Source organism: Micromonospora sp. NPDC047730 (genome assembly GCF_043204765.1).
In the GTDB taxonomy this organism is placed as follows: Bacteria; Actinomycetota; Actinomycetes; order Mycobacteriales; family Micromonosporaceae; genus Micromonospora.
On sequence record NZ_JBIDCU010000030.1, the window covers coordinates 1 to 46,408 of the forward strand.

The following is a 46,408-nucleotide window of genomic DNA, read 5'->3' on the forward strand; positions in this document are numbered from 1 at the left end:
CCGCGCCGCCCGGCTGGGGTCCTGCAGACCGAGGCGGTCGGCCGCCTCACCGGTCAGCAGCGCGCCCTTCTCGTCAAGGTAGGCGACCGACGGGGCGACGACCGCCTGCCCAGCCAGTGGCACCATGTCCAGGGCCCAGGCGGAGGCGGTCGCTGCGGCGGTGAAGCTGGTGCCCAGGTCGATACCCAACCCGTACATACTCAGTGTCCCCTCGCCGAGCCCACCGCCGCTACGATGCTTGATGTCATAGTTGACATACGTAGGCGACCTCGAAGCAGATCAGTTCACATCGCGCCGTCACGATACGCCGCCGATTTCGGCGTAACAATTCGTCGGTGTTGACATCGGGAGGCGAGCTGTGGACGTTGCGGTGGCCGACGACGGCGCGCTGTTCCGGGAGGGGCTGCAACTGCTGCTGTCCGCCGCGGGGCACCAGGTGGTCGGCTGCGTGGAGGACGGCGACCGACTGCTGGAGCTACTGGCCCGTACCCCCGTCGACGTGGCCATTCTGGACATTCGGATGCCGCCAGGCGCGGACGGCGGACTGCAAACCGCCCAGCGTATACGGGCGAGACACCCCGATGTCGGGTTGCTGCTGCTGTCCCAACACGCCGAGGCGCACTACCTGTTCCGGCTGCTGGAGATCGGCACCGAACGGATCGGGTACCGGCTCAAGGACCAGGTAGCCGGGGTGGGCGTGCTCGCCGATACGCTGGTGCGCATCGCCGCTGGTGAGATCGTGATCGAGCCGGCGCTGGCCGCCAACCTGGTGGACCGGCCGAGTCCCCCGGTACGGAGTGTGCTGGCGGATCTCACCGAGCAGGAACGCGCCGTGCTGCGACTCATGGCGGAAGGACGGTCGAACTCCGGGATTGCGACGGGATTGTTCCTGTCGGTCAAAACGGTCGAGAAGCGTATCGCGAGCATTTTTACCAAGCTGGACCTGTCGGCCGAGCCGACCGCGCACCACCGGCGGGTCCTGGCGGTGCTCGCGTACCTGCGCTCGAACCAGATGGCGGGCTAGGGGCCGTGTTCCGGACCGCAGGCGGCGAGCTGGCGCACCCACCCCGCCCAGCCGGGCCCTTCGCCGCCCTGGTCCGGCTGGCGACCTCGGTTGCGCTGCCCGCGCCGGCCGGGCCGCAAGACCCGTTGGGTGGGTACCGGCCGATCCTCCGCACGCTGCTGCGCGAGCTCGCCCAAGCCCACGCGGTGCGCTACGCGGCGCTGTGGCTGCCGGCAGAGACGGCACACGGCACCAGCACTCCACCGTGGACACCCGCGGTCACATGGCGGCCCGGGCGCTGGGTGCGGGGCGCACTGCCGTACCCGGTAGCCGACCCGGACCTGTTGCTGGGCGCGGCCGGTGTGGTCGCGACCGCGGATGTGACCGACGGCGGGGTCCGGTACGGGGTGCTGGTGCTGGCACACCCGGAGGATCCTCGGTATCAGCTGGCCACGGCGGTGCCGCTGGGCGAGACAGCGGTCTGCGTCGGCCTGCTGCTGCGCCAGGCGGGCCACCGCGCGGCGAGCACCGCCGTGCGGGCCCGGGCCGACCGGGTGGTACAGCGGGTCAGCGCGACCCAGCTGGAGCTGCTCACCGTACAGGCGGTGGAGCGCGACCGGCTCGCCAGCGCGGTCACCGCGACGCCCGGCCGGCAGCTGCGGGCGATCCTGGACCGCACCGCGGACCTGGAGCGGGCGCTGCGCGCCGGCTCACCACAGGCCACGGCGATCGCCGGCGACATCCGGGCCGGGCTGGGCGAGATGATCGAGCAGTTCCGGTCCGTTGTCCGCGGGGTGTACCCGCAGGTGCTGCGCAGTACCGGCGTGCGCGCGGCGCTGGAGGAGGTCACCGCGGCGCTGCCGGTACCGGTGGTCTTCTGTGGCGAACTGGGCCGGCGCCCGGGCTGGGAGGTCGAGTCCGGGCTGTACCAGGCCGGTGCGTCCGCGGCGGCTGCGCTGGGCGCCAGCGGCGGCGAGCAGCCGGTGTACCTGGAACTGGGTCGGTCCCACGGCCTGCTGACGATCCGCGCGCAGCGGACCGGCGCCGAGCCGGCCCGGGTCGCTGCGGCGCTGCGGGACGACTCCCGGCGGCTGGCCGCGCTGGGCGGCCGGCTGCGGGTGGATCGGGCCGGTCGGGGCGCGCCGACCGTGGTGGACATCCTGCTGCCTGAGCGGCTTGGCGGCGACTGGCCGGAGCCCGCGCGTACCGCCCCGCCGGAGCCGGCCGGGCCGCAGCCGGGCGGGGCCGACGCCGCCGCACCCGAGCTGTTGGTCGGTGTTTCCGCGCGCCGCCTGCTGACTCTGCTCGTGACCGGCCGGGAGGCGCCCGCGGACAGCCCGCCGTTACGGGTCGCGGTCGACCGGCAGGACGGTCAGGCCCGGGTGGTGGTGGTTGGGGCCTCGGCACCTGATCTGGTGTCGGTGCTGTACGGACCGGCCGGTGCCGCCCGATGGGAGTCGCCGGTCGGGGTGGTCCCGCCGACCGGTTACCAGTACCAGCCGTACCCGCGGATCACACTGGACCCGGCTCGCGGAGCACGGCCGTGGCGGCCGGTCCGGCTGCCCGGCTGGTCCGGCGCCGCGTGGCCGGCCGCAGCGGCCGGGGTGGACCGGATCCTGGTCGAGGGACCCGTGGACGCGCTGCGCGGGCTGCGGCTGCTGCACCACCGCGACCGGGTCGACGCCGACCTCGCGGCCCGGCTGCGCCGCTGGTCGGGTACTGCCGACGGGCCCCCCGACGCGGTCGTGCTGGTGCTGTCCAGGCCGGCCAGCGCGGCGGAGTCGGAGTTCCTGACCGCCCTGCGGTCGCCGGACGGGGACGGGTTCTCCCCGGTGGCGATCTGCGCGCTGGAGGAGGGCACCGCCGCGACGGCCGGATCACCGCGGCTGAGGTCGATGTGCGACGCGATCGTGGACTGGCGTGCGGCCCCGGGCGGCGGTACCGCGCTCGAGGCGGCGCTGCGCGCCCGGGTTCGCGCCTGGGCGGCGGTGATGGCCGCCCGGTGGGCGCTGCGCGCACTGGTGGCCTGCCTGGCCGCGGGGCAGCTGGACGACCGGTTCGCCCGGGCGGTGGAGGCGGCCGTAGCGGGCGCGCACGAGGTGGCCGAGCTGGACCTGTTGCAGGCGTTGCAGGGCCGACGGATCCGGCTGCCGCGCGGGTACGACGAGGCGCTGCGCCTGCTCGGCGCGTACGGTCCGGACTCGGGGTCCCGGCTTGGCCTGGCCGGCGACGCCGGCTCGGGGCAGGTGACCCAGGCCGCGAGCCGGGCGTTGGTGTTCTGGCGGAACCAGTCCATGGCGCCGGACTCGGGACCGGCCGGGCGCAGTGCGTGCGCGCTGCTGGTACGGACGTGCGAGCGGCTGCTCACCGACGGCGCCGAGTGACCGGCGCGAGGCACGGGGTGGGCGGCTCGGCGGGACGACTCAGATCGCCACGAATCCGCTGACCCGGGTGCCGGTGGTCGGGCTCGACCGCACCGTCAGCGTGCCGTCGACCGAGGCCAGACGGGCGGCGAGCTGGCGCAGCGGCATCCGGCCTTCGGTGTCGAAGCCCGGCCCGGTGTCGTCCACCTCGAAGCTGAGGCCCCGGCGGGAGGTACGTAGCGTCAACGTGACCGCGGCGCCCGGAGCGTGCTTGTGCGCGTTGCTGACCGCCTCCAGGCAGGCCAGGTAGACGGCGGCCTCCACCTCGGGCAGGTACCGGTAACCGACCAGTTCCGGGTCGATGTCCAGGGTGACCGTGTCGAGCGCCTCCAGCCGGGCCGTCAACGCGGCCACCAGTCCGTGGTCGGCCAACGGTGCCAGCAGGCCGGTCGCGGTGGTGTGCAGCACCTCCTCGGTGCTGGCCAGCAGCTCCCGCAGCCGGTCGAGGTGCTGGCCCGCCTCGGCGGCGTTGCCGGCGCCGAGCTGGTGCTCCACCATGGCCAGCGACATCTGCAACGCGACCATGTGGTGCTGGGCGCCGTCGTGCAGGTCGCGCTCCAGCTGGTACCGCTGGTGTTCCATCTCGCCCGCGGCCCGCAGCCGGGTGTCGGCCAGCAGCAGGGTGCTCTGACCGATCAGCCGTTCGGCGCCGGCGGTGATCAGCTGGGCCTGGATGTCGCTGACCAGCAGGCGGGTCACCGCGTGCAGCTCGGGCCACCGGCGCAGCCGCTCGGCCGCCGCCGGCGGCTCGACCACGAGGTCGGCCAGGACCTGCTCGCCGTCGCACAGCCGGACCGGCACCGCCCCGGGCACGGGTACCGCCGCCTCGGCGCCGGTAGCGGTCCACCAGTACTCCTGCACGGTGTCTTCGGTCGCCGTGTCCGCGTCGTGGCCCGCCGGCAGGGGCAGCCATACCGCGATGGTGACCGTGGTGGCCTCCAGGCACCCACCCAGCGCCCGGGCCAGGGCTTCGGCCTGCACTCCCGGCAGCGGCCGACCCGGCAGGCCGTGCACCGCGTCGACCACCCGTGCCACATTGTCCGGCGGCCCCGGCACCGGGGGCGGCCCGTCGGCTCGCTGCGTCGAACGGCGCATGCCCGTCACTGTAGGCGGCTTTGGCCGGGCCGGCTGACCCGGCTCGTGGCCCGCGGCGGCCCGCCGCCACGGTAGCCGCCGGGGGCTCACGCGGCGCAGAGCAGGTGGTTGACCGTTGCCTTGCGGGCTGCCCGCAGCGCGTAGTGCACCCGGCTCTTGACGGTGCCGACCGGTACCCCGAGCGTTGCGCTGATCTCGGCCGCGGTCCGCCCGTTCAGGTAGGTCTCCACCAGCGCGGCCTGGTGCTCCGGCCACAGCCCGCGCAGCACCTGCTCGACCAGGAGGGAGTCCACCACGACGGCCGTCGGGTCCGCCGTGGCCACCTCGGCGGCGTTCTCGATGTCCACCTCGGTCGGCCGGGCCTTCTTCATGCGGTACCCGTCCATCACCAGGTTGTGCACCACCCGGCGCAGCCAGCCCAGCACCGACCCGCGGTCGGCGGTGAGCTGGTCCAGGTGCGTCCACGCCCGCAGGAACGCCTCCTGCACCACGTCCTCGGCGCGCCCGGTGTCGCCGTCGGTCAGCCGCTGCGCGTACCTCAGCAGCGGCTGCTGGTAGGCATCCATCAGTTCGCGCAGGCGGGAATCGCTTTCCAACGCGCTGCTGTGTCGCTTGCTCTGCACCCGTTCGGCCATGCCCAAGACAGTGCCGCCGCGGGCCGGTCGCCCGACATGGTGCGGCCCCTGCTCCTGCGGGTGCCACCCCTCGGGTTGGAGAGGGTTATCCCTACGCCATGCGCCGGTACCGGCGGCCCGCGCCGCGCCGCCGCTCGTTCGCGTGCTGACCGGTGAACCCGACGGTGCCGCGATGCCGTGCCCCATGTGGACGACCTCGCTCACGGGCAGGCGGCGACGGTCGTCCGGCGCCGCCGCGACGGCCGGTACCGCGGCCGGGCGGCGGCCCGAGGACGGCGCCGTGGCGCCCCGACCGAAGAGGTGGGCATGGAGGAGACGGACTTCCCGGCGGTGGGCATCGGGATCACGACGCACAACCGGGGCGCCGTGCTGCGTACCGCGTTGGAGGCGATCCGCAAGTATGCGCCCAGCGGTGCCGCGATAGTCGTGGTCGACGACGCCAGCGACGAGCCGGTGGAGGAGGCGACGTTTCGTTTCGACAGCAACGCCGGTATCGCCCGGGCCAAGAACAAGTGCCTGGAACTACTGCTCGAGCGGGGCTGTACGCACCTGTTCCTGTTCGACGACGACTGCTGGCCGGTCGTGGACGGCTGGGAGCGGCCCTACATCGACAGTCCCGAGCCGCATCTGATGTACATCTTCACCGACACCCCGCGTGGCCGGCTGACCGACTCGACGGAGATCTACCGGGACGCGCAGCTTCAGGCGTACACCCATCCCCGCGGCTGCATGCTCTACTTCGAGCGGCGGGTGCTGGACCGGGTGGGCGGGTACGACACCCGGTACGGCCGGTGGGGGTACGAGCACGTGGACCTGTCCAACCGGATCTACAACGCCGGCCTGACCTCGTTCCGGTTCGCCGACGTGGTCGGCAGCGGAGACCTCATCTTCAGTTGCGACGAAAGCACCAAGGTCGGCTCCAGCGTGTCCGACATCGAGCGCTTCCACCTGGTGCGTAACCTCAAGACCCGGTCGGAGGCCAGCTACACCTCGACCGAGTACCGCGAGTTCCGCACCGTCCCCGTCGGTGCGGCGGCGGCGCAGAACGTGGTGCTGACCACGTACCTCACCGCGCAGCCCGACCCGCAGCGCGGCATCACCTGGACACCGAACTACGACGATCTGGCCGAGTTGCGCCGCTCTGTCGAGCGGCACGGACGGCGGTTGGTGGTGCTGCACGACTGCCTCGACGAGCCGGACACCGACCTGGTCACGCACGTCCGGGTGACGCCGGGCGGGGCCGTCAGCTCGCCGTACTTCCACCGCTGGCTGTGCTGGTGGCGGTACCTGCGCGAGCACCCCGAGATCGACCAGGTGTGGTGCGTCGACGGCACCGACGTGGAGATGCTGCGCGATCCGTTCCCGGAGATGGACGACCGACTGTACGTGGGCGACGAGCCGGCGCCGCTGTGCATCCCGTGGATGGTGTATCAGCACGGCGGCAGCGCCAAGCTGTTGCAGTTCCTGTCCGACAACCGAGGTGTCCCGCTGCTCAACTGCGGGCTCACCGGCGGCCGGCGGGAAACGGTGCTGGAATTCTGCCGGGACATGTTCGACTTCTGCGTCACCAACGCCCGGGAGGCCGGCCCGCTCGACATGGGGCCGTTCAACTACGTGGCCCGCACCTGGTACGCGGGAATGATCGTGCACGGCCGCCAGGTCAGCACGGAGTTCCGTAAGGACGACCGGGCCAGCACCGAGTCGTGGTGGCGGCACAAGTAGTCGTATCCGGCCCGTGGCAGGAGTGAACCCTACTGGCGTACGAGGCGTGCCACAGATGAACCCCCGGACGCGGGTGAAGGAGGGCGGTGACCGTGGACGTGGACACGGACCTGGATGTGGCACCGGAGACGACACGGGACGCCGACCGTGACGAGAGCATGCACGCGTTGCTGCTGCGGTTGGCCGGCTCGCTGCCGGACCGGGTACTGACCGACGCGCGGGACGCGCTGGCCGCCGGTCGGCGGCTGGACGTCGTACAGGCGATCGCCTTCGAGGCAGTCTCCCAGCCGCTGCAACTGGACGCCGACGAGATCGCGGCGCTGCGCGAGGAACTGGCATTCAGTGGCGGGGACATCGACCTCGGCCTGGCGCTGGAGGAGCTGCGCGGAGAACGTCCGCCGGTACCGTGGCAGTTCCTGTCCGACCTGCCGACCACACAGGAAGACCTGGCGTTGATGGTGCTCCCGCAGGACCGCAGCGCCGACCCGGTCGACACCCTCGACCCGGTGGACCGGGCGCTGGTGGCTGCGGCGTCGGCAAACCCGGGGGTACTCGCGGTGTGGCGGGCGTGGCGGATGCCGTCCAGCGCCCGGCCCTGGCAAGACCCGGTACGGGTGGCCGTGGTCAGCGTCGACGACACCATGGACACCCTCCCCGCACTCAGCGTCCAACTGCGGCAGGTCATGGCCGAGGCCGGGGACGACGAGGCCCAGGTCGAGGTCTGCTGGGCCGGGCTGCACGCGCCGTACTACCAGACCCTGGCCCGCTCGTCCGGCGCCCTGCTGTGGGCGGCACGGCCCGCCGCGCCGGTGGCCACCGCCCGGCTCTTCGACGGCGTCGATCCGGTACGCGGCCCGTGGTTCGCCACCAACCGGCCGGTGGTCTCCGATGCCACGGAACGCGACGACCTGCTCGAAGCACTGCGCGGGGGGGTGGTCATCGCGTGGAGCAGCGCCGAGATGCCCGACATCCTGGCCCCGGACCGGGGCGACGTGGTGCCGATGCACCTGCGTACCGACGGGACCTGGCTGTGGAGCGAGGCGGTCGCGTACTACCTGGAACACTACGGCCTGGCGCCGGATCCGCAGCTGGCCACGCACCTGACCGGGGACGAGCCCGTCGAGCCCCTGGACGAGATCTCCGTGCACCGCGCCCTGGTGCACCTGTGCCGGCCCGACGCCGAGGCGGTCGTCTGGTCGCCGTCCGGTGCCGACGACGACCCGGTGGCACCGGCCGACGCCCCCTCGTCCGACATCCCGTCGCCCGACGGCCTGGCGCCGGCCCACCCGGAGCTGCCGGACGTGACACCCGAGGCAAGGCCGGACGCCGGTACGCACCGGCCGGTGTCGCCGTGACCGAAATGCTCGCCCTGCGGCAGCGGGCACCCCTGCCGTCGTCCCGGAAGGTGTCGCCGCCGGCCCAGGGCGAACCGGTCGGGAAGCACGTGGCGCGGTACCTGCGACAGGCGTCGCAGGCGGTGGGCGCCGCCGTGGCGCGCATCCTGCCGGACGCCGGTGCGCGGGTGCCGGTGCTCGATCCGGGGCCGTGGGAGGCACCGGGATCGGTCACCCCCGGCCCGGCGGGTTGGTTCGCGCTCGCGGTCGAGGCCGGCCGGTCCGGCTTCCGGCTGGACGGCCGGCCGGTGGCCGCCGCCGACCTGGCCCGGGCGATCTGGCACTGCCCCCGCTGGCGGGGCCGGCCGGTGCTGCTGGTCACCCAGCGGTCCGCGTCGGCCGACGGGGTCGGACCGGTGCTGCACCAGCTCGCGGTCGACCTGGGAGCACCGGTCTACGCCTCGGACTCCGGGATCCGCTTCACCTTCGGGCGCGCCTCCGCGAACGGGCTGTTCTGGTGCTGGCGTCCCGGTGGCGGGGACGATCCGGAGCCGGCGGGCAACGTGCTGCCCCCGCTGGGACCGGTACGCGTCCGTCCCACCCCGACCGGCCGGGTGCCGGGCCGCAACCACCAGCCGTCGTCCCCGGTGCCGTCCCTTGCGACCCCCGATCCGGGGACCGCCCCGTCGCCCGTCGACCCGGCGGAGGCCACGTCACCCGCTGCGGCACCGGAATCCGGGCCCGAGCTGCCTTCGCCGGTGGAAGCGGCGTTCGAGGTGCACAGCCTGGCGCTTCCGGTGATCGAGCTGCCCCGGCCCGACCTCAGCGTCCAGCGCATGGTGCTGACGGAGTTCGACGTGCCCCGGCTGGAGCTGGACACCTGCCGGCCGCTGACCGCCGACCCGGACGCCGCCAGCCCGACCGTGTCCGTGCCGGCTGCGGCCACCCTGACGGCATCCGTGCCGGCTGCGGCCACCCTGACGGGATCCGTGCCGGCTGCGGCCACGCCGGAAGCCACGGATGCTCCGACGACCGGCCCGGAGAGCACCGATGCCCCGGCGAACGGCGCGGGCGGCGGTCCGCCGCCGGCGTCACCCGCCAACCGGGGCGCGGCGTGGTTCGGGGTACGGGCCCGCACCGACGAGGCGGACCGGGAGCGGCTGCGTACCGTGCTGGGCTGGAAGTTCCAGGCCCACTCCCGGACGGTGGCCCGGGCGCTGTCGCTGCACCCGGGGCTGCGCAGTGCGGTCGGCGCGCACGACGTGATGGCCGGGCTGGTCACGGTGCTGGCTCTGCTCGACGGGGTGGGCGCGCGGGTCAACGACGCGCTGCGCGGTGGAGGCACGCCCGACGAGGATGTCCAGTTGCTGGCCCGGTGCGCCCGCGCCGGTCTGGAGCAACTGCCGGCCGTCGGGGGACCCGTCTTCGCCGCGGTACCCGCCGGACTGGACGTCGGCCGGTACCGGGCCGGGGACCTGGTGGTGGAGCCGGCGTTCACCACGGTGTCGTGCCACGGTGGCACCGAGGGCGACGCGGGCCGGTACGCGATCTGGTCGGCCACCGCGCGGCGGCTGGACCAACTGGGAATCGCAGACGGGCCTGGTGTCCGAGCCGGACGGGCCATGTTCGCCGCCGGTTCCCGCTTCGCGGTGCTCGGCGTCGACGAGGGGCCGGACGGCGCGCCGTACGTGCTGCTGCGGGAGGTCGTCTCCGAGCACCGCGACGGCGCACTCGACGAGCGGGCGGCCGGCAAGCTGCGCGACGCGCTCGCCGCCCAGCCGCAACGCGCGGCGCCCGCGCCGCTGCCGTGGCCGCTCGGCTTCGCGGCCGGCGACCGCCCGTTCGCGCTCGAACCCGGACCGGGCGGCGCGTGATGTACGAGGAGACGATCTCCGGCTTCCTCCGGTCCGACCCCGGCGGCCCGGCCCGGCCCGGCCCGCCCCGCGCCGGCACCATTCCCGGCGGCAACAGTCAGCAAGGAGCGAACTCGTGACCACCAGCGTGCTGTCGGTGTCGGCCAGGGACACCGGATGCCTCACCGACATCTCCCGGGCACTGGGGTCGGCGGCGCCCGGCGACACCGTCGCGGTACGCCCTGGTGTGTACCGCGAGGCGCCGCTGTTCCGCCGGAACGTCGTCCTGGTCGCCGAGGACGGACCGGGCACCGTCACCATCGAGGTGCCCCCAGGCGGGGCCATCCTGGCCGCCGGGGGCGAGATCCTGATCCAGGACATCGCCATCCGTGGCAGCGACGAGCGGATGCCGCTGCTCCAGGTGGCGGCCGGCCGGGTCCGTCTGGAGGCGTGCACCGTCGACGCCACGGCGGCGGCCGCGATCCACGTGCGCGGGGGCACCGTGGAGATGCGCGGCGGCGCGATCAGCAACTCCGGCGGGGCCGGCGTGGTCCATGAGGCCGGCACGGGCGAGTACACCCGCGTACGGATGAGCGGCATCGCCAAGTGCGCGATCATGACGGCCGGGTCGAGCGCCCCGGTGTTCCGGGACTGCACGTTCACCGGGATCGGGGAGGCGGCCCTCCTGGCCGTGGGCGCCAGCGCCCCGCGCCTGGAGGACTGCCGCATCGACGAGGTCGGCCAGTACGCCGTCGTCGCGCAGCAGACCGCCCGGCCGTACCTGACCGGGACCACGGTGTCCGGCGGCGAGGTCGGGCTGCTCGTCAGCGACCGGGCGACCCCGGTGCTGGAGCGCTGCGAGATCCAAGACGCCCGGGTGCACGCCGTGGTGACCATGGGGCAGGCGGCGCCCGCGCTCTCCGACACGCGCGTCACCCGGGCCCGGGGCCACGGCCTCGACTGCCGGGACACCTCCGCGCCGACGCTGACCAACTGCGAGGTGCGTGACTGCGGCGCGGCCGGGGTGGTGGTCAACGGCACGGCGACGCCGCACCTCACCGGCGGTGCCGTGGCGGACTGCGCCGACGCGGGCGTGTTCCTGACCGGCCGGTCGAAGGCGCGGCTGGACGGGGTCGGGGTACGCGACGTCCCCATCGGCGTGGCGATCGAGCAGGAAGCCGACCCGCAACTACATGGCCTGACCATCGAGGGCGTCCGGTACGGCCTGCACGCGACCGGCGGAGCCGGCCGGTTCTCCAACGGCCAGGTCACCGGGGCGCGGACCGCCGGGGCGAAGCTCGCCGACAGCGCGACCACCGTGCTGTCCAACTCCCGGATCACCGGCTGCCGGGTCGGCGTGGAGGTGGCCGGGAACGCCCGGCCCACCCTGTCCTCGATGGCCGTGGAGGAGTCGGGCGGGGCGGGTGTGCGGACCGGCGGCCCCAGCGCGGCCACCCTGTCCCGCAGCCGGATCAGCGGCAGTCGCGGCCCGGGGATCCGGGCCGGTGCCGGCAGCACCGTCACCGCCACGGACTGCGAGATCGTCGGCAACCAGGGGCCGGGTGTCGTGGTGGAGACCGACGCGCCGGTGCGGCTCCACGGCGGGGTGGTGCGCGGCAACGGCGGCGTCGCCGTGGACGCGCCGAGCCCGACCGCCGCGGTCGAGCTGTCAGGAGTGGACACCGGCCACAACGGACGCCCGATCTCCCTCCCGCCGCCCGGGGCCGGGCGGCCGGACGCACCGGTGGCCGACGCCCCGAAGTCCGTTCCCGCCCCGACCGGAGGCACCGGGTCGGACGTCGCCCCGCCCGGGAAACCGTCCGGTGCCCGCCCGTCGGGCCCCGCGCCGTCCGACGTCGGGTCACCCGCTCCGGCGGTGCCCGCCGGCGGCGGCCCCGGCTCCGGTGACGGGCCGCCGAGTGGCGGCGCGACGGGTGGCGACGGGGAGGCGGACGGGCCGGTGGCCGCGCTGCTGCGCGAATTGGACGGACTGGTCGGCCTGGCCGGCGTCAAGCACGAGGTGGCCACCCTGGTCGGGCTCAACCAGATCGCCAAGCGTCGCCGGGAGGCCGGACTGCACGTACCGCCCATGTCCCGGCACCTGGTCTTCGCCGGGCCGCCCGGCACCGGCAAGACCACCGTGGCCCGCATCTTCGCCCGGATCCTGGCCACCCTCGGGGTGCTCTCCAGCGGTCAACTGGTCGAGGTGTCCCGCAGCGACCTGGTCGCCGAGCACGTCGGCGGCACCGCGGTGAAGACCACCGCCCGGTTCGAGGAAGCCCTGGGCGGGGTGCTGTTCATCGACGAGGCGTACACGCTCTCGACCGGTGGGGGCGGCGGCGGCCACGACTTCGGCCGGGAGGCCATCGACACCCTGGTCAAGCTGATGGAGGACCACCGCGACGAGGTGGTCGTGGTGGTCGCCGGGTACACCCCGAACATGCGTACCTTCCTGGCCGCCAACCCCGGTCTGGAGTCCCGTTTCGCCCGTACCATCCAGTTCGACAGCTACTCCGACGACGAACTGGCCGAGATCGTCGAGCGGCTCTGCCGCGCCCACCACTACGCGCTGGAGTACGAGACCCGGCAGGCCCTGGTACGCCACTTCAGCGACATGCCCCGCAACGAGACCTTCGGCAACGCCCGGGTGGCCCGGCAGGTCTTCGAGGACATGCTGGGGCGCCAGGCGTACCGGCTGTCGAGCAGCCCGCAGGCCGCGGACCTCGAACTGGCCCGGCTGCTGCCGGAGGACCTGGGCGAACAGGCGGCCGGGTCGTCGGAGCCGGCCGGCGTGGCGCAGGCCGTCCAGGACCTGCTCGGGAAGCTGAACGCGATGGTCGGCCTGGACGCGGTCAAGCGCGAGGTGACCGACGTCATCGACCTGATCGCCTCCACCGAGGCCCGGACCCGGGCCGGCCTGCCCACTCCGACGATCTCCCGGCACCTGGTCTTCGCCGGGGCGCCCGGCACCGGCAAGACCAGCGTGGCCCGGCTGTACGGCCAACTGCTCAACGCGATGGGCGTGCTACGCACCGGGCAGCTCGTCGAGGTCTCCCGGGCCGACCTGGTCGGCGAGTACGTCGGGCACACTGCCGTCAAGACCACCGACGTGTTCAACCGGGCGCGCGGCGGTGTGCTGTTCATCGACGAGGCGTACGCGCTGACCGGCCAGGGCAACGACTTCGGTCGGGAAGCCATCGACACGCTGGTGAAGCTGATGGAGGACCACCGGGACGACATCGTGGTGATCGCTGCCGGGTACACCGGGGACATGCGCCGGTTCCTGGCCAACAACGCGGGGCTGGCCTCCCGGTTCAGCCGGCAGATCCCGTTCGAGTCGTACACCTCCTCGGAGCTGGTGTCCATTCTGCAGACGCTGGCCCGCGACGGCGGCTTCGATTTCAGCAACGACTGCCTCCCGGTGCTGTCGGAGCATTTCGACAGCCTGACCCGGGACGAGACCTTCGGCAACGGCCGGTACGCCCGCCAGCTGCTCGAACGCACCATCACCAAGCAGGCCAACCGGCTGCGCCGCGCGGCCGCACCGACGGTCGACGACATGCGCCAGCTGTACGCGGCCGACGTGCGGGCAGCCCTGGCCGCCTGACCCAGTAGCGACGAGAGAAGGTGCCCGGAGATGCCGGCAGTGAGTATGAGCGGTACGTGGCGGATCACGGTGGTGGGCAAGGAGTCCCTCTACGCGCAGCGGCTGGTGTTCTCCGGCGACGTCCAGAAGACGCTCGAACTGGAGGTCGGGACGTCGGGGTCCGCGAGTGGGCGGCGCTGGAGGCTGCGGTTCGAACACAACCGTGGGGACGGCGTCTGGCGGCCGAACGTCTCGGTGGAGGCGGGTGCCATCGTCCGGTGCGGCAACGAATTCCAGCGGTTGATCGCGACAAAGGACGTGTACTGGACCGGTGACCGTGGACACGACGACCTGAAGCTGCTGCTCACCCGGCCGGCATCGGCGGGTGACCCGGAGGAGCAAGCGGCCGGGGTGCCCTTCGCCGTCGACGTCAACCTGCACGGGCTGCCGGACATGCCGGTGCTCCCGTCGATGGAGGGCGCGGAGGTGACGCCGGAGCGGCTGCGGTCGTACAGCCGGCCGGGGTCGGCGGGAACTCCCCTGCGGAGACGGTCCTTCTGATCGCCGTGGGCCCCGGCCCGCCCCGCCCGGCCGACGGCGTCTCCGCAATCTCGCGGTGTGAACAGTATCGATCCCGGTGCCGGTCAACCCTTTCCGGCCCGCAGCCGTGTAAGGGATGTGAGCACCAGACCTTTCCGGCGGCCGGCCCGCCGCAACGGACCCGAGCTACCGCACGGCGAGATCACCCTGCAGGAGCCGCCGGTCGTCCCGGAGGTCCAGCCCGCCGGGTTCCGCTCGCTCGGGATGATCCTGCCGAGCCTGCTGATGACCGGCGGGTTCATGTTCATGATGATGAGCAACTCGCTCAGAGGCCCGATGGGCCTGGTCATGCTGGTCATGATGGGCGGCGGCATGCTGGGCATGGCCGTGTTCCAGATGACGATGACCGGCGGCAACCGCAAGCAGCAGATCAACGGCGACCGGCGCGACTACTTCCGCTACCTGTCCCAGACCAGGGCGCAGGTCCGCCAGTACGCGGCGGAACAGCGGGACGCGCTGGCCTGGCGGCACCCCGACCCGGAGTCGCTGTGGTCGCTGGCGATGACCAGCCGGCTGTGGGAGCGCCGACCGACGCATCCGGACTTCGGCGAGATCCGGGTCGGCACCGGTGCCCAGCGGCTCGCGGTGCGGATGACCCCGCTGGACACCAAGCCGGTGGAGGATCTGGAACCGGTGTGCGCCAAGGCGTTGCGCCGGTTCATCAAGGCCTACACGACCGTGCCCGACCAGCCCGTCGCGCTGTGCCTGCCCGGCTTCGCGCACGTGCGGATCAGTGGCGACCGGGACGTGGCGCGGGGCATGGTGCGCGCCATGCTCGCCCAGTTGGCCACCTTCCACGCCCCGGACGAGCTGCGGCTGGCCCTCTGCGTCGGCACCGAGCAGGCCGAGCAGTGGGAGTGGGCCAAGTGGCTGCCGCACGCCAAGCACGCCACCGACGTCGACGTGGCCGGGCCGGTACGGCTGTTCGGCGCCACCCTGGAGGAGGTGGAGCGGCTGCTGGGCGCGGAGTTCGCGGGCCGTTCCCGGTACGACGACGACGCCCAGCCCTCCCGCGAGGAACCGTTCGTCGTGGTGGTCTGCGACGGTGGCGTCATCCCGCCGGGCGCCCGGCTGACCGTCTCCGGGTACCGCAACGCCGTCCTCGTCGACTTCGACGGTCGTGGCCTCGCCGACGGGGACAACGTGCTCAACCTGGAGGTGTCCGCCACCGACGTGGACATGATCGAGAAGGACCACGTGGGGCGGGAGGTGCGTACCCGGCTCGCCGCACCCGACCACCTGGACCTGCCCCGGCTGCGGACGCTGGCCCGGATCATGGCCCGGCACGCCACCAAGGTCACCGGCGAGCAGCCGGCCAGCGGGCTCAGCGCCGTCCTCGACCTGCCGGACCTGCTGGACATCCCTGACCTGGACACCTTCGACCCGCGTGCCCGGTGGGAGGCACGCTCGCCCGCCGACCGGCTGCGGGTGCCCATCGGGGTGGCCGCCGACGGCTCCCCGATCGAGCTGGACATCAAGGAGTCCGCCGAGGGCGGGATGGGGCCGCACGGCATGCTCATCGGCGCCACCGGGTCGGGCAAGAGCGAACTGCTGCGCACCCTGGTCCTGGCCCTGGCGGCCACGCACTCCTCGGAGACCCTCAACTTCGTGCTGGTGGACTTCAAGGGCGGCGCCACCTTCGTCGGGCTGGACCGGCTGCCGCACGTCTCCGCGCTCATCACCAACCTGGCCGACGAGGCCGCGCTGGTCGACCGGATGCAGACCACCCTCCAGGGGGAACTGGTACGCCGGCAGGAACTGCTGCGCAGCGCCGGCAACTTCACCTCGGCACGCGACTACGAGAAGGCCCGTGCCCAGGGCGCCGAACTCGACCCGCTGCCCACCCTCTTCGTGGTGGTGGACGAGTTCAGCGAGCTGATCGCGGCCAACCCCGAGTTCATCCAGCTGTTCGTGATGATCGGTCGGCTCGGCCGCTCGCTCGCGGTGCACCTGCTGCTGGCCTCGCAGCGCCTGGAGGACGGGCGCATCCACCAGCTTGAGGGCCATCTGTCGTACCGCATCGGGCTGCGTACCTTCTCCGCGATGGAGTCGCGGGCCGTCATCGGCGTACCCGACGCGTACGAGCTGCCGGGCGATCCGGGCAACGGATACCTGCGCTCCAGTGTCACCAGCATCACCCGGTTCCGGGCCGCGTACGTGTCCGGCCCGCACCGGGTACGCAGCACCGGGCTGCACCGCGAGGTGATCGCCAGCCAGGTGGTCCCGTTCACCGCCGGGGCCGCCGCGCCCGCCGTCCCGGCGCCGCGCCCGCCCTCGGACCCGGCGCCGGACGAGTCGACCGACACCGGCACCACCGTGCTGCACGCGCTGGTGGACCGACTGGTCGACCAGGGGCCGCCGGCACACCAGGTGTGGATGTCGCCACTGGAGGACGCGCCGACCCTGGACGACGTGCTGCCGCCGCTGCTGCCCGACCCGGAGCACGGGCTGCGTCCGATCGACGCCGGCCAGCAGGGGTACCTGCAGGTGCCGGTCGGTCTCATCGACAAGCCGTTCGAGCAGATGCGCGACCTGCTCGTGGTGGACCTGGCCGGGGTCGGCGGGCACGTGGGCGTGGCCGGCGGGCCGCAGAGCGGCAAGAGCACCCTGCTGCGGTCGCTGGTGTGCGGGCTGGCCCTGACCCACTCGCCGCGACAGGTGCAGTTCTACTGCCTCGACTTCGGCGGCGGTTCGCTGGCCGGGCTGACCGGCCTGCCGCACATCGGCGGGGTCGCCGGCCGGCACGAACCGGAGCGGGTGGGCCGCACGGTGGCCGAGGTCCGCTCGATCCTCGTCGAGCGGGAACGGCGCTGCGCTGATCTGGGCATCCACGGCCGGGACGCCTACCGGCAGGCGCAGGCCGACGGTCGCATCCCGGAGGACCGGTTCGGCGACGTGTTCCTGGTCGTGGACGGGTGGTTCGTGCTGCGCCAGGAGTTCGAGCCGGCCGAGGAGATGGCCCGGGACATCGCGGCCCGTGGCCTGAACTACGGGATCCACGTGATGATCACCATGGGCCGCTGGTCGGAGCTGCACATGTCGATGCGGGACAAGATCGGGACCCGTCTCGAACTGCGCCTGGGCGACCCGGTGGAGTCCGGGATCGACCTGCGTGCGGCGGCCCAGGTGCCCCGCCGGCCGGGGCACGGGCTGACCGACGCGAAGCTGCACTTCCTCGGCGCGCTGCCGCGCATCGACGGCGTCCAGTCGGCCGACGGGCTCGCCGCGGCCACCGCGCACCTGGTGTCCGCGGTGGCGGACAACTGGGCCGGGGAACGTGCCCCCGCGGTACGCACCCTGCCGGCCTCGCTGCCGATGGCCGAGCTGCCGGCACCGCAGGACACCCGCATCGCGCTCGGCGTGGACGAGGACCAGCTCGCGCCGGTGTGGCACGACTTCCGGGCGATGCCGCACCTGACCGTGCTGGGGGACACCGAGAGCGGCAAGACGAACCTGCTGCGTCTCATCGCCCACGCGATCGTCGCCAGCCACACCCCGGCCCAGGCGCGCATCATGGCCGTCGACTACCGGCGGCAGCTCTTCGACGACGTACCGGCCGAGTACCGGCTCGGCTACTCGGTCTCGCCGGACAGCACCCGGGACACCGCCGCCGAGGCGCTGGCCGGCCTCCGGCCGCGGGTTCCCGGCCCCGACATCACCCCGGAGCAGCTACGCGCCCGCGACTGGTGGTCCGGCCCCGAACTGTACGTCCTGGTCGACGACTACGAACTGCTCGCCGGGCCCGACAACCCGTTGGCGCACCTGACCCCGTTGCTGCCCCAGGGCGGCGACATCGGCCTGCACGTGGTCGTCGCGCGGGCCGCCGCCGGGGCGATGCGGCTGTCGATGGACCCGCTGCTGCGGCGCATCCAGGAACTGAACACTCCGGACGTGGCGCTGTCCTGCCCGCCGACGGAAGGCCCGCTGCTGGGTAACACCAGGCCGCGTCCGCTACCGCCGGGCCGGGCGCTGCTGTGCACCCGGCGCGGCAGCCGGCTGATCCAGACGGCACTGGTACCCGCGCCCGTGCCCACCGGGGCCGGCTGATGACCCGCACCGCCACCCGCCCGCGCCGTACGCCCACCCCACCGGCCCAGCCCGCCGAGCCGGCCCGTACCGCCGTGGCGGCCGAGCCCGCCGAGCCCGCTACGGCGGCCGAACCCGCTGCGGCGTACGCGGCGGCCGAGGAACTGGCCCGGCGGCTGCGGGCCCTGGCCTGCCTGCCCGGACCGTCCGCCGCGCCGACCGCATGGCCCTGCGACACGGGGCTGCTGGACTGGCTGCGCCGGATGACCTACCCCGCCCTGTACACCTGGGCGGCCGAGGAGAACCTGGCGCGCCGCTGGATCGGCGGCGACATCTTCGGCTCCCGCCGGCTGTCGCGGGCACCGGAGTTCCTCGCCGGCACCGACCTACGCCGTCTGCCCCCGCACCTGGTCGCGCCGCTGTTGCGGCGGGTGAGCATGACGCGTCCGGCGCCGAGCGCCGCCGAGCTGACGCCTGCGGCCCTGGCCGCCGACGCCGGCCGGGTCAGCACGTTCCGGCGCGACGGGGTCGCCCGGCTCTGGGGCCAACCGGAGCACACGCCGCCGCTGCCCGACACCACCACCATCCCGCACGTCGTGCACGGCATCTGGCTCGGCCGGCCGCTGCCCGAGTCGAACGGCTTCTGGGCCAACTACGGCGCGGCGGCCGACAGCTACGCCGGCCAGGTCGACTTCGTGCTGTGGACGGACATCCCGCGGGCCCGCTTCGACGCGGCCCGCGCCACCCCGCCCGCCCCGGCCGGCCGGCCCGATCCGCTGGCCCCGGTACGCGCCCTGCTGACCTGGGCCGACACCCACGGCATCCACCTGGTGAGCGTGGCCGAACTGTTCCCCGCGAACGCGCCGATGACCCTGCACAGTCCGTACGCCCTGGAGCTGAACCGGGGGCTGCCGCAGGGTTTCGCGGCGGCCAGCGACCACCTGCGGGTCGAGGTGGTGCACCGGTTCGGTGGCCTGTACGCCGACGGTGACCTGCACTTCCTTCCGGCCACCGCGCTCCCGCCGGACGAGCGGGCCGACAGCTCGGCGAGCCAGGGTGCCGAGGGCCCGCCGGGCGGTGGGTACCGGCTGTTCCGTGGCCGGTGGCACGGGCCGCCGGAGGCCGACGGGCCAGCCCGGTTGCCGGAGCTGTTCGACCGGGTCGCCGCGTCGACGCACGGGTTCACGCTGCACGCGCTCACCGACGAGATCGTCCTCAACGACGTCATCCTGGCCCCGGCGGGGCATCCCGCGCTGGCGTTGTGGCTGGAGGGCGCGCGGTACAACTACCTGCGCGACCCGCGCGACCTGTACGCCGCCGACACCCCCCAGCCGGACGGGTCGGACGTGCCGGCCGGCTCGGATCCGCCGCCCCCGTCGGATCCGACGCCTACGTCGCCCCCGCCGCCCCCGTCGGACCCGGGGGCCGGGTCCGAGCCGCCGGTCGCGGGGGCGTCCGGGTGGCGGGGGGAGCCGGCCTCCTGGACCTGGGCGGTCACCGCGATGCGTACCGGGCGGGTGCACCACTGGCTGCTGGCCCGGCTGGGCATCGGCGCGGCCGATCTGGTCAAGCCGGCGCCGGCGGTACGCGGGCACAGCGAGCTGAGCTGGCTGCCGCCGGTCGACGGCCAGCCGCCGGTCGCCTGTCCCGACCCGGACCCGCTGCCGACTCTGGTCGCCTGCGTGGACCTGCTGCGCTGGCAGCACCTGTCGCGCTCCGGGGACCTGTGCCTCACCGCGGTCGCTCCGCTGGTACGCGGGCTGCCCGATCCGGACACCGCGTGGACCGCGATGCTGCTCGCGTTCGGGTATCTGTCCGTCGACCTCGGCCCGGTCACGTCGGTCACCGATCGGCGACGCAACCAGGACCGGACCCTCGACGTGGTGGTGCTGCCGCCCGAGGCGGAGGCGCTGCTGGATCGTGCCGCGACACCGGCCACCTGGTTCGGTTCCGGTGCCCACTCCGGCGACGCTGGCGGAGCCGGACCGGAGGTCACCGCCGGCCGGGAGTACTGGTTCCTCGGCGAGCGCACGGTCCCGGCCCGGCTGCTGCCGCCGCCGCCCGACCCACCGGACGGACGCGGCGGGCGCGACCACATCACGGACCTTCCGGCGGCAGCAGCCGGATGACAGAAAAGGAGAGTCATTATGGCAACCCCCAACAGAGGGGTCGTGGGCGGCGAGTTCGGCCTGATGGCCGACGAGGCGACCATCCACGGCATGGTCATGGCGTTCGCTCAGGCCCAGACCGAGGCCAGGAACAGCCACTCGAACGTCGTGGCCGCGAGCCAGGCGCTGACCGCCTCGTGGTCGAGTGACCTGGCCGCGCCGAAGTTCCTGGAGGCCATCGGCAACTGGGTGGCCGGCTTCCAGAAGGTCCAGCAGGGCCTGAACATGCTCAACCAGAGCATGCAGCAGTACTCGCGACTGACCACGACGACCGAAGACGACAACGCCATGCAGGCCGGCAGTTGGGCCTGGCAACAGCCTCTCCCCGGTCTGTCGCGGGTGCTTTACAAAGAGTGACCGTCAGATGGACGTCTTCCGCTGCCGGCCCAGCGGAAGACATTCGGCCTGAGCGCTCACATCACCCGCCTTCCGGCGACGCGCGCCGGATGACGAACAAGGAGAGTCATGGCAGAGAATCAGTACGGGTACGACGCGCGAGGCATCACACTCCCGATCGTCGCCGATGAGGCGACCATCCACGGCATGGTCATGGCGTTCGCCCAGGCCCAGACCGAGGCCAAGAACAGCAGCGCGAATGTCCAAGCCGCAGGCATAGCGCTGCAAAACTCGTGGCAGAGCGACGTGGCCATGCCTCGGTTCCTTGAGGCCGTCCAGCAGTGGCTGGCCGGCTTCCAGAAGGTCCAGCAGGGCCTGAACATGCTCAACCTGAACATGGAGCAATACGCGCGACTGACCACCACGACCGAAGACGACAACGCCGTGCAGGCCGGCAGCTGGGCTGCAGGGGACGGCCTGCTGTACGGCAGGGCCCAGAGGGTCCAAATGCCGATGGCCCCACTCGGACGGATCGAGCGGTAACTCCGGCCAGCGCCATTGTGACCTACGAGAAGCGGGTCCCTTCTCCAGACGGTGCGTGACCTGGCGCCGGCCGCGTCCAGTTGCGGCAACTGGACGCGGCCGTGGGTCAGCGACCAACCAGAACCTGAAACCGGACCACCATGCCGGTACGGGGCGGCACGACCTGACCGACGCTTGGTGGGCGCCGTCTGCGCCCCTGCTGTCGAGGAACAAGAAGCGAGGTCGGCCGCCGAAGTGCAGTAAACGGCAGCTCATCTACGAGATCCGGTGGCGGGTTCGGGTGGGTTCGCCCTTGATGGCAGAGCGGCCACACAGGCAGCGTGGCGAAGAGCGCGAACACGGCTACCATCACCGTCGCCACGCAGATGATGACCCCGGCCGCGCGCAGCCCTTGCGCGAGTGGTCCGGCCTCCCGGCCCCTGGCGATGCCGACGACCGGCGGGCAGCGTGGCGACAGTCGCGGTTCGCCCGGGTCCCGGCCCGTATCCGGGTTCCCCGGTCCGCCGGTGGCCGACCCCGCACCCGACCCGACCGGGTCTTGGCGGACAGGGTCTACAGCTCGCGCGACCACCGCGCGAACCCACCCGCGGGAGGATTAAAAAGTCGTGAACCACAGCGACAGTGCAGGCGTGTTCGGGATATGAGCGCCGAGCGCGGGGAACTCTGCCGACTGCTGGTCGTCGGACCGACCAGTCAGGTCGACGTGAGTCTGCCCACCCACATCCCGTTGGCCGACATGATGCCGGCCCTGCTGAGCGCGCTGGGACCGGACCTCGCCGATCGTGGGCTGGAGCACAGCGGCTGGATCGTGCAGCGGCTGGGTGGACCGGCCTTCGACGAGTCGCGCACCGTAGGCGATCTCGACCTGCTCGACGGCGAGGTCGTGCACGTACGCCCGCGTACCGACCAGATCCCGCCGCTGGCCTACGACGACCTGGTCGACGGCGTCTCGGCCGGCATCCGCAAGCGGTCCGGGCTGTGGCGTCCGCAGACCACGCGGGTCACCGCCCTGCTGCTGTTGGCCGCCTGGCTGGCCGCCTGGCTGGCCGCCGCGCGGATGTGGCCGGCCGAGTCCCGGAATCCGCTGCTGCTCGCGGCGATGGCGGGGATGTGCTTCGTCGCGGGCTTCGCGGTGGTACGCAAGCTGGCCGACCGGGCCACGGCCGGCGTCCTGGGGGCCGCCTGTGTGGTCGGTACGGTGGTCGCCGCGCTGGAGGCGGTCGCCGGTGCCTCCGTACCCCGGTTGATCTTCTTGGGTGCCACCGCCGGCACCTTCGCCGCGTTGCTGGTGGCCGCGTTCGTCTTCCCGCGCACCGGCTGGCGGCAGGTCACCGTCGGCCTGCTGGTGGCCTGGCTGCTGGTCGTCGCCGCGTTCGCACTGCACACCAGGGCCACGTTGGACTGGACCACGATCGCCGCGATCACGGTCGTCGCCACCACGGCGCTGCGCCCGGCGGTACCGTCGGCGGCCTTCAAGCTCGCCGGGTTCGCCCTGCCGGAGATGCCCGTCGAACCGGCGGACCTGCAGAAGGACATCGACCCGGAACCGGCCGCCGGGGTGCTCACCCGGGCCGCCGCCGCCGACCAGTTCATGACCGCCCTGTACGCGGCCCTCGGACTGGTCTCCGGAGCCGCGATGGTGTGGCTGGCGACGGCGCCCGGCTGGGCCGCACCGCTGGCCGCCTGGCTGGCCGCCGTCGCCCAGATCCTGGTCACCCGCCCGATGACGAGCATCTGGCACCGGGTGGCGCTGGCCGGTCCGGCGTTGGTCGCCATGGCGACCTGGTGCCTGACCGCGCCCACGGACCGGAGTCCGCTCGCCGCCCAACTGGCCATCGGCTGCTGCCTGCTCCTGGCGGTGGCGTGCGGGGTGGCCGCGAGGATCCCGGTCGGCCGGCGGTTCAACCCGATCTGGGGCCGGATGGGCGACCTGGCGCACACCGCGATGGTGGCCGCCCTCGGGCCGACCGTCGTGGTCATCACCGGCCTGATCGACGTGATCCGGGCGCGGGTGGGTTGACATGTCGTCGCGTCGTGACCAGGTGGACGCCCAGCGGTACATGATGACCCGGGTGACCGGTGCGCTGGTGCGGGCCGAGCCGGAGACCGCCGAGTCTCCGACCCGCCGGGACCGCACCGGCACGCTCGCCGGTCTCGTGCTCGGGATCCTGGTGCTGGCCGGGGTCGCGATCTGGGCGCTGATGCCGGGATCGGGCTCGACCAGTTGGCAGCAGCCGCGGATGCTGGTGGTGGACGCCTCGACCGGGGCGCGCTACGTGCTGGTCGACGGCCAACTGCGCCTGGTCAACGACGTGGCGACGGCCACCCTGCTGGCCGGCGGTCGACTCACCCCGGTCACCGTCTCCTCGTCCAAGCTCGCCAAGGTGCCCCAGGGCCCGCCGGTGGGTACCCCGACCGGGCCGCAGGTGCTGCCGGCGGCCAACCGGGTCAACCAGGGCGTGTGGCGAGCCTGTAGCCGGGACACCGGCCGGATCGTCCTGGACGTCGACGTGCCGGCGGCCCCCGATCCGCTCGGCGACGGGCATGCGCTGCCGGTCACCGCAGGCGGCAAAACCTACCTGCTGTGGGGCGGGCGACGGCTGCTCCTTCCCCAGCCGTGGATGGCCGACGTGCTGGGGCTGGGGCTGCTCGCTCCCGTGCCGGTGGCGACCGCCTGGCTGGAGTCGATCCCGCTGGGCGGCACGGTCGGCCCGCCGAAGGTGGCTCGGGCCGGCGGCGCCGGGCCGAGGGTGGCCGGCCGGCCGACGTCGATCGGCCAGATGTTCGGCGTGGACATGGGCAACGGCACGGTCAACCACTACCTGATGACCACCGACGGGCTGGCCCCGCTGACCGAGACCGAGTACCGGTTGCAGCGGGCCACGCCGGGCGGGGCCAGGGAGACCGCCATCACCGCGGCCGATCTGGTCGCCGCCGGTCAGCGCAGTCCGGTGCGCCCGCTGACCACGCTGCCGGCCACCCCGCCAGTGCCACCGTCCATGCCCGAGGACGCCGTGGTCTGCGTGGAGTACGCGGGCCAGGCCGACGAGAAACCCACAATCGTCCTGGCCAGCGGAACCGGAATGCCGACCGGCGGCAGCGGCGGGAAGACCGCCGTGACGGTGCGGGTGCCGTCGGGCGGGGGAGCGCTGCTGATGCCCCCGGCCACCGCCGAGACCGACCGGTGGCGGCAGCAGGGCCTGCTGGTCAACGAGCGGGGGATCGCCTACCCGATCATGGGCGGCGACGTCGCCACCCTGGGCTACTCCCTCAACCAGGCGGTGGTCATGCCCACCGCGCTGGTCGCCATGCTGCCTCCCGGGCCGGCACTGGTCCGGCCGGAAGGGAGGTGAGGCCGCGGGGTATCCGACCGATCCGCTGCCGCGGCCCGGCCCACCGGGCGGACGCGGCAGACGCGCCCACATCACACACCTTCCGGCGACAGCGCCGGATGACAAACAAGGAGAGTCATGACAACCCCCAACAACGGGATCGTCGCCGATCAGGCGACCATCCACGGCATGGTCATGGCGTTCGTTCAGGCCCAGACCGAGGCCAGGAACAGCCACTCGAACGTCGTGGCCGCGAGCCAGGCGCTGGCCGCCTCGTGGGCGAGCGACGGGGCCGCGCCGAAGTTCCAGCAGGCCATCAACAACTGGCTGGCCGGCTTCCAGAAGGTCCAGCAGGGCCTGAACCTGCTCAACCGGAACATGGAGCAGTACTCGCAACTGACCACCACGACCGAAGACGACAACGCCATGCGGGCCGGCGGCTGGGCGGCAGCCTGACCGCCGAGCGTCCCACCGGCGAAACCCGGGCCGACAGAACCCGGACCGACGAACGTTAAGGAGGCCGAGGATGGCCAACTACAACATCAATCCCGCTGCGGTACATGCGGTCGCCGACACCATGACCAGGGAGACCCGCGAGCTCGACGCGTCGCTGGAAAACCTCCAGGCCCATGTGACGCGGTTCGCCGCAGCCAACAACGGCCAGGCGCCCGAAGCCTACAAGGACGCTCAGCAGCTGTGGAATCTGGGTCAGCAGGAAATGCGAGCTGCCCTGGCAATGGGGCAGGCGCGCCTTGTGGAAATCGTCCAGAACTACGTTGTCGGCGACAACCGGGGCGCGGCCATCTTCAGTTAGGAGACCGCTGGCGCCGGTGTCCTGGACCAGTGCATGTGATGCCGGTCCACCGGAACCGACGCGACGGATCACCTACCTGAGGGCAGCACCCAGCCGGACCTGACGCCGCACGGGGTCGGGACGGCAATCCTGCCGAGCCGATACCGGGTCAGACGCACTGGTCCACCGCACCGCCGGGTGGACCAGTGCGTCTGGCTCACCGCTGTCCACGGACTCGCCCGGACCCCGGCTTTCGTCGGGTGAGGACAGCCGAGTCCCGCTGGCCCGTCTCCATCGAGAGGAAGACACGATGAAGAACATCGTCATCAACGAGAGCTACCTGCGGAAGCTGCACGGCATCTACACCAAGCAGGTCGACGAGATCGATCTGATGTACGGCAAGGTCTACCCGTACGGCTCCCTGCCGGATTCGACGGTCGACATCACGAAGCCGCTCAAGCTGCGCCTCGGCGGGAAGGGCTTCACCGAGGCGGAGGATCTCACGGGGGCGATCGACGTCGTCCGGGGGGGAATGGCCGCGCGCTTCAAGGGCGCGCGAAGCGAGATCAACAACCTGGAGCTCGGCATCAAGTTCCTGCTGGCCGACTCCGACGCCATTGAGCAGGCGAGCACGCTGAGCGCCGAGCAGTTCGAGTACTTCATGCCCAAAACCGGGAGTTAGTCATGACGAACACCGCGACGTTCGAGGATGCCCTGGCGAGCATTCTGGGGCTGGTGCTCGGCGGTGGAGAGGGCGGGGACAAGGCTTCCATCAACGACAAGTACCGTCCGCGGACCATCAAGGGGCCCGGCTACTGGCTGATCAACCAGACGAGCACGCTCAAGAAACTCACCCCCGGCGGGTGGATGCCGGAGTACAACAAGGACGCGGTCACCTTCTACCGCTGGAAACAGGACGGGGCGACAAAGCACATCACCCGGTTGACGGTGTGGGTGGGCGTGACCAGCAAGGACAAAACCCAGGGGCAGGAGCGCAACACCACCGACCCGGGGAACTCGACCAACCCCGAGGGCAACGACGTCGTCTCGCTCGGCAACGCGTGGGAACGGATGATCAGCGACCTGCCCAAGGTGGCCGGCCCGAACTCCACGTTCGACGCGGACTCGATCGGGTCCGTCCGCGAGATCCTGGGCAACCTGACCACCCACGCGCTGGGGATCTCGAGCGAGCTGACCGATCAGGTCAAGTCGGTGAACGCCAAGAGCCCCGACTTCAAGGGCTCCGCCGAATCGGCCTGGCGGCACCGGGTGCAAGAGGCGAACAAGTACCTCGCCGACATCATGCCCCAGTTCAAGCAGTGGGACACCTCGCTGGCCCAGGTCGAGCAGGCCATGAGGGACTTCGTCGACGCGGTGCGCGACACCTTCGAGAAGTGGACCTCGATCCACCCGGCCGGCGTCTGGCAGCACCCGTACCGGCTCATCGCCACGATGTTCAACGAAAGCACGCTCGAGTACGGCGACCTGCACGATGGCCAGTCGAATGCCTGGGACCTGGGCCAGCAGTACGCCGACACCGGGGACCAAGAAGGATCGGAATACCGTGGAACCAAGCTCGGTGGATCGGACGCGGGTGTCGTCACGTGGACGCCGCCCGCGTGGGTGAAGTACCACCCGTTCGACGCCTTCAGCGTCCCCGAGTGGAACAAGCTGGACCAGCATCTGCGCCAGATGTGGGCCGACAAGGCCCTCGAGACCTTCGAGCCGGCGGTGCTCGCGGCGAAGAACCTGGTGGCGGTGTTCGCCGAGGCACGCAACCCGATGAGCATCACCGACCCGAAGCCGGTGCCACCGAATCCGATGCCCAACGACGTGGGGATGCCCAACGGCGCATTCCCCAACAACCCGTTCGGGAACATGGGTAACCCCTTCGCCAACTGGGGTGACCCCTTCGCGAACATGGGCAATCCGTTCGCGAACATGGGTAACCCGTTCGCGAACATGGGTAATCCATTCGCGAACATGGGCAATCCGTTCGCGAATGTGGGCAATCCGTTCGCGAACGTGGGAGCGAACTTTGGCAACCAGTTCCCCAACGGCGGCAGCATGGGGAACCCGTTCGCCAACGGCGGTGGCTTGGATAATCCGTTTACCAACGGGGCCGGCGCGGGCGCTCTCTTCCCCACCAGCCTGATGCCCAATTCGGGCGCCGGTGGTGGCGCGGGTAATCCGTTCGCCAATGGCGCTCTGGGTGCCGCTTTCACCGGCGGTGGCGCGGAGAATCCGTCTGGCGGTGGCGCGAGCAACCTCTTTCCCGCCAGTCTGATGTCCAAGTCAGAAAAACCGTCCGAGGCTGGTGGTGCAGGTAATCCGTTTGCCAACAATGGCGCCGTGGGTGCCGCGTTCGGCGGTGGCGCGGGTAATCCGTTTGCCAACAATGGCGCCGTGGGTGCCGCGTTCGGCGGTGGCGCGGGTAATCCGTTCGCCAACGGCAGCTTGGACAATCCGTTCACCGAAGGCGGTGCGGGCAACCCGTCTGGTGGTGGGGGCGCGAACAGTCTTCTTCCCCCCGTTCCGATCCCCGAGCCGGTCGTACCGTCTGTCGGCGGTGGCGCGCAGAACCCGTTCACCGGCGGTGGTGGGGGCAGTTCCCTGCCGACCAAGAACCTCGGGCTCAACCGCAGTCCGTCCGGGCCGCAGTCGTTGGGTGACCTGACGCCGTCCCAGTTGCGGCAACTGGACAAGGCCGGGCTGCTGGACGATGTGCCGCTCACGGCTGAGCAGGCTGACTACCTGCGGAAGAACGGTCTGTCGCCGGGGGGTGCGACGAAGCTCGGTCAGCTCAGTCCGGATCAGCTCGACGCGTTGGCGCGCGGCGGGCTGCTGGACGAGACCCCCCTCACCAGCGACCAGCGGGCGAAGCTCGGCCTGGACGGGCCGCAGTCGTTGGGTGACCTGACGCCGTCCCAGTTGCGGCAACTGGACGGGGCCGGGCTGCTGGACGATGTGCCGCTCACGGCTGAGCAGGCTGACTACCTGCGGAAGAACGGTCTGTCGCCGGGGGGTGCGACGAAGCTCGGTCAGCTCGGTCCGGATCAGCTCGACGCGCTGCAACGCGGCGGGCTGCTGGACGATGTCCCTCTGTCGCCGGAAGAGCGGGCGAAACTCGGGCTGCCGCCCAACCCGTCGGGGAGTTCCGGCGGGGGTGGGTCCGTACCGGGCCTGGACGTGGGCAGGTTGCCGTGGCCCGACACCGGGCCGACGGCGCCGGTGGACCGGAATCAGTTCCCGACCACGGTCGACGGCAAGAACGTGTCGCCGAAGCCGGGTACGACCGGGAGCATCACCACCCCTCCGGCATTCGGCGACGTCACGAGACCCGGTTCGGCCAGCTTCCCGCACGTTCCCGGGGTGCAGGTCGGCACCGGGGGTCTGTCGGCGGTGCCGGGTGTATCCGGCTCGCCCGGGGCGCTGAACCCGGACAAGCTGGGGGTGCCCGTCGGAGGCCCGGTCGGGACCAACCTGAATGCAGGTCCGGGTGCCGGTCCTGGTCTCCCGCAGCCCGGCGGGGGCGGTATGCCGGGCGGTGGGATGCCGTTCATGCCTCCGATGATGCCGGGCATGGGTGGCGCACCCCAGCAAGGGCAGGACCGTGACCGCCAGCGCAGCACCTGGCTGAAGGAGGACGAGAAGGTCTGGGGTACCGACCCCGACTGTGCGCCCGCGGTGATCGGCCGGCGCGGTCGGGACACCCGGGTCGAGGACGACGAGTTCGGCATGCCGGTCGACGAGCGCCCCGGCAGCCAGGACGAACGCCGCCGGTACCGGGGCCGTTGAACACTGTTGCGCCGATGTGAACCCGGTGCCGCATGTCAGCCGTGGGATAGCAGAGGAGGTAATCGGGATGAGCATGTTGGGCGACGAGGAACTGTTGGCCGAGATGCGTGCGGCCCTGAAGGACGTCGAGGAGGCGGCCGACCGGGTACGCCGGCGCGTGGCTCGGGCGCAGACCACCGTGGAGGACAAGAAGAAGCTGTTGTCGGTGACCGTGGGTGGTCACGGCGAGCTGACCCGGATCACCTTCAACGGGGACGCCTACCGGCGACTCGCGCCACCCGAGCTGGCCGACCTGATCGTGACGACGGCGCGTACCGCTCGCGAGAAGGCCCAGCGTAAGACGATGGCCGGTGCCGCCGAGCTGACGCGTCACCTCTCCGAGCTCGACGACGCCGCGCAGTCGGCCGGGAGCATCGAGGAGCTTGTCGAGGGCATCGCCAGCATGGTTTCCGGCAGTGCCGACCGGCGGCCCGGGCCGGCGGCGTCATGAGTGAGCGACGGTACGAGTTCAACGGGGACGCCGTGGCCCAGCGGGTGCCGTTGCTGCGCCTGTTCAAGGAGCACCTGTTCGCCGGCACGGTGGACCCGATCCTCGAGATCGCCGAGTGCCGGTGGGCGGCTGGCGTTCCCGCAGACGACGAGCTGAGCCTGCAGGCCCGCGAGGCCGCGCAGCAATTGCTCGGGGGCATCGTGCTCGCGGCGTACGTCAAGCTGATTGAGGCCTCCGGATTCCAGGGCGACAAGGTGGACCTCTATCGCCGTGTCGGGGAGAACACCGAGGCCACCGTCCACGATCTGGTTCCGGACATGAGCGGTGGCGCGCGGGGTTGATCCGCGGGGACGGGTTGGTCGTGGGTTGGGGCGGCGGCCTGCGCCGCCGAGTGATGTGCACTGAGTGCCCCTGATCGGGGGCGGGAGGGGGCGTTGGCGATGGGTGAGGCCGCCGTTCCTTCCGTGGGGCTCAGTGAGTCGTCGAAGCGGGCCCTGGAAAATTTCACCGGGATGCGGTTGCACCGGTCGAAGTTGCCGTTGTTGGCGTATGACCTGAACGCGTTGGAGGTGTTGGCGGATCGGGTGCGGACCGTCTTGGTTCCGGAGTTGATCCAGGTGATCAAGGCGGTTCGGGCCGCGGGGGAGGGTGAGGCCTTCGACCGGTTCGTGGCGCAGACCGCTCCGTTCGTGGAGTTGCTGGGCCAGGTTGCCGATCTGAAGGTCGATGTGGCCAAGGCGATGCGGGGCTTCCTCGGTCAGATGGAGCTCACGGATCGTCAGGCGCTCGTCATGTTCATATTCATGATGACGGAGTTGGCGGTCGCGTTCGCGTTGGCGTTCTTCCTGCCGGTACAGGCGGCGGCGCACATCGTGAAGACCCGGACGATCATCCAGACGATCCTGCGGTCGTCGATGGTGCGGGCGGCGGCGAGTAGCACGGCGATCCAGATGTTGTTCATGCCGGGGTCGTCGTTGTTGGCGCAGATCACCATGGTGGCTGATGGTCTGATGCCGGGGGTCGACTGGGCGCAGGTCGGTAAGCAGGCGTTGTACGGGTTGGCGGTGGCGGGTGTCACCACGGCGGCCGGGCCGGCGATGGGCCGGTTCGCCGGGGTCGTGGGTGGTGGTCTGGCGAAGCTCGGGGTGTCGGACGCCACGCGTGACCTGTTGACCCGTCTGTTGATGGTGCCGGTATCGGAGGTCGGCCTGGAGGTGGTCGGCGACATCGTCGCCAGCTACATGGTCGACGGGACCTACGACCCCAGTGGTCTTGGTATGGCCGCGATTTCCGGGGCGTTGTCGGGGGCGGGTGAGTTGGCCGCGGCCGGGGCCGGGGCCGCTGCGCGTCGCGTGGCTGTCGGTTTGGGGTTCAACCCGACCCGGCCCCGGTGGACTATGCCCGATGGCACCGGCTTCACCGCGGACGGCAAGCCGGTCGCGCCGGTGCCGCCGCCCATCCCGGTCACTCCGGACCCGTCCACGTATCAGCCGGAGGTCGACGATCCGGCGGGTGCGGGCACCGGCGGGCAGGCCCCGATGCCCGTCCCGCCGGTGCCGGCACCGGCGCTGTCGGCACCGGACCTGTCCGTGCCGTCGTGGTCGGTGCCGGCTGCGTCGGTGGTACCGGCGCCGGAGTGGGTCGCGGCAGCTGGTGCGCCGGTGGTGGAGCAGTGGCATCGGTTCCAGCGGGAACTGGTGGACCACTACGGTGGGCTGCTGGCCGGCACCGGGCAGGCACGGCAGTTCCTGGCCGCGCTTCCCGTGCCGGTCGAGCAGGTGTTCACCGAGTGGGCCGACGCCCGGCAGAACGACCCGACGGTCCCCGCCTTCCTGTCCCAGATCGGCCTACCCGCCACCGCTCTCACCGAGCAGTACCTGTTCGGTGTCCGGGAAGAGGCCGTCGCCCGCGTCGCCGAAGCCCTCGCGCGGCAGATCCCGACGGGCGGGCAGATCCCGACGGCGGTACGCCCGGAGCAGGTTGTCGCCGCGCTGCCGGCGGCGTTCGATTGGCAGGCGTTGCGCGCGGCCGCGCATCTGGCCGCCAAGCACCACATCGACCAGTACCTCACCGCCGGCACACCGACGCCCGCCACCCTGCCAGGCGGCGTGGTCCTGCCAGGGGTCCCTCACGTGCCGGGGGCCGCTCACGTGCCGGGGGCCGCCGGGGCGGCGGCGGTGCCGTCGGACGCCGCGCGCGCCGTGGTCGCGGGTGACGTGCGGGCCTACCTGGACCGGAGGCTCGACGAGATCCTCGGCACCACCCCACTACCCACCGCACCACTCACCGTGCCGCCCACCGTGCCGTCGGCTCCGGCGGCCAGTCCGGCTGCCGCGCAGGTCAACGCCGTGGCGGACGCGGTCCGACAGGTGGTCACCGACCTGCCCGCCCGCTTCACGGCCGCGGCCATCCCCGACACCACCGGACCGGACACCACCCCATCCACCACGGACACCCCGGCAAACCGGCGCACCGACGTGCCGGCGGTGCCGGTGACCCCAGAGCAGCACGTCGCAGCAGCGAACAGCCTGGCAAAAACCCTGCTCACCGCGTTGGCCGAAAAGTACGGCGTCGATCCGGCCAGCCACGGCACCCTCGCCGGCTTCCAGCAGGACTGGGTCAACGGATACCACCAGGTACTCGCCCAGGCCGCCGGCAGCGCCACGCCGGCCACCCCCAGCGCGCCGGGCACGTCTGGGGTGCCGGCTGTGCCCAGCGTGCCGGGTGCGCCAGGGGTGCCGGCTGTGTCGAGCGTGCCGGGCACGTCTGGGGTGCCTGCTGTGCCGAGCGTGCCGGGCACGTCTGGGGTGCCTGCTGTGCCCAGCGTGCCAGGTGCGCCGGGGGTGCCCGCTGTGCCCAGCGTGCCGGGTGCGCCGGGCACTCCGGGCACGCCGGATGCGGCCGGTGCCCGCAGTACGGTGCCAGGTGGCGCTGCCCCTGGCACCGACGGCACGCCGAACCACCACAACACCAGCGACGCGGCGTCGGACAGTGGCCTGTCCGTCGTCAGCGACGACGTGTTCAGCGGCGACAGCAGCTTCAACGACACCATGACGGCGCTCGACGAGTCGGACAATGGTGAAGCGGCCAAGCGCGAATTCTGGGACACGGACCCGTTCGGTGACGCCTCTTCGCGGGACGGGTTGATCAACGGCGACCCGGTCAAGCGCGATTTCGGCGACAGGGATTCGTTCAGTAGCGTGTCCTCGTTGGACGACTCGGCCGGTGGTGACCCGGTCGGACGCGCCGAGCCGGCCAGCACGGCAACGGAGCCGGCGGTCCCGGCGACCGGGCCGGCCGCCGCGGTGGCCGAGTCCGCGCAGCGGGTCGCCGACTGGGTCGATCAGACACCGGTGGGCCCCGGCAGCAGCCGCGACCCGTGGTGGTGGTGCGTGCAGGCCACCCTCGACGCCTTCAGAGCCCAATACAAACGGCTCGGCAACCGGGCAGTATCCGACGACCGAATCCTCGGACCCGACGGCCGACTCGCACCCACCACGAGCTGGCCGCAACTCCTGGACATCCTCGACGCGACGTCCGAACGCGTCGCCCACCCCGACGGAGTCGCAGGAGAGGACGTACTCGCCGCGCTCAGGGCGGTGCCGGGGTCGATGGTCGTGGTCAGGATCGCGCCACCGAACGAGCAACAACACGTCTTCGCCCTCTACAGCCAACCACAACCAGCCGGACCACCGACCATCAAGGTGCGCGACGGCCTGATGCCCGAAGCCGAGAACCGACCCGAACCGCCCGACCCGAGGCGCGACCCGTGGCTGGGACACCTGTTCGCATCGAGCACCCGAATCGCCGCGTTCGACAGCACCGGGCGACCCACCACCATCACCGACCTGCTGCCCGGCCAGACCGCCGGCCACCCGCGGCCGATCACCACGACCGGCGTCGACACCAGTGCCATCCTGCTCGCCTCCACCAGCACGCCACGCGGTCCGTCCCAGGCGATGCGGGCAGACACCACTTCCACCGACCCGGCCGACTCCCCCAGGCAGCCATCCGACCATCCGGTCGACCAGCAGCCGCCCGCCCTGGTCCGGATCGGCGTGCCCCGCGACGGTCTCGACCTGTTGTCGGCGCTGATCGTCTCCGAACCGGCCCTGGTCCGCACCGCGCTGGACGCGCGGCTGCCGGCGGACCTGCGGGAGTTCCTGTCCGATGCGGCCGGGGTGCGGGCCGCTGTTGCCGAATCGGTTCGTACCGGGGCGCCGCAGGGGTCCGAGCTTGGTCGGGTCACCGAGTTGTTGCGGGACCACGTGTCGGGCTATCTGGAGGAGAACGCGGGCCGGTTGCCGGCGGACGTGACCGCGCAGCGGCTCGCCTTCCGGCCGCAATACGAGCGGGACGTGGCGGCGTTGAGCCCCGACCAGGCGCGGCGGCGCGTCGGTGAACTCGTGGACGCCGGTCTCCTGGACCCGGACACCGCGCGGGCACGTCTCGACGAGATGTGGGCGAATCCGGCGGACGCCGGCCGTCACCTGTTCGAGCTGTTGACCGACCCCGATCGCCAGCTCGACCCCGGGGAACTGGCCGCGGTGAAGGCTGCCGTGCACGACTGGGCGAACCTGTCGGACAGCCCGGCTGGCCAGTTCCTGGCGCCGTTGCTGGCGCACGCGACCGGTGCTGGGATGCAGATTTCCCAGGTCGCCCCGGACGGGGTGCAGCCGGTGGGCGGGTACGGCCCGGCCGGGGGCACCCCGGTCAGTCTGGCCCCCGTGGCCGCCGACCCGGATCGGCCGGGCGTCCACTTCGACGCGTTGGTGCCGGAAACCCCTGCGGCGGTCGAGCCGTCGGCCGTACCCCCGCAGCAGCTCGCGCTGACCCCGCAACCGCCGGTACCGGTTGCCGAGGACAGTCAGCAGCAGGTCGTCCGGCCGGCCGCGTCCGCGGACGCGCCGCTGGTCGTGATGGCCGAGGGGCTGCCGGAGAACCTGCGGCTCCAGCGCGCGGTGGGCGGTGTGCTGCTGCACGACGGTGGCACCGTGCCCGGCCCGATCAGCTCGCGGGTGTTGGCTCCGACCGGTCCCGGCCCGGCCGTCCTGCTGCACTCCTCGGTGCTCGACCCGGACCGTCTCGGTGCCGCGCTGGCCGGGTTGCGGGCGCAGGACGCCACCATGGCTGTCCTGCACTGGCCGCAGGACCAGCCGGTCAGCGTGGCCCAGGCGCTGGAGGTCACCGCGCAGGCGCTGGGGCAGTCCTCGGCCATGCTGTCGGTGCCCCGGTCGGCGTTGCGGGACCGGCCGGTGCCCAGCCCGCAGGTCGTCCCGTTGGACGCCAACGGCGAGGTGACGTTCTTCAGTGGGCGGCCGGAGCGGTATCTGTTCCTGCCCGAGAGCGCCGGTGCACCGCGCCGGCCCGCCCCATACGGGCTGATCGAGCAGTCGCCCGGCGTGTACGGGCTCGGTGACGGTTGGGTGGTGTGGGACGGCGGTAGCCATCTGTGGATCGGGCCGGAGTCCGAATTGGACGGGGCGCGGCGGTTGCTGCCGGACACCGGTGGCTGGCTGGCCGAGCCGGCGGTGTTCCTGGGCTGGCGGGCGACCCCGCTGCCCGAGCGGGTACGCGACCGGGTCGGTCGGATCTTCGGGGGCATGCCGGCCGCGCCACCGACGCACCTCATCACCTCCGGGATGGGGCTGGACCGACGTACTCTCGTCCCGTCGGAGGTGTCCGGCCTGCCGGCCGGGGTCCAGCTGAGCCACGTCCCGGGTGGGGTGCTCGCCCACACCGGTCCACGGCCGCCGGCCGGTGCCACGACCCTGCACTGGTCCGACCTGGCCAGCCCGGACCGGCCCCGGCTGGTGGTGGACGAGTCGGTCGGCGACCCGGTCGCCGTCGTGGAGGCCGTCCGTCGGGGGCTTCCGCCGGGTTCCGGCCCGCTCCAGGTGTTCGTCGCGCCACCGGCCACCAGCACACCGGGTACGCCGTCCGGTGCGTTGGCCGCTGCCCGGGTGGCGGAGCTGTTGCGGGAGCGGTTCGGCGGGCGGCTGGAGGTGGTGTTGCCGGTCTCCGTGGTGGGCCGGCAGCCGGCCGGTGTCGACGAGCTGATCCCGGTCGATGCCCGGGGTCAGGAGACCTTCCCGGCCGCCGCGCACGCCTGGCGGGTGCCGCTGCGTCCGGCACCGCCTCGGCAGCCGGGGCCGCTGGGCCTGCGACCGGCTGCCGCCGGTGGGTTCGAGGTGTACCGGGGTTGGACGGTCCGGGAGCACCGGGGGGTCGTCCTGTTCGCGCAGAACGGCACCAGCCCGGACACGCTGTCCCCCGATGCCCTGGCGGCCCCCGCGACCGGGGTGGCCGTGGTTGTCCAGTCCCGGGGTGGTCCCATCCCGCGCGAGGTGGCCGACGCGGCCGCCCGGCTGCTGTCCGGTGTGCCGGAGGCCGACCGGGATGTGCGGGTCTTCGGCAACGAGGCCAGCGCCGGACCGGCCGCACCCGATCCCGACGGGTCGTCTGCGCAGGCCCCGGCGCGGCCGGCCAACCCGGACCGGCGGGCGCTCGCACTGGGCGATCCCAAGGCGGCGTTGCCGGACCTGGACCGCATCGAGCAGGGGCTGCGCGCGGAGGCGACCCGGCGGGGCGTCACCGTGGGGGACAACGAATGGGAACAGTTGCATGAGCGGCTGCTCAACAACTACCCGCAGGTGGTCTCCGAAGACGGGTACGTGTTCACGCTGGGTGGCATGGAGGTGCGGGCCCGCCTGCGGCCGGAGGACCCGCAGTTGGTGTCGAACCCGGCGGGTTCGTTCGACACGGAGGCGTCCGGGCCGTCGCTGGACGACACCGAGGGCCTGACGAGTGAGAACGGCCGTTTCCACGCCAACCAGTTCACCCAGGGTGTTTTCCAGACCGGTGCGCACAGCCAGTCGGACGGGACCCCGACGCGGGCGGTGCGGTTGCGGGGTGACTTCAACGTCGACGTGCCGCTCGGCCCGACGACCCACTGGGGGCCCCGCTTCAACGCCACCCTCAACAAGGTGGACCAGAAGTCCGCCTACCTGATCGACGCGGAGAAGGGTCGGGTGTCCGACACCCGCGCGAATTCGACGTTCTACTCGTACAAGCCGGGGTGGTTGATCGAGGCGCGCGGCGACGAACAGCCGTGGCAGGCGGTGGAGGTGCCGGAGCCGCCGGACGGGCAGGAACCGGCCCGGCTGGTGGTGGCGATCCCCGATCACCTGCTGGAGAACGCCGGCGAGCAGGTGGTCGCCGACCTGCCCGAGCACATGCGGGACAACCTGACGCGGGTCCCGGAGCTCTTCTCCGCCAGCAACATCACCGGCCTGAACGAGCTGTACGACCTCGTCATCGACCGGCTGCGCGCCGACGGCTTCGACATGTCCATCGAAAGTCCGATGCGCAACGAGTTGCAGCGCAAGCTGTGGAACCTGGAGACCCACTTCGACGAGGCGGTGAACAACCGGCGGACGCCGGAGACGGACGGCGACGCCGGCGCGCTGACCCGGGGCTACGCGTTCACGTTGCACGACGACGGGCACGCGGCTGCCAGCATCCGGGTCTACGGCCGTCGTCTCGGCGGCTCCGTGCAGGTGGGCCTCGGCGGCGGCTCCACGCGGGTGGGCGCCAGCAGCGACAAGGCCCACATCGAGCAGGTGCGTACCGGCATCGTGGGGCAGGGCGGCGAGTTCACCCTCCAGCAGTCCGCCGGGCTGTCCCTCGGTGGCGCGGTAGACCTGCCCTTGGCCAGGCGTCTCGACGATCCACAGGTGTACAAGGAGAACGCCAAGCTCGGTCTCTCCGCCCGTGGGGGAATGAGCTGGACCAGCAACGACGGTGGTGGCGTCACGGTGGCGTCGCTGAACGTCGTGGTCGGCCGGTACACCGGTCAGACGGTCGGCCATGAGGTGCCGTTCGAGTGGCACGCCGAGGTAATCACCTCCCGCCGGCCGCGTGAGTGGCCGCATCCGACGCCGGTGGTGAGCGGGTCGGCGGTGCTCCGGATGTCCGAGCCGGACGCTTTCGACCACGGGTTCAGCGTCGACGCGGACGCCTTCGCCCCCGATCCCATGCCCGGTCTTGCGGACGGTGACCTGGCGGTGGTGCCGGCAGGCGGAGGACCCCGGTCGGTGCCGCACGACCAGTGGCGGCAGCGGCTGCGCAACACCGGTGTGCACCCGGAGGACACCGGCGGTAACGTGCTGCCCCGGCACGTCCTCGAGGGGCGGGGCCTGCTGGGTCAGTCTCTGCCGAGGATCGACAAGCCGGCGGTGCGGCAGCTCCGGGCCGGTCTCATGCGGGTGCTGGCCGGTGAGGGGTTCCTCCCGGCGGACCCGGACCGGCCGTGGGCGCACGGGAAGCAGAGCCGGCCGGCGACCCCGGATCCCGGTACGCCCCTGGAGGAACGGCCGCTGCTGGGTCGGATGGTCGACGGGGTGCGGGACGCCTACGACGAGGTCGTCCACCGCGACACCGACGCCGCGATCGACAACCTGGACCTGTTCATCAAGATGGTGAGCGGCGACGGCCTGGAGTCGCACTTCGACCCGCTCGGCCAGGACGGCGCCACGCTCGTCGACGACCCGGACGCGCCCGCCCCGAAAGCGGGAATGCCGCTCACCCTGCACAGTTGGCGCAACGGGGTGATGCGTACCGCCGAGGTGACCGTCTACGCGATCCCCCGGATCTCCGCGGACGTCGACGCGGACGGCAACTCGGTGCACTTCGAACGGCTCAGCGACGAGGTGAGCACGGTCACCCTCGGGATGTCGCTCGGCATCGCCGGCCAGGGCGCGAGCGGCAACCAGGGCTGGTTGGCGGAGGCCGGGGTGAACACCGCGATGCCGCCGAGCGTCAAGGAGCTCCGGTCCGTCGGACTCCTCGGCGGGTCGGTGAGCCGCAACGTCGGCGCCGCCGAGCGGGTGACCCGGGTGGTCAACCGGCCGGAGCTGAAGGAGACCAGCAGCCGGGTGATGTTCGTCAACCTGCCGTACGACCTGGGCTTCGTGGTCCGGATCAGCGACCGGGCCACCCCGATCGTCTCGCCGGAGCTGATCCGCGCCAACGTGCACGCCGCGCTGCTGAAGTTCAACACCGACCCGGCCACCTTCAGCGAGGTGGCCCCCGGCGACACCGCACCGTCGGTGCTCAACCAGGGCATCGTGTACTTCGTCGACGCGCACGGCCTGCACGCCGCGGCGCAGGACCAGTTGCCGCAGGAGCTGACCCAGGCCGGCCAGCCGATGACCGGGCCGGTGGCCAGTCTGACCAACCACATCACCTTCCAGTCGCGGTTCAAGGAGGCCGTGCTCGGCCAGTACGGCGCGACCACCCTGGTCGAGCCGGGCTTCGTGGCGACCACCAGAGCGGCGCTCTCGGTCAAGGTGCCCCGTATCCGGGGGGCGCGGTTCGTCGGAGCCACCCCGGACCAGTACGTCACCGGCCTGATCGAGCTGTACCTGGCCGAGACCGTCAACGTCGCCAACCGGTCGTTTGCGAAGGTGTTCAACCTGCCCAACATCGGCCTCGGCCACGACTTCGGTCCGCTGAAGTTCAGCTTCGGCGAGTCGGCGGGCGTGCGGGTCAGCGAGAACGAGTCGGCGGAGACCAAGCGCGTCGGCGGCCTGGAGATGCTCAAGCTGGCCTTCGGCCGGGGGTACGCCTTCGAGGCGGAATACGACATCAACGTCCGCGCCGGCATCCACAAGCAGGTCGGGTTCGTCGTCAGCCGGGTCAGCGTGCCACCCGGAGCCGACCTGCGGGGCCGCATGATGCAGTTCATCCTGCCCGAGGCGGAGGCCCTGGCGCAGTACGCGGCCGGAAAGCTGCCGATCAGCGATGTGCAGCTGCTCGACGCGATGGGCCGGTGGTCCCGCGGCGAGTTGGTGCTCAGCGGCAACACCGTGGCGGGGCTGCTCAGCCGGTGGCGTGGCGAACTGGCCGACCGCGCCGCCAGCCGCACCGCCGCCGGTCTGCCCGACCTCGGCACGTACCTGATCCAGCACCGGGTCCAGACGTGGGCGCACACGCTCGCCGACCGGCACGTGGACCTGGCCCAGCGCGGCGCGGTGCTCGACCCGCGCCGCCGCGCGCGGTTCACCACCGACTTCGGGATCACCCTGGACCCGAACGTCAACCCGTTCAGCGCGTTGACCATGCCGCCCTACCTGACCCGTACCGGTGACCGGACGCTGGGCCACGCGGGCGTCGACGAGGTGACGCTGTTCACCGGGCCGGCACCGGCCGACGGCGGGCCACGCCCCACCACGACCGTGCTGGACGCCGTCCGGGAGCTGGTGGACGCCGGCCGGCCCGGGCTGCTCGGCGCCAGCCACGACAACTGGCCGGGGGCGGGGACCAGTTGGGGCGTCCTGATGGTCTCGCCCGACGAGTCGGTGGTCGGCGCGCTGCCCGGCGGCCTCGAAACGCTCCAGTCCACGCTCGCCGGCCAACGCGCCAACATCGTGTTCGCCGACATGCTGCACCGCTACAACGGCGTGTCGTTCTACCTGGTCGACCAGCGCAACCCGGTGGCGGCCCGGATGTTCAAGCTGGAAATCTCGGCCACCCTGGGAGACAGTCCCTGGTACACCGACTGGGTTGCCGACTACGGCATCGAGAACTACGGGCACGCCTACCGCGCGACCGCTCGTATCATCGGGCAGGCGCTGGGCTGGAACCTCATGCCGGCCAAGTTCGGCTTCTCGGTCGACGGCGTCCCGGTGTCCACCGCCGGGTCGCTGTCGTTCGCGCCGGGCGGGGGGCGCAGCGTCAAGGGCGCCGCGCAGGTCGTCCGGGAACAGACCGTCTACGACTGGACGGGGCATTACCTGGCCAGGTCCCTCATCGGCCTCACCCTGAAGTTCAGCCGGGTGCACATGCACGGCTGGCAGCCGAGCTACCTGGTGAACCACGTGATGACGGCCCTGAACGACGCGGCGGACTGGGCGTTGCACCAGGCGCCCGCCGGTTTCGCCGACTGGATCACCCTCGCGCCGGTGGAGCCGGTGCTGACCCGTCACTACGAGGGGCGGATCGACTTCAAGGTGCCCCGGGGGCTGGCCGAGGCCACCCCCGTCCCCCGGTCGCCGCAGCTGGACCTGCGCGCGCTGCCGTCGCTGCCCCGCGACGCCTACGTCAACGCCCTGATCGACGAACTCTACCCGGCCGCCCGGCACCTCATGGGCAACGTGCTCGGCTCGCACGCCAACGACCCGGCCTACCGGGGCAGCGTGGCGCTCGACGGCCTGCTGTCCCGGCTCAACGTCGACAACCACCTCTCCGACGGGCTGGGCGACGGCGGATACCTGCTCGGCTCGCATCTGTTCGTCGCTGGCGCGTCCAACAACCGGGTCGCCATGCGGATGTACGTCGAGCCCTACTCGCTGGAGATCATCAGCAGGCTCACCACCACCGGCACCGGCCGGTACGCCAAGTTCGCGTTCACCACCGCGGCCACCCAGTCGCGCAACCGGTGGCGGCCCAACCTCGACGCGGAGGCGTCCTACGGTTTGCCCCCGTTCGGGACGACGAACGTCGGCGTGCAGGAGGACAAGACGGTCGCCGGCAAGATCACCACCGGCGCGAACCGGACCGCGCCGGCCAGCCACAGCGCCACCTTCGACGACACCAAGCGGCTCGAGAACCACCTCAAGATGCAGGGGGTGACGTACCTGGTCCGGATCCGCGCCCGGGCCCGTTTCGTCGCGGTCCCGCACTGGCACAGCGCCTTCCACCGCGACGCCGGCCTGGCGCCGATCGACCCGGCGCTGTTCAAGGCCGACGACGCCCCCGGCACGGGTTGGATGAGCGGCGACGGGTTCTACGAGATGTTCGCCGGCGAGGTACACGAGCTCCAGCGCGCGCTCTCCGAACGGTACGACTGGAAGGCGAACAACCCGGCCGCCTGGCCCGCACCAGCGGCAGACGCCCCCACGATCGGCCTGGAGGGTCTGCTGCAACGGGCGACCCCGGCGGCGATGGCCGCCGCCCCGGTCGCCGGCCGTGTCATCGACGCCGGCACCTTCGACCCCCAACAGGCGCCCCAGCACGTGGCCCTGCTGATCCGTGACCAGATCGGTAACCACTACGACCCGGTCAGCCCGCTCCGGCTCACCGCCAGCGCCGCCGAGCAGACCCGCCGCCGGTACGAGTTGACCCTGGACTGGGCGGTGGGTCACCTCCAGCGGCTCAACGCCACGCAGCAGGCCACCGCCGGTCTCGCCGAGTTGAAGACCTGGAGGAACCGGGTCGGCAAACTCGCGGTCGGCGCCGCGCCGTCCGCAGCCGACGTGCGGCAGTTCAACGAGCGGATCCCGGAGATCGTCGAGCGGGTGCAGGCGGTGCTGCCGCCGGGCTCCGCGTCGGTCACCCCGCCGGAGGAGGTGGAACTGCTCGCTCAGGACCCGCGCACGGTGGCCCGGGTGGTGGCGTTCGAGCTGGCGACCCACCTCGACCTGACCGTCACCGACGACCAGGGCGCGGCCAGCCGGTACCGGATCGACCCGCAGGGCTGGATCACCGAGCTGCGGGAGGGCCCGGACGGCACGTTCGCCCCGATCACGGCCCCCGAGGTGATCTTCGACCTGGACCGTGACCTGAAGCTGCGGGCCGACGCTGCCGGGATTCGCCTGCGGCGGCAGATGGCCACCTACCACGAGCTGCTGGGGCGCACCCCGGTGCAGATGGACGCCGCCGCGGAGCTGGGCCCGGAGCTGGAGACGCACATCCGGCAGGCACGCGCCGACGCCGACGACCGCGCCCGCGAGTGGATCACCGAGGGCCTGCCCGCCCGATCGGCGAACCCCCTCGCGGGCCACGCTACCCGGCACGACACCGACACCCCGCAGACGCGGGCCGGTCAGGCACGGCGGCTGCTGGCCCCCGCCCTGCCCCCGGGATGGACCACCACCGGGCCACTACCCCAGGCACCGGACACGCTGCGCCCCGGTACCCGACTGTGGATCTCCCGCCCCCAGGGTGCCGCCGCAGCGCGTGTCGACGCCGATGGCACGTACCGGCTCTACGACCCGTTCGCCCTCGGGACGGCCGAGCGGACCCTCGACGATCAGCAGTTCCAGGACGTCCTTGCCGGGGCGCAGGCCGTCACCCTGGTCGAGCCCGACGTGCTGACGAGCTGGCTGCTGTACGACGGCAACTGGGCGGCGTCCCGGCAGTTCGCGGAAGACAACCTCGCGGCGCTGCGCGCCGACCCGACCGCGGCGCGGCTGGCGCAGGACCAGCAGGCGCCACCCCCGGCCCCGCCGGCCCAGCCCGACTCGACCCGGCCCGAGACGGCCCCGGCGCCGCCCGGCGATCCGGTCCTCGACCGGCACCAGGCCCTGCTGGACGCGATTCGTGCCGGACAACTGACCGCCGCCTTCGACTACCTCGACGCCGCCGACGCGGCGGCCCGCCACCGCGTGCTCGCCGACGCGGTGGCCGCGGTGGCGCCGACCGACCCGGCCGCGCCGACCGACCCGGCCGCGCCGGCCGGGCTGCGGGCGCTGGCCGACCTCGTCGACGCCGACCCCCGGGTCACCCAGCCCCGGCCGGAGCGGGAGGCCGTCTCCGACGCGGGCATCCTGCGGGCCGTGGCCGACATCCTCGACCCGGCCGTCGGACCACTGGACACCTTCCGGGCCATCGCCTCCGCCGCGTGGACCATCAACCCCCAACAGAACTGGCCGGAAACCCTGCAAGACCTGGTCGACCGGCTGCCCGCGGCATCCGACCGCGACGACGTGGCGACGCTACGCGCCGCGCTCCCCGCCGACGAGCGGATGCTGTACCACAACATCAACCTGCTCGACGACCTGGCACCGGACGCCGCCGCCAGGCTGACCGCGTCCGGGACGACCGCGACCGCCCTGGCCGAGGCGTGGCGGAACGTCTCCACTCTCGACGACCTGATCCCGGCGCTGCCCCCACCGGCCGGCGCCTGGGCCGGGACGCCGGACACCCGGCTGTCGGCAGACACCCCACTGCCGCCGGCCCACGTCGTGCACCACCCGATGCCCCCGGCATCCGCCGCCCTCGACCAGTGGCTCGACAGCAAACTGGACGACTCCCGCACCTTCCTCGACGATCACCGGGCGGACCTGCTCTCCGATCGGGCGCACAGCGAGCTTCAGATCCGCCGGGCGGGGCTGCCCCACGACGTCGACCTCGCCGCCCGGGACGCGCTGCTCACCCTGGCCCGCTACGGCCACCTCGACGACGGATACCAATACCTGCTCGGCCCCACCCCACCCACCCCGGCCCCGGTGCCTGCCCCGGTCCCGGGGGCGCCGACCGGGCGGCAGGAGATGCTGACCAACCTGCTGGCCCGGCCGGATCTGGCCGACCCGGCCACCGTGTCGGCCCTCGGTAACCTGGCCGCCACCCTCGACGGTCCGGTCGACGCCGTCGACGCGGCGATCCTGCACCTCACCGCCGACACGCTCGCCGGCCTGAACGTTCCCGACACCGCCGTCACCACGCTGGTGCGCGACGCGCGTCAGACCCTCTCCGCGCCGCAGCGGCAACAGTGGGCCGAGACGATCCGCAACCTCGGTGCCAACGCCACCGGCACCCGTGGGCCGGCACTGCGCCACCTCGCCGATCGGCTGTTCACCACCGCGCCGGATCCGGATCCGACCCCGGACGCTCCGGACGCTGAGGCTGCCCGGGTGCGGCAGGTGACGCGGGAGCGCCTCCAGCAGGCCACCCAGGAACTCCAGCGCACCGTCGACGACCTCGGCCAGGCGCGCCGGAACGAACGCGACGCGCAGGGCGCCCGGGACGCCGCAGAGGAGTCGCTCGACGCCGCCAGGACCGCCGTCACCGCCGCCGAAGGCGAACGCGCCCGGCTCGAGGAGAACATCGGCGACCTCAACCGTGCGATGCCGGGACTCGAAACGGAGGTGACGCGACGAGAGGGGTTGGAGTCAGCGGCCCGGCAGACGGTCGACGACCTCGCCACCAGCCAGGACGAGCCACGGCTGGCCGCCGCCCAGGCAGAACTTCTCCAGGCGCAGCGGGAACTGGACACGGCCCGGACGGCGCTGGAGAAAGCCACCAGCGACCTCCGGGACGCCGGACAGAACCTCGACCGGGTCCGCTCGGAGCTGCCGGACCTGCGCCGGCAGGTCGAGACCGCGAGCGAGGAGTTCCGAGCCCGCGACATCTCCGCGCAGGCGCACACCAACACGGTACGGATGCTCGACGAGGCCAGGACGGCCCGCGAGGCCGCCCGGGACGCCGCACAACAGCAGGTCGACGCGATGGCCTTGCCGGTCCCACCGACCCCACGCGGCACCCCCGTCATGGACATCGACGCCGCGCTGGCCGACATCGCCCGCTCCGGCCACGGCCGGTCCGCCGTCCAGGAGCTGGACCGCTCGGTACGCGCGCAGCACGGTGGCACGCCCCCGGCGCGCGTGGTGCTGAGCACCGACCCCACCCGGCAGGCCGACAACGCCGCGACCGCCCCGGCGGACGAGACCGCCGTACACGAACTGGACCGGGTACAACTCGCCCGGGACCTCGCCGCGAGCCTGGACACCCCGGTCGAACTGCGGGTCTACGGTGGTAGCACCGCACAGCCGCCGTACCTCGCCTACCCGGGCGGGGAGATGGTGCGGCTGGACGCCACCGGCCGCCCGGAGACCCTCGACGACGCCGTGCGGCGGCTGCCGCAGCGCGTCCAGGACGATCTGGCCCCGCACCGGGGCCGGCCCGATGTGGAATCCCGGCTGGAGATCCTGCACGAGGCGGAGATCGAGTCGCGGCACGACTTCGCCACGGCGGTGGCCGCCCTGGTGGAGAACCTGAACCGGCACCAGGGGTACCTGGCCCACCAGTGGGTCACCCAGGCGACTCCGCCGGTCGACGCCGCCGGCCTGCGGGGGTTGGCCAACGGCCTGGACACCACAGCCTGGCCGGAAACCACCAGCACCCCGCCGGCCGGGTCGGTGGAGACCGGCCGCCCCGACGACGTGGCCGCCGCCTGGTTGGCGTACACCCCGCAGCGGCGTGCCGAGATGATGGCCGACCTGCTGGACGAGGCCCCCGGGCCCGGGTTCACCGTGAGCCGGCCGACCCGCGACCTGCCGGCCGATCCGCCACCGGGCACCCGGGTGCTGGCCGTGGCCGGGTCCACGGTCGCCGCCGGCGTGGTCCTGCCCACCGGGCAACTGCGCTGGTACGAACCCGCCCGCAACCAGATCCACACCGGCAGCATGCAGATGCTCGGCACCTGGGCCAAGGCCCGGGCCGGCGAGGACGCGGGACCGGACGACATCTGGTACATCGTGCCGACACCGAACGGGACCGACAACCCGCGCGACCCGTCGGCCCTCGCGCGCCACGTGGACGTGGCAGCGCGGACCACGTCGACGTCGACCCCGCCGGTCGAGCCAGACCCTTCCGCGGACGTGGCCGGTGCGGTACGCGGTGACGTGTCGTTGCCTGGTGGTGCGGCGGCGTCGTCGCTTGGTGGGGTGCCTGGCAAGCTTGGCGAGCCGGCCGTTGCGGCAACTGGGCCGGCCGTCGCGATGTTCGAGTCCGGGCAGCGGGTCGCCAACTCGGCCGCTGCGGAGCAGGTGCGTCCCGGCAGCAGCGGCGACCTGTGGTGGTGCGTGGCGGCCACGCTCGATGTGTTCCAAACCGAGTACAAACGGCTGGGCAACCGGGCGGTGTTCGACGACCGGATCCTCGGACCGG

General features: G+C 72.4%; 22 protein-coding genes and 1 pseudogene. 20 read left to right on the forward strand and 3 right to left on the reverse strand.

What is annotated here, in order from left to right:
• On the reverse strand, positions 1-189 hold a 189-nt coding region (locus ACGF5G_RS33945), incomplete at its 3' end, for a hypothetical protein (RefSeq protein ID WP_393270691.1).
• A gap of 169 nt (positions 190-358) precedes the next feature.
• On the opposite strand from ACGF5G_RS33945, the gene ACGF5G_RS33950 reads away from it, so the two are divergent.
• Complete coding sequence (locus tag ACGF5G_RS33950; RefSeq protein ID WP_393270694.1) at positions 359-1,024, forward strand: response regulator; 666 nt, start codon at positions 359-361, stop codon at positions 1,022-1,024.
• A 5-nt stretch (positions 1,025-1,029) separates the two neighbouring features.
• A complete protein-coding gene (locus ACGF5G_RS33955) occupies positions 1,030-3,387 on the forward strand; it encodes a hypothetical protein (RefSeq protein ID WP_393270696.1) in 2,358 nt (785 codons plus the stop codon).
• A 39-nt stretch (positions 3,388-3,426) separates the two neighbouring features.
• Here ACGF5G_RS33955 and ACGF5G_RS33960 read toward each other — a convergent pair whose 3' ends face one another.
• Positions 3,427-4,521 (reverse strand): sensor histidine kinase, encoded by a 1,095-nt coding sequence (locus tag ACGF5G_RS33960; protein WP_393270697.1) that lies wholly within the window; start codon positions 4,519-4,521, stop codon positions 3,427-3,429.
• 86 nt (positions 4,522-4,607) lie between these two features.
• The gene (locus ACGF5G_RS33965) at positions 4,608-5,156 is read right to left on the reverse strand and encodes a sigma-70 family RNA polymerase sigma factor (RefSeq protein WP_393270700.1); all 549 of its coding nucleotides are present in this window, start codon (positions 5,154-5,156) and stop codon (positions 4,608-4,610) included.
• 306 nt (positions 5,157-5,462) lie between these two features.
• Between ACGF5G_RS33965 and ACGF5G_RS33970 the strand changes: the two genes are divergently transcribed.
• From ACGF5G_RS33970 to ACGF5G_RS34055, 18 genes and pseudogenes are all read left to right on the forward strand, one after another.
• The gene (locus tag ACGF5G_RS33970; protein WP_393270701.1) at positions 5,463-6,878 is read left to right on the forward strand and encodes a glycosyltransferase family 2 protein; all 1,416 of its coding nucleotides are present in this window, start codon (positions 5,463-5,465) and stop codon (positions 6,876-6,878) included.
• An 86-nt stretch (positions 6,879-6,964) separates the two neighbouring features.
• Entirely contained in the window at positions 6,965-8,233 is a 1,269-nt protein-coding gene (locus tag ACGF5G_RS33975) for a hypothetical protein (protein ID WP_393270704.1), read from the forward strand.
• Positions 8,230-10,086: a hypothetical protein gene (locus ACGF5G_RS33980; RefSeq protein ID WP_393270707.1), complete on the forward strand. Its 1,857-nt coding sequence runs from the start codon at positions 8,230-8,232 to the stop codon at positions 10,084-10,086. The genes ACGF5G_RS33975 and ACGF5G_RS33980 overlap by 4 nt, the downstream gene beginning before the upstream one ends.
• 115 nt (positions 10,087-10,201) lie before the next feature.
• Positions 10,202-13,672 (forward strand): right-handed parallel beta-helix repeat-containing protein, encoded by a 3,471-nt coding sequence (locus ACGF5G_RS33985; RefSeq protein ID WP_393270709.1) that lies wholly within the window; start codon positions 10,202-10,204, stop codon positions 13,670-13,672.
• 30 nt (positions 13,673-13,702) lie between these two features.
• A complete protein-coding gene (locus ACGF5G_RS33990) occupies positions 13,703-14,212 on the forward strand; it encodes a hypothetical protein (RefSeq protein ID WP_350711290.1) in 510 nt (169 codons plus the stop codon).
• A 117-nt stretch (positions 14,213-14,329) separates the two neighbouring features.
• Positions 14,330-18,298, forward strand: coding sequence for a type VII secretion protein EccCa (gene eccCa / locus ACGF5G_RS33995; RefSeq protein ID WP_350711292.1), 3,969 nt, complete (start codon positions 14,330-14,332; stop codon positions 18,296-18,298).
• On the forward strand, positions 18,298-20,406 hold the full coding sequence (locus tag ACGF5G_RS34000) for a hypothetical protein (protein ID WP_393270713.1): 2,109 nt from the start codon (positions 18,298-18,300) through the stop codon (positions 20,404-20,406). The genes eccCa and ACGF5G_RS34000 overlap by 1 nt, the downstream gene beginning before the upstream one ends.
• Positions 20,407-20,424: 18 nt before the next feature.
• The gene (locus ACGF5G_RS34005) at positions 20,425-20,802 is read left to right on the forward strand and encodes a WXG100 family type VII secretion target (protein ID WP_393270715.1); all 378 of its coding nucleotides are present in this window, start codon (positions 20,425-20,427) and stop codon (positions 20,800-20,802) included.
• 108 nt (positions 20,803-20,910) lie between these two features.
• Positions 20,911-21,324 (forward strand): hypothetical protein, encoded by a 414-nt coding sequence (locus ACGF5G_RS34010; RefSeq protein ID WP_393270718.1) that lies wholly within the window; start codon positions 20,911-20,913, stop codon positions 21,322-21,324.
• A gap of 640 nt (positions 21,325-21,964) precedes the next feature.
• Positions 21,965-23,344 (forward strand): type VII secretion integral membrane protein EccD, encoded by a 1,380-nt coding sequence (gene eccD / locus ACGF5G_RS34015; protein ID WP_393270720.1) that lies wholly within the window; start codon positions 21,965-21,967, stop codon positions 23,342-23,344.
• Position 23,345: 1 nt separating this feature from the next.
• Complete coding sequence (eccB, locus tag ACGF5G_RS34020; protein ID WP_393270723.1) at positions 23,346-24,677, forward strand: type VII secretion protein EccB; 1,332 nt, start codon at positions 23,346-23,348, stop codon at positions 24,675-24,677.
• A gap of 117 nt (positions 24,678-24,794) precedes the next feature.
• Complete coding sequence (locus tag ACGF5G_RS34025; protein WP_393270726.1) at positions 24,795-25,112, forward strand: hypothetical protein; 318 nt, start codon at positions 24,795-24,797, stop codon at positions 25,110-25,112.
• Between the two features lie 70 nt (positions 25,113-25,182).
• Positions 25,183-25,470, forward strand: a complete 288-nt coding sequence (locus tag ACGF5G_RS34030) for a WXG100 family type VII secretion target (RefSeq protein WP_393270729.1) — start codon at positions 25,183-25,185, stop codon at positions 25,468-25,470.
• Positions 25,471-25,759: 289 nt separating this feature from the next.
• Positions 25,760-26,131, forward strand: coding sequence for a hypothetical protein (locus ACGF5G_RS34035; RefSeq protein WP_350711309.1), 372 nt, complete (start codon positions 25,760-25,762; stop codon positions 26,129-26,131).
• A gap of 2 nt (positions 26,132-26,133) precedes the next feature.
• Positions 26,134-29,247 carry a hypothetical protein gene (locus ACGF5G_RS34040; RefSeq protein ID WP_393270732.1) on the forward strand — a complete coding sequence of 1,038 codons (3,114 nt, stop codon included), beginning with the start codon at positions 26,134-26,136 and terminating at the stop codon, positions 29,245-29,247.
• 67 nt (positions 29,248-29,314) lie between these two features.
• Positions 29,315-29,737: a YbaB/EbfC family nucleoid-associated protein gene (locus ACGF5G_RS34045; RefSeq protein ID WP_393270734.1), complete on the forward strand. Its 423-nt coding sequence runs from the start codon at positions 29,315-29,317 to the stop codon at positions 29,735-29,737.
• Positions 29,734-30,078, forward strand: a complete 345-nt coding sequence (locus ACGF5G_RS34050; protein WP_393270736.1) for a hypothetical protein — start codon at positions 29,734-29,736, stop codon at positions 30,076-30,078. The genes ACGF5G_RS34045 and ACGF5G_RS34050 overlap by 4 nt, the downstream gene beginning before the upstream one ends.
• Before the next feature lie 201 nt (positions 30,079-30,279).
• A pseudogene (locus ACGF5G_RS34055) lies at positions 30,280-46,408 on the forward strand (hypothetical protein); the annotation flags it as partial.

Excerpts from the sequence above, each read along its gene's own strand:
- ACGF5G_RS34035 (WP_350711309.1), top strand. The coding sequence starts at position 25,760 with ATGAAGAACATCGTCATCAACGAGAGCTACCTGCGGAAGCTGCACGGC.
- ACGF5G_RS34040 (WP_393270732.1), top strand. The coding sequence starts at position 26,134 with ATGACGAACACCGCGACGTTCGAGGATGCCCTGGCGAGCATTCTGGGG.
- ACGF5G_RS33965 (WP_393270700.1), bottom strand. The coding sequence starts at position 5,156 with ATGGCCGAACGGGTGCAGAGCAAGCGACACAGCAGCGCGTTGGAAAGC.
- ACGF5G_RS34010 (WP_393270718.1), top strand. The coding sequence starts at position 20,911 with ATGGCAGAGAATCAGTACGGGTACGACGCGCGAGGCATCACACTCCCG.
- ACGF5G_RS34000 (WP_393270713.1), top strand. The coding sequence starts at position 18,298 with ATGACCCGCACCGCCACCCGCCCGCGCCGTACGCCCACCCCACCGGCC.
- eccD (WP_393270720.1), top strand. The coding sequence starts at position 21,965 with ATGAGCGCCGAGCGCGGGGAACTCTGCCGACTGCTGGTCGTCGGACCG.
- ACGF5G_RS33990 (WP_350711290.1), top strand. The coding sequence starts at position 13,703 with ATGCCGGCAGTGAGTATGAGCGGTACGTGGCGGATCACGGTGGTGGGC.
- eccB (WP_393270723.1), top strand. The coding sequence starts at position 23,346 with ATGTCGTCGCGTCGTGACCAGGTGGACGCCCAGCGGTACATGATGACC.
- ACGF5G_RS34025 (WP_393270726.1), top strand. The coding sequence starts at position 24,795 with ATGACAACCCCCAACAACGGGATCGTCGCCGATCAGGCGACCATCCAC.
- ACGF5G_RS34045 (WP_393270734.1), top strand. The coding sequence starts at position 29,315 with ATGAGCATGTTGGGCGACGAGGAACTGTTGGCCGAGATGCGTGCGGCC.
- ACGF5G_RS34005 (WP_393270715.1), top strand. The coding sequence starts at position 20,425 with ATGGCAACCCCCAACAGAGGGGTCGTGGGCGGCGAGTTCGGCCTGATG.
- ACGF5G_RS34030 (WP_393270729.1), top strand. The coding sequence starts at position 25,183 with ATGGCCAACTACAACATCAATCCCGCTGCGGTACATGCGGTCGCCGAC.
- ACGF5G_RS33960 (WP_393270697.1), bottom strand. The coding sequence starts at position 4,521 with ATGCGCCGTTCGACGCAGCGAGCCGACGGGCCGCCCCCGGTGCCGGGG.
- ACGF5G_RS34050 (WP_393270736.1), top strand. The coding sequence starts at position 29,734 with ATGAGTGAGCGACGGTACGAGTTCAACGGGGACGCCGTGGCCCAGCGG.
- ACGF5G_RS33970 (WP_393270701.1), top strand. The coding sequence starts at position 5,463 with ATGGAGGAGACGGACTTCCCGGCGGTGGGCATCGGGATCACGACGCAC.